Source organism: Pseudomonas artemisiae (assembly GCF_057128685.1).
In genome coordinates this window covers 57479-108933 of record NZ_JBSKHS010000003.1, presented here as the reverse complement: position 1 = coordinate 108933, position 51455 = coordinate 57479, and the positions used below count along the sequence as shown (strand labels likewise).

Here is a 51455-nt window from a genome sequence, read left to right as displayed (position 1 = left end):
GAATATGGTCAAGGGTTTCCTGGTCCCGCTTGCCCACCGATCGGTAGCGGCTCAGCAGCAAGGCCTCGTTAGCGCCCAGGTGTGACGAGCCGGGGGTACGCTGGCCGCTGACGATATAAAGGATATCCGCGCCTATTTCAGCCACCTTTGCCAGGTAAAGAGCGTCAGGGCTGCGCTCACCCTTTTCGTAATTGAACTGGCTCGTTTTGGCCACGCCGCCCGCTTGAGCGAAATCTGCCTGGTTAAAGCCTAGACGTACCCGTTCTTCTTTAAGCCGCTCACCTATTTTCAACAAAACGATCACTCCACGCCTTGATTATTCAACGCATGTTGAATATCGTTCATCCCTATGCACTTATATCCATGCGAAACGGAATATGCCTATGACGTGCGCCAATGAGCAAGCATACCGGTCAGGCCGCGAACAGATACAGGGGGATTGTTTCCCGTTTAGGCGCGGCACACTATTGCTGGGGGTATATCCCAAGGAGGCAAGATGAGCATCTATAAGATGGTATGCCCCCACTGCCAGGCAAAGATGCGCATACGCACAAGCAACGGCATGCACCTCTTTTTACGGGTAGCTTATTTGCAATGTGTCAACGAGGGCTGCGGCTGGGCGTGTCGAGCGCAATTTGAAATGACTCATGAATTGAGCCCTTCTGGCATGCCCAATCCCAGCGTTAAATTACCTCAAGCTAATAAGGCGTTGCGTCTGAAAGCGCGGCGTAGCCCTATGGAGCACGAACTTGATGCCCCGGTCGAGGCCCCTTAGCTCATACGTTTTCTCTTTCTTTCCCCTGCGGTAGTCTGGTGCTGGCTATGGCCCAGCACCAGTGGTTTATAGCCTCCTAGGTTATGAACCCCTCAGGCCTGCCTTGACCATCACTATCAGCACCCTACGAAGATACCGACGGTCGTGCCGGGGCAGCCTTCGATAAAGTCTGATCAGGGTCTGTTCTGCTTTAGTGAGCCGCGCTTCGACGTTAGCAATGTTTTCGTACTTCTCCCGCATGTACCTATTCCTAGATAGAGGTACCCGATTGAACGCTGAAAGCCGCCACTGGTAGTCGAGAAAACTCTGAGATCTGAAAGAAAATTCACATCAGTACGTGCTTGTTCATCTGTGCAATCGCGCAATCCAGACGGGTCGTCGCCCTTTCTCGTCCATTCCCTCCCTGGCGATTGCCATGCCGCCTATGAGTTGTCGCTACTTGTATTCCTCAAAACGTAATGCTAGCTCAGCCGACTTGATCTAGCCGCGTGGGGCAATGCCATTCAGAGGCAGATAAGACTAAGCCCTAATTCCGACTGACTTCAACAAAAGAGCACATTATTGATCTATAGTTCAACATATGTTGAATACATTGACGTCTTAAGCGCCTGTACTGACACGACCGAACTGTCATTGGGAGGCTTGCCAGCTTAGGGAAGAGCAGCGCCTGTTTCTAAACGCACTTACACCATCGAGAACTGCACATGCATTTCAAGCGCAGGCCCTATACCTGGGCCGTATTGGTCATTATCGGTGAAGCCCTGGGCATGGCTGCCCTTATCGTTTTGATGACCTACGTAGTGCCCTTGGGCCATGCGCTAATGCAACTGTAACCACTGTGACCGGTGTAACGACCTGAAGGAGTAACGATGCATATAGACCTCAACACCTTCGACCCTGAGACTAAAAGCTCAGCCCCGGCTATCGATCACGCCTACCGCACCTGCTACAGCACTCGTGATTTCAGAGTGGTTAGGGCTATCACCATTTGGGAAAAAAAGGTCGCCGAGTTCGACACGGCGCGCCGAGCATTGGGCGAAGTGTTCGATGGTGAAGCCATCTCGTTTACCTGGCTACAGTCACGGTTCATCGGCGGAATAAAGCTCAAAGGCGGCGTAGAGCTCGACCGCCATTGGCGCAGAGCGGATCGTTGGGGGTTTCGTACCTTACGCTTGCGGGCCCGTATTCCCCAGGGCATGCGGCTGGTCCCGCCGGCAGTGATCCAGGCCAAGCATGAACGTCTTAAAGGTCTATGGGCACAGCACTGCCCTGCCGCCCTGGATGCCAGCGAAGTCTGGCAAACGCTGAGCATCCATTTGGGCAGTGTGTCCTTATGGGGTGGCGCTTTCTTTACCTGCGGCGAAGTGGCTTATATCAGCCTTGGATTTAACCATTGCACGATTGCTAATGAGTCAGGCGTAGATTGGTTCAAGCACGCTCGCATGATTGAGCCGGCAGAGTTTGATTGCATGCAGGCGCATGTGCTTGAAATCGGGGCCGAGAGGTGGAAGGGTAGCCGGAAGGCATGATTCACACTGCGCCTGCAATGCTCCAGAGCAGCCAACCGTCGTGCCGGGTGCGGCAGGCCCGTGTGAGTACCAGGCTCATCCAGCAGCTGATAAAAGGCTGGGCATTCTTGGTAGACTACGGCCCACTTCTATTGATACGGGTTTGAGCACGATATACGGTTGCTCCATCCCTCTTATTGCAGCCGCGTATCGTCGATTATTAGCTATGACCCTCCAAACCACCCCAACCCCTGCACCCACGCGCCCTGAGCCGTCCCGCCGCTTCAGTGTGGCACCCATGATGGATTGGCACTGCTAATTCTACAGGCCTTGTAATACGGGGCCTGTAGCGCACCATAGACCCCCCCGTACCACTTTTGTACCACTCACCTCCTGACATAGCCCTCGTCTGACCAGCAACCTACATCCGTATGGTTGCGCCAGGGCGCTTATCGCCTGTGCTTGTCGCGCCAGTCCCAACACCGCTGCAAACGCCAACGCCTGATGCTGTGTGGGTGAGAGTGTTGGCGCGTGAACGTAAAGGTCGTGAGTACTGTGCAATGCAGCACGCAGCTCCAAAAGTACCCCGTCCTAGGCATGTTTCGCGTTTTCATGTTGACCCACGGGAAAGAGGTTAGGAGGGTTAGTTTTTTTGTGACCGCCCTGAAGCCCTTGTCTGACGCTGATTTGCGAGATTTAGGCAAGGTTAGCTCTAGGGTTATGTAGAGTTAATTCCTAACCTTTACAGACGTTAAAAAACCAGTAAATAAAATCCTTATAAATCATATAGATAAAAACGACTAACCTTTGAGTTAACCCTACATAACCCTGCAAAGTTAAGCCGCAACTCCAGTAAATACGGGGCTTCCAGCTACGTCAGAAACGCATTTTCAAAAACTAACCCCATCCCCGTGGCTCCTCCGAAAAAAGGCCCTTGCAAGACGATAAATCTGCATTGGCAGATGAATTGGTTGCGCATAATTGCTACTGGCGCTACAGTTCACCCGTCGCTGCAAATTCAGCGAACGGGTTTGGCGACCCGGCTAGCGTAGGCGCACAGGCGCCCCATTCCATGACAGCAGGCGCTTTTTTTGTGCCCTAATATCCTGTTTATGGTAGCTGTGCGCGGGAGACCCTAGGGTCTGCCGGGTTCCTATGCCCCGGTTCGCCAACCTGCGTACAGCTGCCACCCTTACTCGTTTGGCGACGAGCAATGGCAGCTCCTTCAATGCATAGGAGCTTTACCAATGATTGTTCTCATTCCGTCCAAAGTTCGCGCCGTCGCCCACCGCCGTATGGCACTTTCCGCGCTCCATGCGGACTCCAGCCTGGCTACGCGCATCAAGCGCTACAACCACCACATGGCTCTAGCTCGTGCCCTGGAAGGACAAGGGGGTGTGAAATGAAAACCCCAGTCGCCTATGGCCTATCGGAAAACGCGTTTTCCACCCTGCACATGCTGCGCGACTCGTTGCGTTTGCTAAAAAACTGCGCCGAAGACAGCCATTGCCAGAGCACCTTTGCCCCTGAGTTAATGGGTGGCTTCCTTGCCCTGGTCGACCAGCAACTGTCCGGCGTCATTGACTCGACCAGTGTGATGAACTCGAATGTAGCCAAGATCAAGTAAGGGGGAAATCGGATGCAGAACCAACTGATGCCCGTCCCGTTCTACGAGGACACCGTTGTCCTGATCGGTAAAGACAACGAGCCATATGTGGCTATGAGGCCGATCGTAGAAAACATCGGACTCGAATGGTCCGCTCAACGCATCAAAATCGTGGAGCGCTTCAATTCAACTGTGTCGAATATCGACACAGTTGCCGAAGATGGAAAAATACGGGGGATGATCTGCCTTCCCCTCCGCAAGCTCCCAGCCTGGCTGTATTCAATCAGTCCGAACAAGGTGGCGACCGAACTGCGCGACAAGATCATCCAGTACCAGGAAGAGTGCGACGATGTGCTGTGGCGTTACTGGACCAAGGACACAGAGCGACACATCGCGATGCTGGAAGAGCAGGCCTCGCGCATCCTCCCCTTACCTGGCGTCAAGCGCAGCGCGCGCGACGGCATCAACTTCAAGCAACTGCTGATTCTTCAGGAACAAGGGCGCTACATAGCCAAATGGCTGGACGCCGCGACCGGCGAATTTGAGAGACACGGGCTGCATTGTCAGCTACGTCAAATAAATGATGCCCTAGGCTTACCGACACCACCATTAAGGGCGACGTGCCCAGCAGCGTTTAGGCAAGACCACAAAATGCTAAGTATTTGAAACACGAGGAAATAAAACGCGCTCTCCACCCTGCACATGCTGCGTGACTCGCTGCGTTTGCTGAAAACTGCGCCGAAGACAGCCATTGCCAGAGCACCTTTGCCCCTGAGTTGATGGGTGGCTTCCTTGCCTTGGTTGACCAGCAACTGTCGGGCGTCATTGACTCGACCAGTGTGATGAACTCGAATGTAGCCAAGATCAAGTAAGGGGGAAATGGGATGCAGAACCAACTGATGGTCGTCCCGTTCTACGAGGACACCGTGGTATTGGTCGGCCAGGACAATGAGCCGCTCGTAGCGATGAAACCAATTGTCATCAACATGGGGTTGGACTGGAAAAGCCAGCACGCAAAGCTGACTGAGAAATTCACCTCAACTATGGTGGAAATCACCACAGTTGCCGAGGATGGAAAACTGCGAGAAATCTGCATTGATAGATGAACCTGTTGCGCATAATGGCTGCCGGCGCTGCAGTTCATCCGTCGCTGCAAATTCAGCGACCGGGTTTGACGGCCCGACGAATTCAAGGCGCACAGGCGCCCCCTCATGATTGCAGGCGCTTTTTTTGTGTCCGCATATCCTGTTATGGCGGCTGTGCGCAGGACACCTTAGGGTGTGCCGGTTTCCTTGATTCCCGGTCCGTCAACCTGCGTACAGCTGCCGCCTTATTCGTTTGACGGCGAATCCTGGCAGTTCCTAAAATCAAGGAGCTACGCCAAATGCACACCCTAACTCCATCAAAAATTCACGCACTTGCGCACCGCCATATGGCGCTCGCCGCCTTGCACGCCGACTCCAGCCTGGCTACGCGCATCAAGCGCTATAACCACCACATGGCTCTAGCTCGTGCCCTGGAAGGACAAGGGGGTGTGAAATGAAAGCTCCAGTCGCCTATGGCCTATCGGAAAATGCGTTTTCCACCCTGCACATGCTGCGCGACTCGCAGCGTTTGCTGAAAAACTGCGCCGAAGACAGCCATTGCCAGAACACCTTTGCCCCTGAGTTGATGGGTGGCTTCCTTGCCTTGGTTAACCAGCAACTGTCCGGCGTCATTGACTCGAGCAGTGTGATGAACTCGAATGTAGCCAAGATCAAGTAAGGGGGAAATCGGATGCAGAACCAACTGATGCTCGTCCCGTTCTACGGGGACACCGTGGTATTGGTCGGCCAAGACAATGAGCCGTTTGTTGCGATGAAGCCCATAGTGGAAAACATCGGCCTTGCCTGGCAGTCACAACACGCCAAATTAGCCGACAGATTTGCATCAACCATCACGATTATCGTGATAGTTGCCGAGGATGACAAACCGAGGGAAATGGCATGCCTCCCCCTTCGCAAGCTCCCTGCCTGGCTGTATTCAATCAGCCCCAACAAGGTAGCCCCCGAACTGCGCGACAAGGTCATCCGCTACCAAGAAGAATGCGGTTTGACTTAAGTTCCTACCATCCACGCAAGGACTGAGCTGGCCGCGAAAGGGCCCTATTGAGCCCTGCGTTACACATCCTTACCTTTGCAGGGATTCGCAGGGTTTTCCGGATTAGGAAATCGGAATCCCACCCCCCAGCCGGTGCCGCTTTGAAGGGGCCGCAGGTGTGTAGAAAAAGCGACCTATTTAGCCCGCAGGCGAGGTGGGGGGACGACGGCGCGCGCTGAGTAAAAAGCACGTAGCGGTGCCCGCCGAAGGTGACACACAACTTCGGAGCAACAAAAAGCCGCCTCATGGGCGGCTCAGTATCCTGGCAATGAGCTTTAGCGACTATGCCTTCAATTCATCTGGTTCGTGGGTCTTTAGCCAGTCAGCCAATGCTGCATTCATCCGCGATTGCCAGCCAGGGCCGGAAGCTCTGAATCGTTCAAGCACCTCTGGGTCAAAGCGAACATTGACATGCTCTTTAGGGACTGCCGACTTTGGCCGACCACGCTTCGGCTTGAGCATTTCCTTGGCTTGGGCTTTACCGAATAGACCCACGAGCACATCGGCGGCAGGCTTAGCCTTCGCGAAATCCTTTGCTGACCATTCAGGGTTTGTCGCATCGACCATCTCAGGCTTGAGCTTCTTGGTCATAGCTTTTGACCTCCCGTTTGTTGGCTTTACGGAAACTGATGACGTGAACCGCATCACCCCGAGGGGTAAACACCACGACATGCAGCCGATCCTCTATGTACCCAATCGCTCGATACCGGTGCTCGCCGTAGTCGAATCGATCATCTTCCACGATCAAGGCCGTAGACCATTCAAAGTCCCGCACCTGGGCGAACGGCAGCCCACGTTCTTCAACGTTACGAGTGTCTTTGGCAGGGTCATAAGTAATACGCATGAACATTACTGTACCCACAATAATTGACCAGTACAAGGTCTTGCATCGGAACCATATGCTGCGACCTCGCTGCAAATTCAGCGAACGGGTTTACCGGCCCGGTCAGTAGAAGGCGCATATGCGCCTATCACAACTAAGGTGAAGCCCGAACTGCGCGCCAAAATCATCCCCTACCAGGAGGAATGTGATGATGCGCTATGGGACTACTGGACCAAGGGCAGCGCTGCGCGAGCTGGAACGACGACTATCACCCAGCAGCTATCCCTTTCCCGTTATCGCATCACACTGCTCAAAGAGCTGAGCAGAACACGTAACAATGCGCTATGTGCCGCGCTCTACGAACAGCTGGATCAAACATCTCGTCAGCTGGGATTGTTGACTCCGGAACTGGACGCTATCGGCAGAGCTGAACCCGATGTACCCGGCCTCGTCACAGAGTTCTGGGATCTATTTGACCACCTCAGCGCACAACCAGAAGGTCACAAGCTCAACCACGCCGTCGTACCAGGGAAACTCGCCATCAATCTGAACGAATTGGCGCGAATGGCGCAAGCACAGCGCTGCGCAATGCCCAACCTGTCCGAGCTGCGGCACGCTTTAGCCAGCAACCGCGCTTTGTCGAAGCCAACAAATGCAGCTACTCAGCACACGCCCGCAACGAAGAAGGAGAGGCGCAAATCATCAGATGCTGGATTTTACTGTGAGCGACGAGTAGTCGGCGGGTGACTCGGCAGGCCCAGCACAGCCTGCCTGAAATAGGTCTTATGCCCCTACGGGAATTTCATAAGCCCTAAACCGCACAACCTCCTCCCCAAGCCAGTCATTCACCTGCGCCATACGCGCCTGAATCGGCTCCAGCTCATTCGCCGCATAAATCTGCGCCGCCTCCCTGATCGACCCAAACCCACCCGCGTTCTGCGGCACGATGCCCATCAGCTGCGGCGGGATGCGCAAGCTGGCCAGCACGTCGTCGCGGGTCTGGTTTTTAATCGAGTTGAATTCGTCCTTGGCCGTCACTTCGCTGACCGGGATGATCTGCAACCCGTCTTTCTTGCCATTCGGTGAGTACACGAACAGGTTGCGGAAGTTGCCAGGCCCCTTCGAGTCCTTCAGCGCTTTGCGCAGGGAGTCGACGTCCGCTTCGTTCTGCGCGGCGTCGGTCATGTAGAGGATGAAACCAGCGTGACTGCCGTTCTCGTAGTACTTGCGGCGAAACAGCGTGGCCGACTCATTCAACAGCGCTGACTGCAAGGCGCTGATCCACTCCGGCAGACCATACACTTCCTGGTGCAGGTCCGCCTCCCGCAGATGAAAGACGGTGCCCGGTTCAAATTCATGCGCTTCCTTCCAGCCCTGGACCATGAATTGCCGGCCGTCTTTGCCATGGCGCATGTACTTCGCCAGGGGCGGCACCAGCTCGCGTACGGGGCCGAGCATCGAGCGCCGCCCTTCCAGATAACCGTTGCCCAAGCACAGGAAGTCCAGGGCGAACTGTTCGAACGCCGCGCGCGACAACAGCCGGTGTGGGATAAAGGTCTTGCTCAATAGGTTGCGCTTAAACATCAAACCTGAATGCAGATGCACGCTGGAACCCACCGACCGTGCCAGGCCGTCAAGGGACAGCGGCGGCTCGTACCACCGCCCGTTAAACCAACACTCCAGGTAATCAAACACCTCCCGACCGCTCAGCACGGGTGACGGGTCGCCGAAGCTAAACGCCTCGATCTTGCTGGCACTGCGCGGAATAAACTCCTGCGTTACCACGGCAGGCGTCTGCTTGCTGTTTCTGCGGCGGTTCGACATCAAAAAATCTCCATCCGCCCGGTATTGGCAGAGGTCTGCCCCTCCAGCGGTTCGTTGTGCAATGCGTGAAAAAGCGCCCACGCCAAATCAGCGTGGCCGGTGGTGTCGTTGCGGCCGGCGGTGTAGGTGAACTGGCGACCGCCTGCGGTGATGGTCTTGCGGATCGCCATGAGCGATTGCGCCATGTCGGTCCAGCCGGCGTCGAACTCCAGCCGGCCCCGGTGGATTACGTCGTAAGCCTTTAGCACCAGGCGGGCCTTAACCTCGGGCGAGTAGCTGAACGTGGTGACGTTGGGGAAGAATTGGCGCACCAGCTGCGCCACGCCGCTACCCAGGCCAGTGACATCGATCCCGATGTAGGTCACCCAGTAGCGGTCGCAGACGGCCTTAATCACGCTGGCCTGAGCTGCGAAGTCCATCCCTCGGAACTGGTGACGTTCCAGCACCCGGAACTTGCCCCCAGGTACCAGCGGCGGCGCCACCACCACCAGGCCGGAACAGTCGCCGGTTTCCGCAGGGTCATAACCCACCCACACCTGGCGGTCGCCAAATGGCCGCATGGCAAACGGCTTGTAGTCCTCGGCCCACTCGACCCAGCTATCGACCATGCACGGCTGAAGCACCGTCAGCGGGAAAATGCTCGCGCCGTCGTCGACGAATTCGCACATCAGCAGGTTGGCGAAGGCCTCGGGGCTGTACTCCCGCCGCAGCTCTTCGATGTCGAACAGGTCGCAACCGCCCTGCTCCGCGTCGAGGATGGTGACGATCTGTCGCCACAACCGGTCCTCGCAAAACCGCCCTTGCTGGAGGGCACCATGGGAAATATCGACCTTGGTGTGTTGCGCCGCGGGCTTGCCCTTGTTGAAGCGCTCACCCGTCCAGAAGGTGTACGCCTCGTGCGCCATGGTTGAGGGCGTGGAGAAGTAGGTTTTACGCCACTTCTTATGCATCGCCATGCCGGACGCGACTTTGTTCAGCTCTTCAAACTTGAAGGTCCAGAAGAATTCGTCGAAGTAGAAATTGCCGTGGTAGCCCTGGGCAGTGCGCGCGTTGGTACCGAGGAAAAACAACTCGGCGCCATTGGGCAATACGATGGGATCACCGGTCAGCTCGACGCCGATCACCTCGCGGGCAAATGCCTGGATGTACCCGCGAAACAGGTACGCCTGGTTCTTCGAAGCCGACAGGAATATCTGGTTACGCCCGGTCTCCAGCGCATCAATAAACGCTTCCCGAGCAAAGTAGTAGGTAGCCCCGATCTGACGGCTTTTGAGGATAACGCGGGTCCGTTGATTGCCGGCCCGGTACCAGTCTTTTTGGTAGTCGAAACAGCCGTCGATAAACGCTTCGCGCAGCGCCTCGATCTGCTCTTCGCTGATCTCGTTTTTCGGGGCCTTCTTTTTCGGGCCTTCGTTGCGCTTGGCAAGGTTGGGGTTGAGTTCGGTTTCGGTACCGCCGCCCTGGAAACGCTGAATTCTAGCCTGGCGCTCCAACTGCCGGTGCAGCAGATCGATCTCCTTGAAGTCGCCGCCGCTCTTGCCGTCCTTGAGGATCAGTTGTACCAACCGCGCCTCAAGCGCCCCGCCAATTCGCTCAACGTTGTCCGCCCGGTCCCACGCATCACGGGCCTTCCAGCTGTGTAGCGTTTTTTCCTTTTCGCCCGTAGCCTCGGCAATCTCGCAAATGCGCCAACCCATCCAATACAGAAACTTGGATTGGCGCCGGGGATCGATGGGGAGTAGTTCGGTCGTAGTCATGGCCGCGATGCTGCCGCTCTGGCCTGCGAGCCAGTAGCGCCGCCCCTTGTAGCCCTACCCCCTACAATCCCGCCCCGTTGCTGCAACTCGCGCGCGTCACGACCATGCCTCTCATTGCAACGCATCGCTTACGTCAAAGCATGCGCCCAACGCATTGAGGATCTCCGGCATGAAGAAATTTCGCAGCAACTGGTTCCGTGTCGCCGTCGAGGGCGCTACCTCGGACAAGCGCACCATCAAACGCAGTTGGCTGGAGCAGGCGGCGAAAAACTTCAACCCGTCCACCTATGGTGCCCGCATCTGGCTGGAACACTTCCGTAGCCTGCTGCCCGACAGCCCGTTCAAAGCCTACGGCGACGTACTCGCGGTCAAAACCGAAGAAGTGGACATCAACGGCCAGAAGAAGCTGGCCCTGTTTGCTCAGGTCGAGCCCACGCCCGACCTGATCGCCATGAACAAGGCCAAGCAGAAGATCTACACCTCAATCGAAATCGACGACAGCTTCTCGGACACGGGCGAGGCGTACATTGTCGGCCTGGCCGTGACCGACTCCCCAGCCAGCCTTGGCACCGACGTGCTGTCTTTCTCCGCACAGAAGCCTGAATCCAGCCCATTCAAAGACCGCCACTACTCGGCGACATCGATGTTCACCGAGGCAGTGGAAACCGAGCTGCAGTTTGAGGAAATCGAAGACAAGCCCGGCCTCGGCGCCCAGCTGTTCAGCAAGGTGCAAGCGCTCCTGGGCGGCAAACAGGCGAAAGACGATGCGGAGTTCGCCCAGATCGGCCAGGCGGTTGAAGCCATTGCCGACCACGTCAAAGACCTGCCGGACCAGTTGGCTGCCGAGAAGCGATTCGCCAGCGAACTGAACACCAAGGTAGAGCAGCTCAGCAGAGACTTGAGCGAGCTGAAAACTACCCTCGGCAACACACAAGACCACTCCCAAACCCAGCGCCCACCGGTAACCGGCGGCGGCAAACAAGCCCTGGCTGAATTCTGACCTGCGGCCTTCACCGCCCAGCCCACTATCGGAGACACCCATGCGTAACGACACTCGAAAACTCTACACCGGCTACCTCAGCCAGGTTGCCCAGCTCAACGGCGTTGACTCGGCCACCGCCACGTTCAATGTCGACCCGGCCATCCAGCAGCGCCTGGAAACCAAGATCCAGGAGTCGAGCGAGTTCCTGACCAAAATCAACATCGTCGGCGTTGACGAACAGGAGGGTGAAAAGGTGGGCCTCGGTGTCGGTAGCACCGTCGCAAGCCGTACCAACACCAAGGTCAAGAAGCGTGAGCCAAGCAGCATTGGCACCCTGTCCAGCGACAAGTACCGCGCTGAGCAGACCGACTTTGACACCTACGTCAGTTACAAGCAGCTCGACGCCTGGGCGAAGTTCCCGGACTTCCAGACTCGCCTGGCCAGTGCCATTGCCCAACGTCAAGCGCTCGACCGCATCCAGATCGGGTTCTATGGCACTTCGGCTGCCGAACAAACCGACCGCACCGCGCACTCGCTGCTGGAAGACGTCAACATCGGCTGGCTGCAGCAATACCGCACCCACGCGCCTGACCGCGTGCTGAAGGAAGGCGCTGTTGCCGGCAAGATCACCATCGGTAAAACCGGCGACTTCAAAAACATCGACGCCCTGGTCTACGACGCCATCCAGTTGCTGGACCCTTGGTATCGCCGCAACCCCGGCCTGGTCGTGCTGACCGGCCGCGAACTGGTCCACGACAAGTTCCTGGCCCTGGTCAACCAGGACCAAGACGCCACCAACACCCTGGCGAGCGACCTCATCATCTCGCAACGCCGCGTCGGCGGCCTGCCGCTGTACGAGGTGCCCTACATCCCCGAAGGCACGATCCTCATCACTACCTTCGCCAACCTGTCGGTGTACTGGCAGATCGGCGCACGCCGCCGCTACCTCAAGGAAGAGCCGGAGTGGAACCGCGTCAGCAACTTCGAATCGTCGAACGAGGCCTATGTGGTCGAGGAATACGGCCTGGGCTGCGTGCTGGAAAACATCACCCCAGTCGAAGAAGCCGGCAGCGAGGGTTAACTCCATGGCACTCAGCATCGCCCAGGCCCACCAGCGCCGCGCTCGCGCGGCCATGGAGGCGGCGAAAACAGCACCGCAGCAATCCATGGCCGGTGCCACCGCCTACGAGCATCAGTTAAATCAGCTGCTGCAGGACCGGTTGCGCCTGAAGGCCATCCAATCCAACGAGGGTAAGGCCGCGCTCAAGCTGCAATTGCTGCCCGAGTACATCCCGTATGTCGAGGGTGTACTTGCCGCCGGCAAGGGTGCGCAGGATGACGTGATGACCACAGTCATGGTCTGGCGTATCGACGTCGAGGACTACAGTGGCGCGCTGGACATTGCCGAGTACGTGCTCAAGCACAAGCTGATCATGCCCGACCGCTTTGAGCGCACCACTGGGTGCCTGGTGGCAGAAGAAATCGCCACCGCCGCACTGAAAACGCAGAAGGCCAACGGCCGTTTCGACCTGAGCATCTTGCATCGCACGGTCGAGCTAACCGAGGCCGAAGATATGCCGGACCAGGCCCGGGCCAAGCTCTTCCTGGCGACCGGGCGCGCCACCTTGCACGGCCTCAGTGCAGGCGAGCCTGGCCAACCTGGGCAGCTTCAGGCCGGTATCGACTTGCTCAAGCGTGCCATCGAGCTGCACGACGGCTGCGGCGGTAAGAAAGACTTGGACGGCGCTGAACGCCTCCTGAAGAAACACGCTGCACCTTCTGCGTAGAAGTCTGCAGCTAACCAAGCGTCCCCACGCACCCCGCCGGCTCGGGGCGGATCGGCCAGGCCACTGCTCCTGAACGTGAGCCCCGACCACCGGCGACCTATTTTTCGAGTGCAGTCATGAGCGCATTTGTAGCCAACGGCACCGTCACCAGCGGCCATATCAACACCGATCCATTCTGGCCGTCGATTGACCTAGACGGCCTGCGCGCCACTCTTCGCATCGACGCCAGCGTCACCCCTGCCCGCCTTGAAACAGCCGTGATCGCCGCCGCGATCAGCCTCAACAACGAACTGAGCGAATGGCGAACCACCCAACAGGCCGCTGGCTACGCCACCCTGGCCGAGGTACCCGGGGACCGCATCAAAGACGTGTCGGTAAAGGTCCACCTCTACCGCCGTGCGATTGAGGCCGGTACCGGCGCCGAAGTTTGCGAGCGTTACCGCGACTACAGCGCAACCAACACCGGCAGCGACAACGCGGAAGCCCTTACCCCGAACATCGGCGACTACCGCCGCGACCTGCGCTGGGCTGTGCGCGACTTCCTCGGCCGCACCCGCAGCACCGTGGAGCTGATCTGATGCCTGTCGCCGTCCGCACCAACCAAAACGACACCGTCGACGCCCTCTGCTGGTGGCATTACGGCCGCACCGCTGGCGTTACCGAGGCCGTACTTGAAGCCAACCCCGGCCTGGCCGACCACGGCCCCATCCTGCCGCAAGGCGTTGTCGTCAACATGCCCGAAGCCCAAACCAGCGCGCCCCAGCGGCAGATGGTGAACCTATGGGACTGACACTGCGGCACCAGATCCTTGAACCCACCAACCCTGGACAACGGAATGAAGCGCATGCCTGAACGTCTCGACACCTGGGCCTGGCTCGCCGCCTGGCTCGAACAGAACTGGCCGACGCTTTACGCCGGAGTTCTAGCCCTGATCATTGCGGCCCTGCGGATCATGTACGGCGGCGGCACCCTGAGGCGCATGCTGATCGAGGCGCCGCTGTGCGGCACGTTGGCCCTGGCTGCAAGCCATGGCCTGGCGCTGCTCGGCATCCCAACATCCACCGCGCCATTTTTCGGCGGTGTGATCGGACTGCTCGGCGTTGAAGGCACCCGGGCAGCGGCCAAGAGGTTTTTCAACCGGAAGGTAGAACAGCTATGACCACCCTTCGCCACGGCGACCGCTCGCAAGCGGTGCTTATTCTGCAAAAGAGCCTCAACAAGCACGGTGCCAAGCTAACACCGGACGGCGACTATGGCGACGCCACCGAAGCCGCGGTCCGTGCGTACCAGGTCAACGTCGGCCTGGTCGCCGATGGCATTGCCGGTCACAAGACCCAAGCCAGCCTGGCCGGTGGTGACTGCGCCCGGTTGCTGCGCGACAACGACCTGGTGGCCGCTGCCGAACGCCTCGGCGTACCACTGGCGAGCCTCTATGCGGTCAATGAGGTGGAGTCCAAGGGACAGGGTTTTCTCGACAACGGCAAGCCGGTAATCCTGTTCGAACGCCACATCATGTACCGCCAGTTGGCCACGCCTCGAAACGCGAACGATGACCCGGCTGAACTCAAGTGCCACGCTGATCAACTCGCCATTGCCAACCCTGCGCTGGTCAACCCAAAGCCCGGCGGATACATCGGCGGTACCGCTGAACACCAGCGCCTGGCCATGGCCCGCTTGATCGATGACACTGCCGCGCTGGAATCGGCCTCCTGGGGCGCGTTCCAGATCATGGGTTTCCACTGGAAGCGACTCGGCTATGTCAGTGTGCAGGCGTTCGTGGCAGCGATGAGTGCTGGCGAATCCCAACAGTTCGAGGCCTTTACTCGCTTCATCGAGGCCGACCCGGCGCTGCACAAGCCTCTGAAAGCCCGCAAATGGGCCGAATTCGCCAAGCTCTACAACGGGCCGGACTATCTGCGCAATCTCTACGACACCAAGCTCCAGCGCGCCTACGAGCGGCACGCCAGCTGCGAGTGCGGGCAAGGAGTGGCGGCATGATCGACCTCGAAGCGGTGAAGAAACTACGGGTGCGGGACGGCGATCTGCTGGTAGTCCCGGAATCCACCGACCAAACAGACATGCAACTGCTGGCGGAGTGCATCCAGTTGATGAACGACGTCAGGGCCGTGATCGTGCGCGGCCCGATCACGCAGCTCGACACGGCCGCCATGAATAAGCTCGGCTGGTACCGCGCGTGAGCACCCTGCGCCAGGCCCTGTATGGCATCGCCCTCCTCGGTGCTCTAGCGCTGCTGATCTGGGGCCAGCAACAGCGCATCTCCCTGGCCGATAGCCAGATTGAGCTGGCAAACGCTGCGGCCAAGACCGCCCGCGACGACGCCGACCGCAACTTGGCAACCGCCAACACCCTCACCGACGCCCTGAAACAGGAACGGGAGAACCAATCTGCCCTGCGTACCCAGCAGAATCAGTTGCGCCAGGGCCTGGCGAACCGTGAGCGAACCATAGAGGCACTAAAACGTGAAAATACCGAACTACGCAACTGGACTGCTCAGCCTCTGCCTGACGCTGCTCGCTGGCTGCGCGAGCGCCCCGCCCTCACCGGCGCCAACGCTTATCGTCAGTGGCTGTCCGGCCGTGGTGCCGTGCCAGCTGCCGGCGACCAGCCCGCTCGTTAACGGCGATCAATTGACCGACCAAGACCGTGTCGAAGCCGCCTGGGCCGACTGCGCGGCTCAGGTCGACATGGTCTACAAACACCAGCAGGCCAACCTATGAACAAGCCCGAAAGTCTGCGCGCTCACCTGTTGGCCACCGTGGCCGAGTTCCAGCACAACCCCGACCTGTTGCTGATCTTCATCGACAACGGCAAGGTCCGCTGCACAGCGGCGGCCACCCTTTCTTTTGAGTACAGCTACGACCTGCAGATCATCATGACTGCCTTCGCGGGGCATCCTGACAGCGTGATACTGCCCGTGCTGGGCTGGATCAGCATCAACCAACCGGAGCTGCTGGAAAACTACGAGAACATGCAGACCGGTATCCAGTTCGAAGCCGACATTCTTGATAAAGACAAAGTGGATCTCAGCCTTACGTTGCGCCTGACGGAACGGGTGGTGGTCGGCAAGGATGAACAAGGCAACACCACCGTTCGCCATGCCGGCGAGCCGCAACGAGTGGCGGGGTACCTCGATCCGAACTGGGTGCCAGGCTCCCAGGGCAACGCCAGCGAATGGGTGATTGCCGATGACAAATAAACTGGAAGCGCTGGAAACCTGGGCGTCCGACCTGCTTGAGCAACTTCAGCCAGGCGCCCGCAATCAACTTGCCCGCTCCATCGGCCAGGAACTGCGCCGCAGCCAGCAAAAGCGCGTGCTGCTGCAGCAAAACCCGGATGGCAGCACGTATGCACCACGGAAAAAGCGGGACTTGCGCGGCAAGCAAGGCCGTATCCAGCGCAAGGTTAAGATGTTCAAAAAGCTGCGTACCGCGACCTACATGAAGGTCCGAGGGAATAGCAACGCCGTGACTGTGGGGTTCACTGGGCGCATCGCCCGGATTGCCAGGGTTCATCAATATGGTTTGAAGGATCGCGCGGAGCGTGACGCACCTGAGGTGCGCTATGAACAGCGTGAGTTACTTGGTTTTACGGACGATGATCTTGACCTTATACGTGACGGAATTTTAATGCACCTGTCCCATTAACTAAATTCGGTGGTATCTTCCGCGCCCGGCCCACGAATGTACGTAAAAAAATGAAAAATATACAGCTGATAGCAAAACTAGGCATAGCTACGATTGTAGCAGCGGCATTATTCACGCTAGGCATTACGCCCTGGATCATCGAAAAAGTCTCGCCTGAAATGGGAATTTATACAGGTGCAATCAGTGGCTTTACGCTGTTGATCCTGCTACTTGAAATTCGGCAAATTCGTTTTATGAAGGGCATGATACTCATTGGGTACGGCGTTCTATTCCAAATTCTTTTCCCCAAGTATTATTTTTTGTTTGTTGACCATGCCAACCCAGATTTTGAAAATCTATCGCTACAACTAGACTTATACATGCAAGTATTGTTGTTAGCTTGCGCCGGAGCAGGAGGGAGCATTATTGCAAACTATGCAGACAAAACCTCTATCGATTATGAGCACAAACCTCAGAATAGTAGCCCTATCGACAACACAAAGCATATAGATCACTTAATTGAAGTTACAAACAGAATCGAGAAACATATAAAGCTTTCCTTACTGATGTCCTTAGCGGCAGTTGCAATAACCTTAGTAATGGCCATCCTCATAGTTTTGAAATAGAAGCTGATAACGGCCTGTAAATACCTCCCTTACAAGACACCGAAGCTGCACCCTCACACGCATGGCGCCACCATCAGCGCCATGAACAACTTAGCCACCTTCACCCGCCTGCTCGAAAACCTCATCCGCTTCGGCGTCATCGCCGCTGTGCAGATGGAGCCGCCGCGCGTGCGGGTAACAATCGGGGCGCTGACCACGGCCTGGCTACCCTGGCTCGCGTGGCGCGCTGGAACGGACCGCGAGTGGGACCCGCCCACCCTCGGTGAGCAAGTGATTCTGCTCAGCCCGTCTGGTCAGCTCGCCAACGGTATCGCTGTGACAGGCGTATTCAGTGACCACATCCCCGCCAACGGCAACCGCGCCGGCCTGCACCGTCGTACCTACGCGGACGGCACGGTGATCGAGTAAAGTAGTAAGCAAAAATGAACAAGGTAATACCACCGTCCGCCATATCGGTGAGCCGCAACGAGTAGCAGGATATCTCGATCCGAACTGGGTGCCAGGCTCCCAGGGCGACACCAGCGAATGGGTAGTTGCCGATGCCAAGTAATCTGGAAGCGTTGGATACTTGGGCATCCGGCATGCTGGCGCAACTTCCGCCAGGCGCCCGCAATCAACTCGCCCGCTCCATCGGCCAGGAGTTGTGGCGTAGCCAGCAAAAGCGGGTGCTGCTGCAGCAAAACCCGGATGGCAGCACGTATGCACCACGCAAAAAGCGGGACTTGCGCGGCAAGCAAGGCCGCATCCAGCGTAAGGTCAAGATGTTCAAAAAGCTGCGTACCGCGACCTACGTGAAGGCCCGAGGCGACAGCAACGCCGTGACTGTGGGGTTCACTGGGCGGATCGCCCGGATTGCCAGGGTTCATCCGTACGGGTTGAAGGATCGCGCGGAGCGTGGGGCGCCCGATGTGCGTTATGAACAGCGTGAATTATTGGGTTTCGATGAGGCGGACCTTGAGACAGTCCGCGACACGCTAATTTCACACCTTAGTAAGACAAATAATTAAGTAGCCATCACAATCAACCCTTAACGCGAGACATAAAAAGTGTCTTGCTGAATACCTGTCGAATCTCGCCAATTCACTTGAACTTGATACTGCATAGGGCTACTCATATGGAAAGCAGCTCTGAGCTTGAAGGTACAGCTTGGCCTAAGCTCTGGAAATGGAAGCTTGTATTGAGCGTCATATAACGGATTTTCCTTGCAATCTATCAGCTCAAACCCAATATCATAGGCACTACCCTGCCCGGTATTAGCCACTACAAATTCTGAGGAATCACTAAGCTTCGCCAATCTCACAGCAATTTTCGGTTTATCCTTAAGGGATTCTCGCTCTTCAATTTCCTTTATTTGATAAGCCGATAACTCCGCTGTAATCCTCTCTAGCTTTAACTGCTCTTCACTTAATTTTCTAGACCGAACTAGCGAGACTGCAGATATAACGACTGCCAACAAAGAAACCAAAAGCGTCAGCATTTCGTAACCACTCATTTTTTCCACCCTTTGAAAGCGTTTTTCAACATATCATCAATTGCTTTCTTTGCTTCAGGGAGCACAACCTTTCTTGCTTGCTCCAACCCAAGCTCTCTCAAGTCAAGCAAAGCAATCTCGAAATTACAGAAACCACACTTTACAATATCCTCATCCTGCGCGTCATGAGGGACATGAAACTCCTCACTACCGCATTGAGGACATTGAATTATAAACTGCTTGGTCTTAATCATTATCAACATCCTTATTATATTTTCGAACTAAATTTGAATTCCGTTGGGATTGCAACGATAAGAGTAAGCGCCTTTCTTTAAACGGGCAATCCATCACCCACAGCCTGAGAGAAATATTAGAAAGAAACATGAGCATGTAGAGGGGGCCTTTACAATCCTCCTTTGCTGCACTCGCACGCATGTGGCAACACTATCAGCGCCATGAACGACTTAGCCACCCTCGCCCGCCTGCTCGAAAACCTCATCCGCTTCGGCGTCATCGCCGCTGTGCAGATGGAGCCGCCGCGCGTGCAGGTAACAACCGGAAAGCTGACCACTGCTTGGCTTCCCTGGCTCGCACTGCGCGCTGGGTCTGACCGCGAGTGGGACCCGCCCACCGTCGGAGAGCAGGTGATTCTGCTCAGCCCGTCCGGCCAGCTCGCCAGCGGCATCGTCGTGGCGGGTGTATTCAGCGACCACATCCCCGCCAACGGCAACCGCGCCGGCCTACACCGTCGTACCTACGCGGACGGCACGGTGATCGAGTACGACAGCGTCGCCCATCACCTTAACGCCACCCTGGTCGACGGCGGCACTACCAACCTGATTAGCACCGGCGGCATCAACCTAGTTGGGGACATCACACACCAGGGCGACTACATCCAAACCGGCAACCAGACCGTCACCGGCCAGGTTCAGGTCTCTATTGACGTGATGGCGGCCGGCGTGAGTTTGGCCAAACACCCGCACACCGGCGTCAAGGTCGGCGACGACCAGTCGGGGGTGCCCGTTCCCTCATGAACCGATATACCGGCGGCGCTATCAGCGAGCGCGAGCACATCAGTCAGTCGATCTCTGACATTCTCACCACCCGTATCGGCACGCGTGTAATGCGCCGCGAATACGGCAGCTTGGTGCCCGAGCTGGTGGACCACCCCTTCAACGATGTCACCCGCCTACGCGTCTATGCCGCCACGGTCATGGCCCTTATGCGCTGGGAACCGCGTATCAGCTTGAGCCGCGTGCAGTTCGCAGGCGCCAACCTGCAAGGCCAGGCCTTGATCGAACTGGAGGGCACTGTAGTGGACACCAACGCGGCGCTGAGCCTCAGCGTGCCACTGCAACTGGGGGGCAGTGTATGAACAGTTTCGCGGCCATCGATCTCAGCCAACTGCCAGCGCCACAAATCGTCGAGCACATCGATTTCGAACAGATCCTGGTTGAACGCAAGGCTTACATGGTTAGTCTTTGGCCCGTCGAGGAGCAGGCCCAGATCGCTGCGCGCCTTGAAAGAGAGTCGGAGCCACTGACCAAGCTGTTGCAAGAGAACGCCTACCGAGAAACCGTCTGGCGTCAGCGGGTCAACGAGGCTTCCCTGGCCAACCTGCTCGCCACGGCTCGGGGTACCGACCTGGAGCAACTGGCGGCCAACTTCAACGTCAAACGCCTGGTCATACAGGGAGGTATGCCCTCGGCGATGCCGCCTGTGCCAAGGCTTATGGAAAGCGATGAGAGCTTGCGCGAACGCGCACAGATGGCCTGGGAAGGCTTGAGCACCGCCGGGCCACGCAACAGCTACATTTTCCACGCCCGTGCAGCGAACGGCCGGGTCGCCGATGCTACCGCTGAAAGCCCGTCGCCCGCGGTGGCGGTGGTGACCGTGCAATCGCTACTCGGCGACGGCGCGGCCTCCTCTGACTTGCTCGCCCTGGTCGATGCCTACCTCAGCGACGAAGACCGCCGGCCGGTGGCCGACCGCTTGCTTGTCCAGGGCGCGGAGATTCTCAACTACCAGGTCAAAGCCCGGCTCTTCTTGCTCTCCAGTGGGCCAGAGTCGGAACCGATCCTCGCCGCCGCCGAGCAACGTTTATTGGCCTACGTCCACCAACGGCGCCGTCTGGGCATGGAGGTTTCAGCGTCAGCCCTGCATGCGGCATTGCATGTGGAGGGCGTGCGCAAGGTCGAGTTGGAAGGCTGGACAGATATCGTCGCGACGAAAGCCCAGGCTCCTTTCTGCACCCACATCACAGTTACCCAGGGTGCTGAATGATGGCCGCCCAGCACCTGCTACCGGGGAACTGCACCCCGCTGGAACGCCAAGCGGCACAGGCGCTCACGCACATTCAGCGCGTGCCCATTCCGCTACGGCAGCTCTGCAACCCAGACACCTGCCCTGTTGACCTTCTTCCCTACCTGGCCTGGGCCTTTTCGGTTGATCGCTGGGACAGCACGTGGCCGGAAGTGGCCAAACGCGCCGCCATTCGTTCATCCCACTACATTCACTCGCGTAAGGGCACCATCGGGGCCCTGCGCCGCGTCATCGAGCCGCTCGGTTACCTGATTGAGGTGCTGGAGTGGTGGCAGACCACGCCCTTGGGCGTGCCAGGGACGTTCGCCATCAAGGTGGGCGTGCTGGAGACCGGTATCACTGAAGAAATGTACCAGGAGCTGACCTGGCTCATCGATGATGCCAGGCCGGTCACCCGGCACCTAACGGGCCTGGCCATCAGCCTCGAAACCACCGGGCCCATCAACCTGTTCGCCAGCGTTTACGAGGGCGATGAAATCGACGTTTATCCGCCAGCTCTGCGCAACATTGTCTCCACAGGCGTCATCGGCGCCGTTGGTTGTGAGCACACCACCGACACCGTCGACGTCTATCCGCCAGCACCCGGCGTCATCGACCTCGTGTGCCAGCTCGGCACCGCCTGCCGCGAACATACCCTCGACACTCTGGACATCTACCCATGATCGATCCCAACGCTCAATTTTTTGCGATTCTTACCGCTGTTGGTGAAGCCAAACAGGCCAACGCGGACGCCCTGGGCATTCCCTGGAAACTCACGGAGCTGGGGGTGGGCGACGCCAACGGCACCGACCCGGTGCCTGACCGGGCGCAAAAGAAGCTGATCAACGAACGCCGCCGCCGACCACTGAATACGTTGTCGGTTGATCCGGCCAACTCAAACATCCTGATCGCGGAGCAGATCATCCCGGCCGATGAGGGCGGGTGGTGGATTCGGGAAATTGGCCTGTATGACGCAGACGGGGACCTGGTCGCCGTCGCGAACTGTGCGCCCAGCTACAAACCGCTGATGTCGCAGGGCTCTGGGCGTACCCAAGTGGTGCGCGTGAACTTCATCGTGTCCAGCGCCGCCAATGTGGTGCTGATGATTGACCCAGCGGTAGTATTGGCAACCCGTAAATTCGTCACAGACTCCATCCGCAACGGATTAGAGTCGCCAGTCTTCACCGGTGATCCGAAGGCGCCCACACCGCCCCAGTTTGACCGAGATACCTCGCTTGCAACCACCGAGTTCGTGGCTGATTCCCTGGGCTCGTACCGGGGGCTGGAGGTTGTCACCAACACCGTAAAAACACTGACGAAGGCACACATCGGCTATCTAATTGTCTTGTCTGGCAATGGCTCAATTGTCGCAACCTTGCCGCCTGCCAACTCGGTACCGGCCGGAGCAAGCATCAGCTTTTTTGTTGACCATGGATTCTTAACGCCGGACACGGTCAGAGTGACCGGAGCGGATTTCATCAATGTGGGGCTCGGCGCGTTTTTACCGTCGCTTACGCTCAACAACGGCGACTTCCTAACGCTGACCAGCTCTGGCACCGACACCTGGTGCGCTATTAATAGGAGCGTGAGGCTGGATCAATCTTCCGACTTTCTACAGTCGAAAGCCGCGAACGGTTATCGGTATTTACCCGGTGGCATGTTGGAATGCTGGGGTAAGTCCACAGTAACTACCGACAAGTTAGATATTACGTTCTCACAGCAATTTGCCACAACGCCATTCGTTGTTCCATACGACAGCATTGGGAGTGGTGGTACTGCGATGACGTTATGGCAGATGGTTAATGTTTCAACGACAGGGTTTACGGCACAAAACATGTGCACTTTGGTGCGTGGCAGTACATTAGTGAATAGCCCTTCGATGGCCCAGTGTGTTTGGCGCGCGTGGGGCTGGGTAAATAAGTAGGCTGAGGTAAGTATTATGTACGCGAAGTGGGTTAAGGAAGATGATCGATTTGGCTTTTCATCTGCCAATAACGGCGGCGTTATTATCACGGCCGAGCAGCATCAAAACTTGATTGACGGTGAGGCTGAAGGCAAGCGTATCCAGCCTGACAGTAAGGGATATCCCATGCTTGTGGAGCCGCCGCCACCCTCACCAACGCTCTCATCAGCTCAGGCTCGTCAATGGCGGGACGCCGAAATCGAAAGCCTTAAATGGCTACGCGAGCGCCACCGCGACGAAATCGACTCGCAACGGCCCACCACGCTGACCGTGAAGCAATCCGGCGAGCTTCTTGACTATGTACAGGCGTTGCGTGACTGGCCCAAGGAAGCTGGTTTCCCCGCGGCCTCATCCCGTCCCGTGCCCCCTGCCTGGATCGCTGATCAGGCCCAATAACCAATACCCTTCGGGCGCTACCGCCATGGCGCCCTGTAACCTCCCCTCCTACAAGCCCCCGCCCTCGCTCAACCGGCGCGCGCGCGGCAGCCTATGCCCTGTCATTCCATCACAGCGCAGGCACAACCCATGGCCGATTACCTCCACGGCGTGCGGGTCATCGAACTCAACGACGGCACCCGCCCCATTCGCACTATCCCCACCGCAGTTATCGGCATGGTTTGCACGGCTGACGATGCGGATGCCACCGTCTTCCCGCTGGACACGCCCGTTCTGGTGACTAACGTGCAAACTGCTGTCGGCAAGGCCGGCAAGAAGGGCACGCTAGCAGCCAGCCTGCAAGGCATCGCCGACCAGACCAAGCCCTACGTCATCGTGGTACGGGTCAAGGAAGGCGCCGACGAAGCGGCCACTACCAGCGCCCTGATCGGCGGCACCACCCCCACCGGCCAATACACCGGCATGAAAGCCCTGCTCGCCGCCAAGTCACGCGTAGGCATGACGCCACGCATTCTCGGCGTACCCGGCCTGGACAGTTTGCCGGTGGCCACCGCGCTCGGCGCCATTGCCAAAGATCTGCGCGCCTTCGCCTACGTCAGCGCCTGGGGCTGCAACACCAAGGAAGAGGTGGTCGCTTACCGCGAGAACTTCGGCGCTCGCGAAATGATGGTGATCTGGCCGGACTTCCAGAGCTGGGACACCGTCGCCAACAAGACCGCCACCGCCTCGGCAGTGGCCCGTGCGCTCGGCCTGCGCGCCAAGATCGATCAGGAGACAGGCTGGCATAAAACCCTGTCCAACGTCGCCGTCAGCGGCGTGACCGGTATCAGCGCCGATGTGTTCTGGGATCTGCAAAACCCGGCTACCGACGCCAACTATCTGAACAGCAACGACATCACCACCCTGATCAACGCCAACGGCTTTCGCTTCTGGGGTAGCCGCACCTGCAGCAGCGACCCGCTGTTCGCCTTCGAAAACTACACCCGTACCGCGCAGATCCTCGCGGACACCATGGGCGAGGCGCATATGTGGACCATTGACCGCCCCATGCATGCCTCGCTCGTGCGCGACCTAGTTGAAGGCGTGAACGCCAAGATGCGCGAGTTGAAATCCCAGGGCTACCTGATCGGCGGCAGCTGCTGGTACCCGGAAGACATCAACGACGAGGACACCCTCAAGGCCGGCAAGCTCTGGGTGGATTACGACTACACCCCCGTGCCGCCCCTGGAAGACCTTACCTTCCGCCAGCGCATCACCGACCGCTACCTGATCGACTTCGCCAAAGGCATCAACAGCTAACCAGGCCTCCCCAAAAGGAGAGTTCAGCCTGACCCCGTTTACCGGAGAACACCGCCATGGCCCTGCCTCGTAAGCTCAAAAACCTCAACCTGTTCAATGACGGCAACAGCTACCTCGGCGTGGCCAAGTCCGTCACCCTGCCCGCCCTCGCCCGCAAGATGGAAGCCTATCGCGGTGGCGGCATGAATGGCCCGGTCAAAGCCGACCTCGGCTTCTCGGACGACGGTATCCAGTTCGAATGGAAAACCGGCGGCATCGACCTGATCTCGCTGCGCCAGTTCGGCGCCGTCAACGCCTCCGGCGTGGCCCTGCGTTTCTCTGGCCCTTACCAGCAGGATGACACCGGCGAAGTCAGTAGCGTGGAGGTGGTGGTGCGCGGTCGCCACGAAACCATCGAGATGGGCGATGCCAAGCCTGGTGAAGACACCGAACACGCCATGACCACCACCTGTAGCTATTACAAGCTGACCGTCGATGGCGAGGAAATCATCGAGATCGATTTGCTCAACTTCGTCGAGAAGGTCAACGGCGTGGACATGCTGGAGAAGCACCGCACCGCCATGGGCATCTGACCTGCCCCTTGATCAAGCCCCACCCTCTAATCACCAGGAGCGAATCCAATGAAAAACGAATCCATCGAACAGCCAGACGTACAGCAACTGGTCGATGACAACACCGTCACCCTCGACACGCCGATTCGGCGCGGCACTACTAGCATCGAGAGCATCACCCTGCGCAGGCCAAACGCCGGGGAATTACGCGGCGTAAGCCTGGTGGAGCTACTGCAGATGGACGTCGGCAGTCTGATCAAGGTGCTGCCACGCATCAGCTTGCCGAGCCTCACCGCCATTGAGGTCGCCGCCATGGACCCGGCCGACCTGCTGGCCTTGAGCAGCAAGATCTCTGGTTTTTTATTGCAGAAGTCGGCGAAGACGGATGCATCCCTCGTCGCGTAGAAGACCCCATGGCTGATCTGGCCGTGGTTTTCCACTGGGCACCTGCTGAGATGGATCAGCTGGGCCTGCAAGACCTGATGGACTGGCGCGAGCGCGCCAGGGTGCGGAGTTCCACCGATGGCGAATGATCTGAGACTTCAGGTGCTGCTCAGCGCCATCGATAAGGCCACCCGCCCACTGAGGCCAATCAATAACGGCAGCCTAGAGACCGCCCGTGCCCTCAAGGCTGCCCGTGACCGCTTGAAGGAACTCAACACCCAGCAGAAAGACATCACCGCCTGGCGGTCGCAACGCGCAGCTGTGAACCAAACTAACGAGGCATTGAAGGCCGCGCAGGCCAAAACCAAAGCACTCAGCCAGCAATTTGCCTCAACTGGCGTGCCGACCAAGGCTTTGGCGAAGGATTTTCGAACGGCCGTGCGTGAGGCTCAGCGACTGAAACAGCAGCACCAGCATCAGAGCGAGCAGCTCCAAGGGCTGCGCGCACGCCTGTATGACGCGGGTATCAGCACCAAAAACCTGAGTACTCACGAACGACAGCTGCGCGAGCAAATCAACGCCACCAACACCAGCATCAACGCGCAGGGTAAGCGGATGGCCGAGCTGACTGCCCAACACAAGCGTGCGGCGACGGCCCGGGGCGCGTATGACAAGGGGCAGCAGTTCGCCGGTAGCGCGGCTATCGCGGGTGGTGCCAGCCTGGGCGTGGCCTATACAGCCAGCCGCCCGGTTATCAGCGTGGTCAAGGAATATGTCGACTTCGAAAGCGCCATGATGGGCGTTGCCAAGCAGGTCGATGGTGCGCGGGACGACAACGGCAAACTCACCAGCACCTATTACGAGTTCGCCACTGCGATCAAGGCGGCCAGTAATGAAATGCCCATCGCCACCACCGAATTTGCGGCCCTGGTCGAAGCTCAGGCCCGGGCTGGTATTCAGGGTAAGGAAAACCTCCTGGCAATGGCAAAGGTCTCGGCCACCGCCGCCGTGGCCTTCGACCTACCTGCCGAACAGGTTGGCGAGGACATGGGCCGGATTGCTGGCCTGTACAAAGTGCCGATCAAGAACATCGCTGAGCTGGGTGACGCACTCAACTACCTGGACGACAACACCCGCTCCAAGGGCGGCGACATCATCGAGACGTTGACTCGCATGAGCGATGTGGCCGACAAACTCGACTACCGCAAGGCAGCAGCGCTGGGCAGTACCTTCCTGTCGCTAGGCGCGGCGCCTGAAGTCGCGGCTAGCGCCTCTCGAGCGATGGTACGCGAGTTGGCAATCGCGACCATGCAGGGCAAGAAGTTCCAGGAAGGTATGGCGATGGTGGGCCTGGACTCGAAATCGGTGCAAACCGGTATGACCAAGGACGCCCTTGGCACCCTGATGGGCGTCCTCGAACGCATCAAAAAGCTGTCATCCGAGCAGCAGACTGAAGCCTCTACACGGCTATTCGGCAAAGAGTTCGGCAAGGACTCGGGGAAGTTGGTCAACAACCTTGAGGAGCTGCGCCGCCAGCTCAAATTGGTGGATGACGCTGCGGCCAAAGGCTCAATGCAGAGGGAAATGGAGGTCCGGGCCGCCGCTATCGAAGGCCGTTGGCAGGTCCTGCAAAACAAGCTGTTTAACACCAAAAGCGGCGCAGGCGAGGCCGTACGGGGCACGATGGTCGCCGTCATGGACGCTATCGGTGGTGTACTTGATAAGGCCAATGACTGGGTCCAAGCAAACCCGGTTTTGACCGCGACACTGCTGAACATTGTGGCCAGTGTGGCGGCGTTATCGGCTGTGTTCGGAGGGCTTGCCCTTACCCTGGGCGGCGTCCTGGCGCCGTTCCTACTGCTACGGTTTGGCCTGGCAATGCTCGGCATTCGCCTGCCCGGCCTCATTGCGATATTCAAGGTGTTCGGCACCCTAATACGGGCCTTGGGCGCCATCCTGGTGGGTCCATTGGTATCCGCGCTACGGGCTGTCAGCATCGCGTTGTGGGGGCTTTCTGCCAATCCGATTGTCCTGATCATCGCCGCCGTCGTGGCCGCTCTGGCCGGTGGCGCCTACCTGATCTACAAAAACTGGGATGCGGTGAAGAACTACTTCGCCAATGCCTGGACGGAAATCAAGGCAGGGTTCAGCGGTGGAATAGTCGGGATCATCAACACCCTGGCCAACTTCAGCCCCCTCGGCCTGATTTACCAGGCCTTTGCTGGTGTAATGAGCTACTTGGGCGCGGACTTGCCCAGCCGCTTTACCGAGTTCGGCAACATGATCGTCAACGGATTGATCAACGGGTTGACCGCCGGCCTCAAGGGAGTGAAAAACGCCATCAGCTCAATCGGCGACGCAAGCATCGGCTGGTTCAAGGAAAAGCTCGGCATTCACAGCCCGTCGCGGGTGTTTGCCGAGCTGGGTGGCTTCACTATGGAAGGGCTGACAAAGGGCCTCGAGGGTGGACAAAAAGGACCACTCAATGCCCTGGCCAACATGGGCAAACACCTGACCGCCGCTGGCACCCTGGCCCTCACCGCGACCGCCATGCCGGCGTTGGCCGTCGATGATCGACCTCCGATCAGCAGCGCGGGCACATCGACGGTTTACGACAGCCACGACACCTACCACATCACCCTCGAAGCGGCGCCCGGCATGGACGTACAGGCTATGGAGAAAACGCTGCGCGCGATGCTCAGTAAAATCGAAAACGAGAAACGCGCCCGTCAGCGCAGCCAGTTATCGGACCGGGACTAATCGCCATGATGCTCAGCCTCGGCATGTTCGTGTTCAGCCTATCGACCCTCGCTTACCAGGAGCTACAGCGCCAAACCAATTGGCGCCATGCCAGCAACAGCCGCATCGGCGCGTCCCCAGCGCTGCAGTTTATTGGCCGTGGCGAGGACACCATCACCCTGCCCGGCATCCTCCTGCCGGAATTGGCCGGGAGCGTGTCCAGCCTGGACGCTCTGCGCTTGATGGCGAACACCGGCAAGGCCTGGCCAATGGTCGAGGGTACCGGCCGGATATACGGGCTATGGGTGATCGAAAGCCTGAGCGAGACCAAAACCGTCTTCTTCAGAGACGGCACGCCACAGCGCATTGAGTTCACCCTTACGCTGAAGCGTACCGATGATGACCGTATCGACCTGCTCGGCACTGCGACCAGCACTGGGCTCAACATTCTGCGGGGGCTGCTGTGATCGAGACCGCGTTGCCCAATGTCACCGGTTATCTGGTGGATACGGCGAAACCTTTCGCGCGAGACGCCGCTTATCCCGTTCCGGCCTTCCGCCTCACGGTGGACGGCGACGATATCGCCATGAAGGTCAGTCCACGACTGATGAGCTTGGAGCTAACCGACAACCGTGGCGTCGAGGCCGACCAACTCACCATCACGCTGAGCGACCACGACGGCCTGCTATCCATACCGCCCAAGGGCGCAGTACTTCGCTTGTGGTTAGGCTGGAGCGACACCGGCCTGGTGGACAAGGGGACCTACACCGTCGACGAAACGGAGCACAGCGGCGCGCCGGATGTGCTCAGTATTCGCGCTCGATCGGCAGACCTTCGCAAAGGTCTGAAGACCAAGCGCGAGCGCAGCTGGAGCAACACCACGCTGGGCAAAGTCATTGGCGATATCGCCATGGGGAACAACCTGACCCCGACTGTAGCCGGCGCGCTCGGTGCGCTGCCGATCTTGCAGCTGGACCAGGCCAACGAATCGGACGCCAACCTGATTACCCGCCTGGGTGAAGAGTTCGACGCGGTGGCCAGCGTTAAGGCCGGGTGCCTGGTGTGCATTCCCGCCGGGGGCGGCAAGACCGCCAGCGGGCTCCCCCTGCCGCACATCACCCTCACCCGCGCCGACGGCGACCAGCACCGCTACCTGCAGGCGGACCGGGACAGCTACGACGGGGTGCGCGCGTATTTCTACGATGTGAACAGCGCCAAAAAGCAGGAAGCCATTGCCGGCGGTGGCGAGAACCTCAAAGACTTGCGGCACACTTACAGTGACCAGCACTCAGCCCTGCGCGCTGCCCGTGCCGAGTTCAGGCGCCTTCAACGCGGCAGCGCTACGCTTAGCTACACCCTGGCAGTGGGCAGACCGGATCTGATCCCTGAACTGACCTATACGCTGCAGGGCGTAAAGGCGGAAATCGACGAGATCATCTGGTATGGGGGAAACGTGCAGCACAGCCTCACTGCCGACGGTGGGTACACGGTGAGCCTGGAGCTGGAGAGCAAGTTACCCGAGGATAATGTCGAGGATCTGGCAGAGGAAAGCACGGGGGATTACACGGGGATCATCGCGTACTACCGGGATGAGAAAACCGGGAACGAAAAGACGGTTACAGCGGGGGATCAGGCGAAGCCTAGACGGTTGCGGTGGCTGTATGCCAGTAAGAAGACGGCCAAGCGGGCAGTGGATCGGGAGTGGAAGAAAATGCAGATAGCAACTGTATGAAAATTCAGCAGGCCCATAAAAACAAAAACCCGGCAATCGCCGGGTTTGATTGAAAACCAAATGCCTATTTGGTGAGCACTTGCAGTACCTGGTCAAACCGGTTGTTCACTACCCAAGCCAGAATGGCCACGATTACCAGCGAAGCACCAGCAAAATAGGCAAGCCTATTTTTGATGATTTTGACGTCACCACGGACTTCATCCAGGTCTCTACGGATGTACTCAACGTGGGTTTCAAGTTTCGCTACGCGCGCTTCCATTGGATCGTCTCCCGGTGGTCCCGGTGGGGTTCTGCTTCCATTATCGTCCCCACCTCCTTTTCTGTCACTATCAAAGCGATCGGGAAACCTGTCATGCAGGTTAACCAGCTCAAACGGCTCGCTCATAGCGCCTCCTTCGGCGGACCGACTTCGATAACATCCTCCTCGGCAAGAACACCGTCCAACGCTTGAAGGGCGTGCAGCCGGATGAAACCGCAATTCTTGCAATACAACATGACAGCAGATGGCCCACCCATCAGATAGCTTCCGTGCGCGCCCCAAGGAAGAACTACTCCTGCAGTTCCTGGTAGGTGGGGCAGCGCCCAGTCGTCACACTCACAAAACGGGCATTCCGGCTTGGTAATGCGCTCTTTGAATATCTGCGCCAGCCGATCTGTATTAAGACTTTGATAATCGTTAGACACGTACCCTCCTACGCTCTGGGTCGACATCAATTTAAAGCCCCGACGCATTGCCGGGGCCTGCAGGCTTACTACTCCGGTGCGTGTTTGAAAACCTCCAACAATCGCAATACGTCTTTCTGACGCTGGGCGCTGATAGCCCTGAACATCGCCAGCAACATCACTTCTTGTTCGCTAAGGCCAATCGCATCTACGACTGACACTTGGTTTTTCAATACACCGCTGTTCTCCGTCATGCGAATACTCCTTGCGCACGCAACCGGTACCCGGCGCCACCATAGCGCCGTCGAGATTTCCCGGGGAACAGCCAATCTCCATCACGTTTTGCTGTGTCATCGCACTGCGTGTAGAAAAACTGTGACGCCTTGTTGCATCACAATTGACCTGGTCGAGCACGGACATCTAGGATCTGATTGTTTGCAGGGTTGAAATCACACTCGTAAATGTGTTTTTGAAACGCGCCGAAACCATTTTGAAATTCGATTTTGTCGCCTATGTAAGTAAGCGTGCCCTGCTCCTGATTTAGCCAACGGAAATGGCTGAACTTCGGCTCAAAGGTGCCATCTGTCCAGCGGGCCGTAAACTTAGCAAGGCGTGCCACAGAGTCTTTGCAGTAAATACCGACTGCGACGGTGTACTTGTCACCCGCGCATTGAAGGTCTTTACGGCAGGCCGCTTCATCAACCTTTGCTTGCTGCTCTGTTTGCTTATCTTTGGGCTTGTCATTCTTCCCACTAGAACACATTGAAACGACCACAGCGATAATCACAGCCAGTATCGCAATCCCAAGCAACTGCTGCCCCGCAGTCACGCCTGGGTCTTTTACGCCACAGTTTGGGCAGGTTTTTGCTGTGGTATCCACAGTGTGCTTACAAGACTTACAAGGCTTAAGCGCCATTTGACTAGCTCCTTTGCACCACACGAAAACATCGACCCTCTTGGTCGATACGTTATTTCCTGTTTCCAACTGCACCTTGCTCAGTTGTGGCTTTTCGCCCCCTCCCAAGTTGCTGCACACGCAAATGCCGATGCTGTACGTAATAGAACATTGCGGTCTGCTTCAGCCATTTGCCGCAGGTGCCCTAGCACCGCCGTCTCGACGTCGGTGAGGCGGTTGAGGTCTGTGTCGATCCGAGAGCCGGTCAGCACGTAATGCACGTCGACCCCAAGCTCTTGGAGCCCGGAGAGATAACGGACATCGGGGGAGCTGGACTCAAGCTCATAGGCTTTCTGAGTCCCACGGCTCACGCCTGCAGAGGCACCAAAGTCGGTCTGATTTTTACCCAGCCGCTCGCGTTCCTCTCTCAGGCGTTCGCCTACCCCTAAAGAAATGATCGTTTTTTTGATCAAAATAATTTGACTTGAGCAGAAATCTGACCAAGAATCCTTGTCGTCAAACACGATTAAACACGGACGAACACTATGCATGCCCTACAGACCCCCGAGCAAGCCCGTGCGGTTCTTGATCGCGAGGGCAAAAGCATTGCCGAATTTAGCCGCCAACATGGTTTGAACAAAAATTTGGTCAGTGACCTGCTGAACGGACGAAAGAAAGGCCGTCGTGGTGAAGCACATCGAGCAGCCGTACTGCTCGGTATCAAAGACGGCCAGATCACAAACTAGGGCCTCTGGCTCCAGAGGGAAACCAGAAGATGAAACGCCCAGTTCTAGCGACCAAGCGTCAGGTAATGAGTGCGGTGATCAACGACTACGAAGGTGGCCGAGAATGCGCTGCAGCGCGCCTGGGATACGAACTCAAGAAGTTCGATAACCACATATACGAAAACGCTGGCAGTCGGCCTCTGAGCGATGAACAGATACATCTGTTAGAGCAGGACATGGGTACGACCTACCTGCCCGAATACATCGCAGCCATGTACGGCGGCATGTTCGTCCCCCTCGCCAAACCTGAAACGCTGGACAACGTAGACCTGTACAACCGTTCGGTACGGGCCGCAGCCAAGCGCGGCGTGGTGGATCAGATCATTGCAAAGGCGCTGGACGACGGTGTCATCGAGCGCGACGAAGCTGAGGCCATTTTGCGCGCTCATAGCAACTACATGGCGGCTCGTCATTCCGAGGTCCTGGCCACGATTCTTCTTCATAGCCGAGGGCCTAAACAGTGAGCACCTACAAGCTGGTCTGCCCTTGCTGCAACAGCTCGATGCGCATCCGGACCTCCGAGGGGCAGACGCCTTGCTTCCGCTCAATGTACTCGGAATGCACCAACCTGCTGTGTGGGGCCACGTTCTCCGGCTCTTTGGTGTGGGAATACCAGCTTAGCCCGTCGGGCATCGAGCGCCCTCTTACCGTGTTGCCCCTGGCGCCTACCAAAGTGCGGCTATTGGCTCGACAAAACCTTACGGCAAAAAACGACCAGCCCGATCTGCTGGACCAACTGGATATGGAGGCCGCAACGCTATGAGCACCCTCGCCCTGACCACCAACCCCACCAGTGATTACCGGGCCGCGATGCAGCAGGCGGCCGTGGCCTACCTCTATCGCCACCGCTGCGAGCATCTGGCCGGTGACAGCCAACTGCTGGAGAACTGCACCCGGTACTTGACCCTGTCGCTTGAGGTGCCCGTGCACCTGGTGCAGCGCATTGCTGAGCTGGCGGTAGCTGAGTTCGAAAGCATGACGTGCAAACGTGTAGCCTCGCTGGGCATTCATCCCACCAGTGGGCCGCTGCGCCCGGTGATCTGGCTGCCCGACAACGCCACCCAACAACGACATTCTGTTCCAGCACGCTTGCTCTCCACACGCCTGCGGCTGACTCGCAACCTCCCGCACTAATCCAACCCCTTCCCTGTTTGATGCCCGCACCGCGTGGGTAGGGGAAATTTGCAACTTACTGATGGCCGAAATGAGCAAAATCACCATAAAACTGGAGCTGGATGAGCAACAGGCGCAGCACTACCTGTTGTGGTTGACCCGCCAGTACGACGTCACCATGGCTGATATTTGGTACTCCGACCGCTACCGGAATGTGCCAAGCGGTCAGCGGGCGCTGAAGGTGCTTGAGGACTTGCCCTACCTGGCAGGCATCTGCAAGACGCGCTGCGAGCTGAAAAAACAGCTCGTTGTTTCGGTCGCGGAGCATGCGCAGTGATTCGCAAGCCCATGGACAACCAGATCCGCGCTGATGTGCTTCAGCGCCTAGAGTCTGACTACGGCCTTCAGCACATGAAAGGCACGCATTACATGCGTAAGGGCACCTGCCCGCAGTGCAATCAGAAACGCTTGTTTTCGCGCTACGATGAGCCCTGGTTCATCCGCTGTGGCCGCGAGCAAAACTGCAGGTACATGGCGCCGACCAAAGAGCTGTACCCGGACCTGTTCGATGACTGGAGCAAGCGTGCGCCAGCCACCCGTGACGAGCCCGCCGCCAGCGCAAAAGCGTACCTGACGTTTGCCCGAGGTTTCCGCGTTGAGCTGCTTGAGGGCTGGTACACCCAGGAAAGCTATTTTGATCGCAACCTGAATATTGGCTCTGCGACGGTGCGCTTTCCTCTGGAGCACGGCGGGTACTGGGAACGCTTGATTGACCAACCGTCGCGGTTCGGTAAGAAGAAGGCCCGCTTCCAGCCCCTCAAGAGCTACAGAGGCTATTGGTGGTGCCCGCCGTGCCTGGATCTGCTTGAAGTGACTGAGCTATGGATCGTCGAAGGCATTTTCGACGCCATTGCGCTCATTCAAAACGGTATCTCTGCGGTTGCAGCGCTGTCTTCAAACGCCTTCCCAGAAGAATCGCTGAAGGCGTTGATCACCGCTCGCGGCGGTAAAACGCCCAAGCTGGTTTGGGCCCTGGACAACGAGCCTGGCGCGCATAAGTACACCTGCACTTGGGTGAAGCGTGCCCGCGAACTCAGTTTCACCTGCGAAGCCGCGCAGATCCCGCAACCGGACGCACGCAAGGTCGATTGGAATGACCTGCATCAGCGCTGGGCGTTTGTAGACGACGAAAACACACGCGCAGAGCGCATCAAGAAAGACCTGAAAGAAGCCCGACACCAGGGCGATCTGCTGATAGCTGACAGTGCCACCGACAAGGCACTACTGATGTATCAGTGGCGCGAGCGCGAGGAGTTTCACTTCTGCTTCGACTCTCGCTTGTACTGGTGGAAATTGGATATAGCGAAATTCAACACCGCCAAGCAGACGCTCGACAAAAGCGACAAACAGGAAGATCAAGTGCTCACCGAAAAGCAGATTCGGGAGAAGGCTTTGCAGATGGCCGGCTGCGCCGTAGAAATCGCTAACTGCTACCCCAAGGCCCTCTATTTCCAGCGCAACGAGATCACCGACGAGTCCTGGTACTTCTTCCGCGTCGACTTCCCTCACGACGGTGGTTCCGTGAAAAACACCTTCACCGGTGGCCAGGTCGCTGCCGCCAGCGAATTCAAAAAGAGACTTCTCGGCATGGCCGCCGGTGCCGTGTTCACCGGCAGTGGCCAGCAACTGGACAAGATCATGAAAGACCAGCTTTTTGGCATCAAAACCGTTCAGACCATCGACTATGTGGGCTACAGCAAGGAGTACCGCTGCTACGTGTTCAACGACGTGGCCATCCGGGAAGGCCAGGTGATCCCCATCAACGAGGAAGAGTTTTTTGAGCTGGGCAAGCTGAAGCTCAAAACGCTGCAAAAGGGTGTGAAGATCGATCTGGAAAAGGATGGCAAAAAATACGATGACCAGTGGCTTGGGCTGCTGTGGCAGTGCTTCGGCGCCCAGGGCATTGTGGCGCTAACCTTCTGGTTTGGCTCTCTGTTTGCCGAACAGATCCGCGGCCGCTACCAGTCTTTTCCGTTCCTTGAAGCCACCGGCGAAGCCGGCGCCGGCAAGACCACTCTGCTCACCTTGCTTTGGAAACTCGCGGGGCGCGACGGTTATGAAGGGTTTGACCCGTCCAAATCCACCAAGGCCGGCCGCAGCCGCTTGATGGGCCAGGTATCCGGTATGCCCATCGTGCTGCTGGAATCAGACCGCAGCGGCGACGACAAGGCCCACGCTAAAACCTTCGAATGGGACGAACTCAAGGATTACTACGGCGGTGGCACCCTGGCCACCAAAGGCGTTAAAACCGCCGGTAACGAAACCTACGAGCCACCGTTTCGCGGCACCATCGCCATTAGCCAAAACGCCCCTGTGGTGGCGTCAGAGGCGATCATGACCCGGATCGTCAAACTGCACTTTGTGCGGCCGAACGTGACGCCTGAGAGCCGTGCGGCGGCCGATAGACTTAATGCGCTGGAAGGTTCGACCCTCAGCAACTTCGTGTTGCAGGCTGTGCGCAAAGAGCTGGAGGTGATGGAGCTGTTCGGCCAGCGGATAGCGGGCTATGAGGCGAAGTTGCGCAACCTGCACGCCCATTGCTTTGCCTGTGACACCCCGTTCAAAGACGAGCACAGCGACTGTAGCCATTGCGGCAACACGCTGCGCGGCTACATCCGCGTGGAGCGGATCAACAAGAACCACGCCCAAATGCTCACGCTGCTGGACTGCCTGTGCCTGGTGGTGCCGCTCACCGATGCACAGATCGAGCACACCCGCTCGCAGATCGTCCGTATGGCCATCGAGCGCCAGGCCTCGCTCAACTCCGACCATCCGGTAGTGGCTGAATTCTGGGAGGTTTATGAGTACCTGGAAGGCCTCGACGCCGACGGCCCGGTGGTCAACCACAGCAAGAAAGACCACATCATCGCCATCAACCTCAATGACTTTGTGAAGTGTGCGGCCGAGCATCGCCAGAAGATCGCCGACGTCAGCGAGCTGCGCGAGCGCTTGAAAGACTCCCGGTCTCGGAAGCTGCTCGACGTCAACAAGGCGACCGACAGCGCGGTACGGGCTTACCAGGCCAGAAACACCAACACTGTTGTCACCAAGCAACCCATCGTGAAGTGCTGGCACTTCCAGGCCTGATACATCACCAGCTTTACCCGTCAGGCGCTGCAACGTCTGACACCACCCAAAGGAGAAGCACCATGCACTCAACTCAACCCACCAGCGACGTCATCAGCCAGATAGCGGAACAGCTCGCAATTGAGGAGCGTGAGCGCCCAGCAATCCGCGCTGCTGGCATAGCTGCGCTACACCGCCTCCTGCCGGTCGCCCAACGTAGCACGGGGCAAAGTCGCATCGTCGGCGGCTTCCTGCTCAGCCTCTACAACGGACGCGCTTTCCCCTTCCCTCTTACCGATCTGCGAGCACTGGACACGGCATTGTTCAACGACTGTATCGCTCTGCTGACGATGGACCGCTGGTCAGAAAAAGAGGTGCATGAATATGTGGAGAACGGCGACCACATCTGGTCGCAACTGAAAAAAGACTGGGCTGCAAGGCAGTACTGACACCGGTTCGACCGGAAAAGAAGTGGTGGCGAAGGGCTGCAACCCCTCGCCACCCACCACCCAAAGGAGAAGCACCATGCAAGTGAATCAACCCAAAGGCGGCATCGCAGAGGCTACCACAACCCCGCTGGCAATCGGCGACACGGTCAGCTTCGTCGCAATGAGCTGCGATGGCCAGGCGTACCGTCTGAGCGCTCGTACAGCCGTCATCATTGGAATCGCTGGCGATGTTGCGACGTTGCGCACCGCCAGTGGCAGCACTATCAGCCTGCCCCTGGATGAGTTGACGCCGGACGTCGAACCCAATGCGCTGACACGTATGCTTATGAGGGGGCAGTAATGAGTTCAAACCCTCGCACCCGCCCGCCTATGGCAGGGTACCGGCTGGATTTACCCAACCGTTGTGATATCTGCGGCAAGCCCCGCGCCACACGTAAGCACAAGGCATGTAGCCGAATCCGCCAGCAGCGCAAGGCGGTGGAGTGGGCTGCATTGATGGCAGAGCGTGAAGCGGCCAAACAGAACAAACGGCGTCGATACGTGTATCCAGGGAGATCATTATGAACACAGCGTTTATCCTGATGGCTCAATATGACGGCCAAGTGATTATCCCGCTGGAGCTGGTCTGTCGGGATTACTTCACACATCTGACGCCGGACATGTTCCAACGTAAGGTCATGGCTGGTCAGATCAAGTTGCCTATCACACGCTTGGAAGGTAGCCAGAAGTCGGCTAAGGGCGTACACATCACCGACTTCGCTGCGTACCTGGACATGCAGCGTGCTGCAGCTGTAAAAGAGCACAACCAGCTCAACGGGATAAAACGCGCCGTTTGAGCCACTTCTCTGACGCGGCGCCCAGTTGGACGGGCGCCCTCAGTATCTTCTCGTGCCATTCCCAGCCCACATAGCGGTCGCCCTTGCCACGCAGATGAGTGTAACGCCTCATGGAATTCCAATCCCGGTGCCCGGAAACACTGGCCACGCGGGGAATATCCCAGTCCATTTCAAACAGGCGGCTAACACCTTCATGTCGAAGGTCGTGAAAGTGCAGGTCAAAGATTTCCAGAAACTTGCAGGCCTTCGTCCAGGACGTAGAAATTGACTCGGGGCTATACGGGAAAATATCGTCGCCGGCCTTTGGCATTGTTTGGAGGATCTGCCATGCCTCGTCTGGCAGGTAGCACCAAACGTTGTTGCCGATCTTCTGCCCGGGGTTCTTCATGTCCCGAACCAAGACTCGCTGGCCAGCCTCATCCACATCCGCCCATCGAATGCGGGTGATCTCATCGAGGCGGCGGGTTGAGAACAGAGCGAAGCCCACGACCTTCAGCATATTGATAGCGGTCGGGCGCCTCGCTTGCATAGCCTGATAGTGGGTCAGCAGTTTCCCCAGCTCCTCCAACGTAGGTCGGCGGTCACGCTCACGGCTTTTTAGGTTGTAGCCGAGTTTGCGTAGCACTCGTCGGGCGCCGCTCATCGCGAGTGGATCGACCTGGTAACCCCATGCGTCTTTGGCAATGGCCAGCACAGCGCCGAGGTGCGCCAGGTCGTTGCCGGCGGTCTGGGGTTGAACCCCGCCGCCCTCCTTGCTCATCCGCCAAAGGGCGAAGTCGACCAGGCGTTGAGTATTGATGGCTGTATCGTTCAGTTCGCCGATGTCCATCTTGCCGATGGCTTCGAGCGTGGCCCTCTTGGTTTTGCCCAACGGGCGGGCCTTCTCCACTTCCGACAGATACTGCTCAATCATTTCTTTGACGGTGACGTCCTTACGGTTCGCCCGCTCGATCGCACCCGGCTCATCCAGCTCAGACTCGCGCTTACGCACCCAGGCCTGGGCGGCCTGTTTTCGGGCGAAGGTCTGGCTCTCTTGGTAAACTTGCACTCCATCGCGCTTGATGCGGATCTGAGCCGTGTAGCTCACCGTTCCATCTGCGAGTTTTCTTGCCCTGATAGTCGCCATGTCGAAAGTGGTACGCGTCAGTTTTGAAGTGGTACATCGTACCACCGAGCCTTAAAAAACGCCTGAAAACGCCCAAAATACCGCCCAGAACACACTGAAGAAAATGCTAGATAAACAGACCTTTAGCCCATCAAAATCAAGCCCTGCGCTGTCCCGCCGCTTTAGCGTCGCACCCATGATGGATTGGACAGACCATCACTGCCGGTATTTCCTCCGGCAGCTGTCACGGCACGCGTTGCTCTACACCGAAATGGTCACTACAGGGGCTTTGCTTAATGGCGACGCTTCGCGTTTTCTTCAGCACAACGCGGCGGAGTACCCCTTGGCCCTGCAGTTGGGCGGTAGCGTACCGGCGGACTTGGCGGCCTGCGCGCGGCTGGCCCAAAAGGCGGGCTATGATGAGGTGAACCTGAACGTTGGCTGCCCCAGTGACCGGGTGCAGAACAACATGATCGGTGCATGCCTGATGGGCCACCCCGCCCTGGTGGCTTCTTGCATCAAAGCCATGCAGGACGCCGTGGACCTTCCGGTGACGATCAAACACCGCATCGGGATCGATGGGCGCGATAGCTATGAGCAGTTGTGTGACTTCGTGGGGCAAGTCGCTGATACCGGCTGCCGCAGCTTTACCGTGCATGCGCGTATCGCCATCCTCCAGGGGCTGTCACCTAAGGAAAACCGTGATATACCGCCGCTGCGCTATGACGTGGTCGCCAAGCTGAAGGCGGATTTCCCTGAGCTGGAAATCGTGCTCAATGGGGGCATCAAAACCCTTGAAGCCTGCAACGCCCACCTGCTTACATTTGACGGCGTGATGTTGGGCCGCGAGGCGTATCATAATCCTTACCTACTGGCGGCCGTCGACCAAACGCTGTTTGGCAGTAGCGCGCCGGTCATCACCCGCGGCCAAGCGCTTGCGCGCATGCGCCCCTATATTGCCGCGCACGTGGCTAGCGGGGGCGCGATGCACCATGTCACCCGTCATATGCTGGGGCTGGCGCAGGGGTTTCCAGGTGCCCGGCGCTTCCGTCAGCTGCTGTCGGTGGACATACACAAAGCTAATGATCCACTGGCACTGCTGGACCAAGCCGGGGCATTGCTCGACGGTCGATAGGCCCTCGGCGCCGCGCTGGAACCTGGCACGCTCTGATGCACTCGAAGGTCGTATTCATATGGCGGCAGGCCCTGTTGAGGGGCCGGCGCTGCTGGGGTAATGTCGTCAAACCGCAACGGACAGAGAACGCTCATGACTTCCAAGCTGGAACAACTGAAACAATTCACCACCATCGTGGCTGATACCGGCGACCTGGACGCCATCAAGCGCCTTCAGCCTCAGGATGCGACCACTAACCCTTCCCTACTGCTCAAGGCCGCTGGCCTGCCTGGTTATGCCGAAGTACTGAAAAGCACCATCAGCGCCTCCAATGGCGACGTAGGCGTAGCAGCCGACGCCTTATCGGTTGCCGTCGGTGGTGAAATCCTCAAGGCCATCGATGGTCGCATCTCTACTGAAGTAGACGCGCGCCTGTCCTTCGACACGCCTGCCATGCTCAACAAGGCTCGCCACCTGATCGAACTCTACGATAAAGCGGGCGTAAGCAAAGACCGCGTACTGATCAAACTGGCCTCTACCTGGGAGGGCATTCGCGCCGCTGAACAGTTGGAGAAGGAAGGCATCCAGTGCAACCTTACCCTGCTGTTCTCCTTTGCCCAGGCCGCTGCCTGTGCCGATGCTGGCGTGTTCCTGATCTCGCCTTTCGTAGGTCGCATCTACGACTGGTACAAAAAGGCCAACAACACCGACTACACGGGGGCTGAAGACCCAGGCGTGCAGTCAGTTACCCGCATCTACAACTACTACAAAGCCAATGGCTACAATACGGTAGTGATGGGCGCCAGCTTCCGTAACACCAACCAGATCGAGCAACTGGCCGGGTGCGACCGCCTGACCATCAGCCCTGACCTGCTAGACAAGCTGCGCGAAGACCAAGGCACCCTTGAGCGCAAGTTGACCCCAGGCACTGGCGGTGAAGCACGGCTGGCCTTGGACGAAGCCAAGTTCCGCTGGTTGTCCAATGAAGACGCCATGGCCACCGAAAAGCTGGCCGAAGGGATTCGGCAGTTCGCCCGAGATCAAGAGAAGCTGGAAAAGATCATTCGCGAATACAAGGCCTGATCACCGCATCACACGCTAGCCCTCAGCCACGCGCTTGTGGGCTAGCGCTACCGCCAGAAGGTATCAACTGCGTTCTAGCGCCGTGACCAGATCGTGAAAAGCTTCACGGTTGGAATCGTTGAGGCCCATGAGAATCTTGTGGGCTTCCAGCACCTTGGTGCGCACGACCTCTTCGGACTGGTCCTGTGAGGGCAAGTCAGTCAGGCATTCAGGGCATGGGATAGGCCGGTCGACGATATTGAATACCTGATCAAACCCCATCGAGGCCAACAGCCGCGTGATGTCTTCGTGAGTAGTGACTACCGTGGGCAATAGACCTACCTTTTGCCGCGAAAGGATCGATAGCTTGGCCAACAGGCCCAATGTAGTGCTGTCGATGCTGCGGGTTTCGGTCAGGTCGATAACGATGGCCGAGAAATCCAAGGCGGTGAAAATCCGCTCAATGGTTGCATCCAGGGCAGAACAAAGCGTCAGGCGCACTTCCCCAACGAACTTGAGGACGAACGTCCCGCTTTGCTCGGCGAACTGAATTCTACCGGTACTCATTCAAAATTCCTGCTTAGCACCAACATGGCGATGTCGTCCGGCATCTCTCCAAGGGTGGCCAATCCGAACTTCTGACGTAAGCCATCCAGGCTACCGCCCGCGGCCTTGACGATTTCCGGCAAGGCGGCTTCTTTGTGTTTGAGCGTTTCCCCGGGTAAAAGGTCCAAAATGCCATCAGAGAACAGAGACAGGCTGAAACGCTCTGGCAGCACCATCTCGTGGTTGGTATAGGTGGCTTCATTGAACAAGCCTACGGGTAAACCACGCCCCTCTAGATAATGCACCTTGTTGCTGGCAAATAACACTGGCAAGGGTAAATGCCCGCCGATGCTATAGGTCAGTACGCCTGTTTCTTCATCGATCACACCGCCTACCATGGTCACATGCTTGCCCAGCTTGCAGTTGATCAGGCCGCGGTTGATATGAGAAAGCACATCCGATGGGCGAAACTCTGGCATCAATCCATTGCGCCTGGATTCGAACATCAGGCGCGTGGTCATGAATTTCAAGAGCACGGTAACGAATGCCGACGAAGCGCCATGACCAGACACATCCGCCAGGTAGAACGCCAGCCGCCGATCATCCACTCGAAAACAGTCTACAAAGTCCCCCGAAAGATACAGCGACGGGATGATCTGGTGCTCGAAACGAAAGCCCCCACTGGTCCAAGGGCTGACCGGAAGCATGTTCATCTGCACCTGGCGGCCAGCGTTTTGATCTTCCTGCAACAAGTGCAGGCTCGCTTCCAGTTCCTGGTTAGCGGTTTCGAGCTTCTCACGGTAGCGCTGGTTCTCACGCATCAACCGCGCGCGATCCAAGGCCCGATGCACGGAATGCTCCAGCACCGCCAGGTCCTCGAGCGGTTTGATCAGGTAATCCGCCGCGCCCAGGCGCAAGGCTTCGACGGCGTCGCTCATCACGCCGGCGCCTGATACTACGATCACCGGCACACTGGTACCGCGTTCGCTGAGTTGGCGGATGATGTCCAGGCCGCCGACATGGGGCATACGCAGGTCGCAAATGACGAGGTCAGGCTGGGCTTGCTCGAAGATACGCAGCCCATGCTCGCCATTGCTGGCCTGAAGGACGTAGAAGCCACTATCTTCCAGGTAGGCCGCCAGGCTGGCGCGCACTACATCGTCATCGTCGATTATGAGCAGCGTTGCACTGGAGTTTTGCATTTGGGCAAACGGCGCCAGGATTGGGTTGGCATCAGGGAGGCTCGGCCGGAGCAGAACAGCATCGCTGGTTTCTTTTCTGGCCACTCCTGTACTGTGTAGATCAATCGACCCAACACGGCAATAATGGAGGTGCCCTGTAAGGCGCAGACGGTACTCCCATCCGCCAGGGGTTTCAAGCGGGCACCGATGGTCGCAAGGGCCCTTTACACCTTAATTGACACGGCGTTATAAATCCGTGAAAGCTTTTTGCACCCATCAAAGGAAGAAACCATGGGCCAGCTGGACCAGCAGTACAGCGAAAAACGGGATTTCATTCGCATGACAGTGGACGCGGAGGTAACAGCGACCTGTAATGGCGAACGAATTCAGGCCATTTGTCACGATTTATCAGGTAATGGCATCGGGCTAAAAGTCAATTGCACATGGAATATGGAAGACGAGGTCATGGTACACCTGCCCTCCCACTCCAAGGAGCTCGATGACTACAACGCACTGACCAAGATAGTCCGTGTGGAGCAGCTCGCAGATGGCTCGCGCCTGCTCGGGCTGAGTGTAATCAGGCAGCAGTAACGCGGTACGGGGTGGGTGCCCTACGGCCCCCACCCTTCTTCAGCCTACTCAGGTATCGTGCCTGGCTAGCGCACTCAGAAGTCGTCTTCCACTTCTCCATCCTTGACCTTGAATTCCCGGTTTTGCAGGTAGGCATTGCGCAGGAATACGTACTTGTCGCCGTTGATCAGTTTCTCAGCCGACAGCAGGCTGGCGCGAGTATCGATGATGTCCGTGGCGAGGATAGTGTTGCGAGTAGGCACATGGTCCAGATAGCGGTACGGGCGGGTATAGGTGTCTGGATATTTACCCAAGGCATCACGTACGGTGCTTGGGCCGAAGAACGGCAGCATCACATAAGGGCCGCTGCCAACGCCCCAGTACCCCAGGGTTTGCCCAAAGTCTTCATCGCTGCGCTGCAGGCCCATGCGCGAACCCACATCGAAGAAACCGAGCAGGCCGAAGGTGGTATTGAAGATCAGCCTGGCGGTATCTGTACCCGCGGCCGCGGGCTTGGCCTGCAGCACATTATTTACCAGGTTTGTGACGTCGCCCACATTCCTGAACATATTGTGGATGCCGTCTTCCAGAAACTGTGGAGTGACTGCCTCATAACCTTTGGCCAGTGGCTTGAAGGTGTAGGTATCGAGGGTGTCATTGAAGCGGAAAATAGCCCGGTTCACACCTTCCCAAGGGTCTTCTTCCGCAGCCTGGGCAAATATCGGAGCCAATACCAGGCCCGCCGCAAGGCAAGTCCCGGCAAAACGAGTAAACAGGGCTGTACCCTTGCAACGCATAGTTAAATCCTCATGGGTTAGGGCAAGCCATGGAATGCCTGCCCGCATCGAAGGCTGCCAGTATAAAGCCTAACGGCGCCCTTGCGCAGGCAAGGCAGGGGCATCCTTCTGGCCGTGACCTAAGCTTGTGACACGCCTCGGGATTTTTTACCAGCCCAAAGCGGTCAATGCCTATGCTCACCCACTAGGAGACTGTTATGCCAGCCCGCGAACTGCAAGCTCAACTCGATGCCCTGCGCGAAGAATATGATCGCAACCCACCGGCCACGGTTGAAGAAAAAGCTGATCTGGAAGCGTTGATGCAACAGCTTCAAGCGCGCCTGGAACTCGAAAACGCCCATGCCACTCAGAGCGACAGCCTGGTCGATGGCGTAAACCTTGCCGCTGAACGCTTCGAGGTCAGCCACCCAGGCTTGGCAGGCGCCCTGCGCAATATCATGCAAACCCTGGGCAGCATTGGTATCTAACTGGAGGGGGCTGTAGGAGCGAGCAAAAGCTCGCGAACAGCTTTACTCGATTACTGCCTAACTAACCGAGCGTTATCGAACGCTTGCTCATGGGTGCTACGGTAAGGGTTGATGTCCAACCCGCCACGGCGTACATAACGGGCGAACACCGTCAGCCGCTCGGGCTTAAGCAAGCGCTGCAGGTCAACGAACACCCGCTCTACGCACTGCTCGTGGAAGTCCGAGTGTTCACGAAAGCTTACCAGGTAGTCTAAAAAGCTTTTATGGTCCAGCGCCGCGCCCGTATAGGTTACCGCAAGGCTCCCCCAATCCGGCTGCCCCGTTACCGGGCAGTTGGAGCGCAACAAATGACTGTGCAGGCTCTCCTCTACCCGGCGTTCGGCATCGCAGCGCAGCAAGGCAGGCCGAGGATGGCTATAGTCGGTAGGGGTAATGTCCAGGTCATCCACACATACCCCTGGCAAGGCTGCCACACCCTGCGCCTCGACCTCAGCCAGGCGCAACAGGCGCACACCCACTGGTTTACCCGCCGCCGCGCTTAGGTCCTTGACCAAGCAAGCCTGCACGGCCTCAAAGCCGTCAAACGTCGTTTGATTCAGGGAATTCAGGTAAAGCTTGAAGGACTTGGACTCAATGATATTCGCAGAGTCCGCCGGTATCGAAAACTCCCCGATGGCCACCACGGGCTTGCCTGACGGCAACAGCCACGACAGCTCATAGCAGTTCCAGTAGTCCACGCCCTTGTACGGCAGGGTGTCGGCGGTAAGGCCAAGCTCAGCCCATTTGGCCAGCCGCGGAATAGGAAACAGCAGGCTGGGGGTGTAAGTGGCCACATATTGGCTGGCTTTGCCCAGGGGGGAATGTTCAGCGGCAGGATGCATGGCGACGACCTGAAAGCGGTAAATAGGCGGCTATTCTACCCCATCAGGCTTCAATCGCTTGCCAATGACGTATTTCAATAGGGCCCATGTCGCCCTTTGGCTTGCTGCCTTGCAGACTGTGAACGATGCTTGCAAGGCACCCTATCCCTATCCACAGAGGCCAGCCCATGAAGACAGTAGCGCAGTTGATCAAGCTCAAGGCGCATATCGAGGTGTACACCATTGGCCCTGAGCAGATGGTGCTCGACGCACTGAAATTGATGGCAGAGAAGAACGTGGGCGCCCTGCCAGTGGTGGAAGATGGCAAGGTGGTTGGCGTGGTGAGTGAGCGCGACTACGCCCGCAAGGTGGTACTGGCGGGGCGCTCCTCGGTGGGTACGCCGGTACGGGCCATTATGAGTGCACCGGTGATCACGGTAGGGCCAGGGGAAAATATCGACCACTGCATGAACACTATGACCGACGGCCACTTGCGCCACCTGCCCGTGGTAGAGAACGGCGCCTTGGTAGGCCTGCTCTCCATCGGTGACTTGGTCAAGGAAGCCATCGCCGAGCAGGCCAGTCTGATCAACCAATTGGAGCAGTACATCCGCGGGGAGTGAGAGCTTTACGCCCCCCGCCGTTGACGGTCACTCGTAGCGCAGCGCGTATGCTGGCTCGATCTGCGACGCGCGCCAGGCGGGGTACAGGGTAGCCAAGAAACTCAGCACCAAGCCCGCCCCACTGACCAACGCCACGTCGGGCCATTGAAGCTGGGACGGCAGGTTGCTGATGAAGTACACGTCCGATGTGAAGATATGCTGGCCGGTTACGCGCTCCAGCCAACCTACCAACGTGCTCACGTTCAAGGCCACCACAATACCGAGCACGCTCCCCACCAAGGTACCGATCACGCCAATGATGCTGCCTTGCACCATAAAAGTGGCCATCACCTGCCGAGGGGTAGCGCCAATGGTGCGCAAGATAGCGATATCCGCGCCCTTCTCGTTCACCACCATCACCAGCGTAGCGATAATGTTGAACGCCGCCACGGCCACGATCATCAGTAACAGCAGGCCGATCATGGTCTTTTCCATTTTCATTGCGCTGAACAGGCTGCCCTGGGTATGGGTCCAGTCGTCGGGGTGATAACCCTTGCCCAACTGCTGCGTGATGCGCTGGGCAACCTCAGGGGCGCTCCAAAGGTCTTTTACCTTCAGGCGCACACTTTGCACCTGGCCGGGTTGCCATTTGTTGATCTCTGCCGCGTCGGCCATGTGAATCAAGGCAAGTGAGCCGTCTATCTCAGCCCCCACGCGGAAAATCCCTACTACGTTCAAACGTTGCATGCGCGGCGTGATGCCGCCGGGCGCAGTGCTTTTTTCCGGCACGATCAGCGTCAGCTTGTCACCCACGCTCAAGCGAAAGCGCCGTGCGGTGATATCGCCAATAACCACGCCAAACTCACCTGGCACCAATTGCTGCAAGTTGCCCTGGGTGATATGGCTGGCGACGATGGACACCTTCGCCTCCTGGGCCGGGTCCACGCCGCTGAGCTGAATGGGCTGCATGGCACCTTTGTACGACAGCATGCCGTCCAGCTCGGTGAAGGGCGCGGCGGCCAGCACTTCAGGGTTGCGCAAGGCCGCCTCGGCTACCGGCCTCCAGTCATCAAGGGGCGTGTCCCCTACTACCGTTGCGTGAGGCACCATGCCGAGAATGCGCGAGCTCATTTCCCGTTGGAAACCGTTCATCACCGACAACACCACGATCATCGCCAGCACGCCAAGCGCCAACCCGATCATGGAAGTCATGGAAATAAACGAAATAAAATGATTGCGGCGCTTGGCCCGGGTATAGCGAGCACCGATAAAAAGGGGCAAGGGTCTGAACATGCGCTGCACCAGATAAAAAGCAGGAGGCGCCAAGCGCCTCGAAGGGTTAGAGAGGCACCAGACGGCCTTCGTCCAACTTGAGCACCCGGTCCATCTGCCGAGCCAGTACCGGGTCGTGGGTCACTACCAAAAACGCGGTACGCAGCGAGCGGCTAAGCTCGAGCATCAAATCCTGAATGCCCTGAGCGGTATGCTGATCCAGGTTACCGGTAGGCTCGTCCAGCATCACCAGGCCAGGGCGGTTGACCAATGCGCGGGCAATGGCCACGCGCTGCCTTTCGCCACCGGAAAGCTCGGCGGGCTTGTGCGCCAGGCGATGGCCCAAGCCTACCCGCTCCAATAACTGAGTGGCGCGCTGACGGGCCTCGGGAATCGGCGTGCGCCCGATGAGCAAGGGCATGCACACGTTTTCCAAGGCGGTGAACTCGGCCAGCAAGTGGTGGAACTGATATACGAAGCCCAGGGCACGGTTGCGCAGCAAGCCACGATCACGCTCGTTCAAGGCGGAGAGCTGCTCCCCGGCGAGCCACACGCTGCCTTCGCTGGGGGTATCCAGGCCACCGAGCAGGTTAAGCAAGGTGCTTTTGCCGGAGCCGGATGTGCCGACGATGGCTACTCGCTCACCGGCATGCAGTTCCAGCTCCAGGTTGGATAACACCACCACCGATTCAGGCCCTTCCTCATAGGCCTTGCCCAGGTTGCGGCAACTCAGTACGGCTTGTTCACTCATGGGCAACTCACTCATAACGTAACGCCTCCGCGGGCTGGGTGCGTGCCGCGCGCCAGGCCGGGTACAACGTGGCAAGGAAACTCAGGGCCAACGCCGCGCCGCACACCAGCAGCACATCTTGGGCCATCAGCTGCGACGGGATATAGTCGATAAAGTAGACATCCGGGTTGAGGAATTTATGCCCGATCAAGCTTTCCAGCCCGGCAATGGCCCGGCTTACGTTCAAAGCGCCCAACATGCCCAGGGCACCGCCGACGAGGGTTCCGATGACCCCGATGATGGTCCCCTGCACCATGAATACGCCCATCACCTGCCGAGGCGTCATGCCCAGGGTGCGCAATATGGCGATATCCCCGCGCTTGTCGTTCACCACCATCACCAGGGTTGAAATGATATTGAACGCCGCCACGGCCACGATCAGCAGCAACAGCAGGCCGATCATGTTCTTCTCCATGCGAATGGCCTGGTAGAGATTACCGTGGGTGCGGGTCCAGTCGCGGGTGTAGTACTCGCTGCCCAACTGCTGCGCCAACTGATACGCGCCCCGTGGCGCCTGGAAGAGGTCGTCGAACTTCAGCCGCACGCCTTGGATCTGCCCCGGCTTCCAGCGGTGCAGTTTGCCCAGGTCGCTCAGGTTGGCGAGGCCCAGATAGCCATCGATTTCACCCGCGCCCACATGGAAGATACCGGTCACGGTAAAGCGCTTCATGCGCGGGAACATGCCGGCCGGGGTGACAGTGACCTCCGGGGCCACGAACGTTACTTTGTCGCCCACCTTCACCCCAAGTTTGGCGGCGGCCTTGTCGCCGAGCATCACGCCAAAACCACCGGCAGCCAGGTCGGCCAACCGGCCCTCGCGAACAAAGGCGTCGATGATCGAAACCTTAGCTTCCTGGGCAGGGTCGATACCGTTGAGCAAAACCTTCTGCACCTGGCCGTCATGGGTTAGCAACCCTTGCAACTGGGTAAAGGGCGCCACGGCGGCAACACCTGGATACTGCCCGGCCCTGGCCGCGAGTGCTTGCCAATCATCAATAGGTTGGCCGGCTTCAAGGGTGGCGTGAGGCACCATGCCCAAAACCCGATCACGCATCTCGCGGTCGAAGCCGTTCATCACGGACAACACCACGATCATCACGATCACGCCTAGGGCAAGCCCAGTCATGGACGTTAGTGAAATGAAAGAAACAAAATGATTCCGACGCCTGGCGCGGGTATAGCGCGCGCCAACGAAGGCAAAAAGAGGTCTGAACATGTAAGTGCTTGTTCGGAGTGAAAGGAACATCCGTGTGGCTACGCCGCCGCGGCGGCCGTACACTCGGACCATAACCGCCAACTTGGGTTCGCCATGCCAACACCAGATGAAGCAGAGCGCCGCGAATACTACCGTATCGAAGATCGCATCGCACTTGAAATCACCCCCCTGAGCGACTCGCCAGAATCGACGCCAGACGGCTCTCCCCTGTTTACCCTGCTTAGCGAACTGCATTTGAGCGAGTTCGAATCCCAGCACCTGCTGCGGCAGTTGGGGGATTCCAATCGCGCGATGAGTGGTTTCTTGAAGGCTCAGAATAAGCGCATTGACCTGCTTAGCCAGGTGCTGGCGCAAATGCTGATGGGCACTCTGGGTGAACCACGGCCTGTGGTGATTTCCGAAGCGGGGCTGGATTTCCATGACCCGGTTCCAGCGGCACCCGGTACACGTTTGAGCCTGAAAATGGCCTTTATGCCCCAGGCCCTTGGCATGATGCTTAAGGCGCGGGTTGTGCACTGCAACGCCTCGGCCGATGGCAGCTATTCCATTGGCGTGGAGTTCGAAGGCACCACCGACGCCCAACGCCAGCTAATGGCGCGCTATGTATTGCAGAAACAGGCGATGGAACGTCGCCAGGCCCTAGACCAAGCCTTGGACGCTGTCTAACACACAGAAGGAACCTGAAGTGACCTTGATCTACGGCCATCGCGGCGCGAAAGGCGAAGCTCCCGAAAACACCCTGGCCAGTTTCCAGAAATGTCTGGAGCACGGCGTAAAGCGCTGTGAGCTGGACCTGCACCTTTCCAAGGACGGGGCCTTGATGGTCATTCATGACCCTACCCTCAAGCGCACCACGGACCGGCGCGGCAAGGTGGCCGATTACACGGCAGCTGAACTGCAAGCCACAGACGCACGCAAGGGCACGCCAGGGTGCCTCAAGCCCTGCCCCATTCCGCGCCTGGAAACCCTGTTCGAACAGTGCGCTTTCGAGCATTGGCAGTTAGAGGTGAAAAGCGCTTCGCGCACCCGCGCGGCCACCATGGTACTCACCATTCGGGAACTGGCTCAGCGGTACGGGCTGCTGGACAAGATCACCATCACTTCAAGCTCGCGAGAAGTGTTGCGAGCGGCGGTGGATTGGGTGCCGGATGTCTCTCGAGGCCTGGTGGCGGAATATGCCTGGCTAGACCCACTGAAAATCGCCGAGAGCTACGCCTGCCAATACTTGGCGCTGAACTGGACACTATGCACCCCCGAGCGCCTGCTAAAAGCTCAGCGCCAGGGGTTGCATGTGTCGGTATGGACCGTGAACGAGCCCGCGCTGATGCGCAGGCTCGCGGATTTTGGCGCGGACAGCCTGATCACAGACTTTCCCGGTTTGGCCAGCGCCACCCTCGGGACTCGCTGAAGGCCTGCGCCCCGGCCGGCTCGGGCCGCCGGCCGGAGCCGCTTAAAAAAGCCGGTTCAGGCCGTCATAGGCCGCTACCCGATAGGCTTCTGCCATGGTGGGGTAGTTGAAGGTGGTGTTCACGAAGTACTTCAGGGTATTGAGTTCACCCGGCTGGCTCATGATGGCCTGGCCGATGTGCACGATTTCCGAAGCCTGGTCGCCGAAGCAGTGAACCCCAAGTACTTGCAACGTTTCGCGGTGGAACAGGATCTTCAGCATGCCCACCGGCTCGTTAGAAATCTGCGCCCG

71 protein-coding genes and 3 pseudogenes (2 of these 74 running past the window's edge) are annotated in these 51455 nt (G+C 58.2%); 53 read left to right on the top strand and 21 right to left on the bottom strand.

The genetic code is table 11. The features are described from left to right. Window positions 1-304, bottom strand: the 5' portion of a protein-coding gene (locus tag ACWKV4_RS04965; RefSeq protein ID WP_483830797.1) for a helix-turn-helix domain-containing protein. The gene continues 26 nt to the left of window position 1, outside the view; 304 of the gene's 330 nt are visible here — the first part of the coding sequence; its start codon is at window positions 302-304; its stop codon lies off the left edge, out of view. Window positions 305-496: 192 nt separating this feature from the next. Between ACWKV4_RS04965 and ACWKV4_RS04960 the strand changes: the two genes are divergently transcribed. The 8 genes from ACWKV4_RS04960 to ACWKV4_RS04925 all read left to right on the top strand — a co-directional run bounded on the left by ACWKV4_RS04960 (window position 497) and on the right by ACWKV4_RS04925 (window position 5989). Next, window positions 497-775: an Ogr/Delta-like zinc finger protein gene (locus ACWKV4_RS04960; RefSeq protein ID WP_483830798.1), complete on the top strand. Its 279-nt coding sequence runs from the start codon at window positions 497-499 to the stop codon at window positions 773-775. A 704-nt stretch (window positions 776-1479) separates the two neighbouring features. Next, window positions 1480-1608 (top strand): hypothetical protein, encoded by a 129-nt coding sequence (locus ACWKV4_RS04955; RefSeq protein WP_483830799.1) that lies wholly within the window; start codon window positions 1480-1482, stop codon window positions 1606-1608. Between the two features lie 36 nt (window positions 1609-1644). Further along, window positions 1645-2304, top strand: coding sequence for a hypothetical protein (locus tag ACWKV4_RS04950; RefSeq protein ID WP_483830800.1), 660 nt, complete (start codon window positions 1645-1647; stop codon window positions 2302-2304). Between the two features lie 1381 nt (window positions 2305-3685). Beyond that, window positions 3686-3910 (top strand): hypothetical protein, encoded by a 225-nt coding sequence (locus ACWKV4_RS04945; RefSeq protein WP_483830801.1) that lies wholly within the window; start codon window positions 3686-3688, stop codon window positions 3908-3910. A gap of 12 nt (window positions 3911-3922) precedes the next feature. Then, window positions 3923-4555 carry a phage antirepressor N-terminal domain-containing protein gene (locus ACWKV4_RS04940; RefSeq protein WP_483830802.1) on the top strand — a complete coding sequence of 211 codons (633 nt, stop codon included), beginning with the start codon at window positions 3923-3925 and terminating at the stop codon, window positions 4553-4555. 218 nt (window positions 4556-4773) lie between these two features. Then, window positions 4774-4995 carry a phage antirepressor N-terminal domain-containing protein gene (locus tag ACWKV4_RS04935; protein ID WP_483830803.1) on the top strand — a complete coding sequence of 74 codons (222 nt, stop codon included), beginning with the start codon at window positions 4774-4776 and terminating at the stop codon, window positions 4993-4995. Window positions 4996-5428: 433 nt separating this feature from the next. Continuing rightward, window positions 5429-5653 (top strand): hypothetical protein, encoded by a 225-nt coding sequence (locus ACWKV4_RS04930; protein ID WP_483830804.1) that lies wholly within the window; start codon window positions 5429-5431, stop codon window positions 5651-5653. A gap of 12 nt (window positions 5654-5665) precedes the next feature. Beyond that, window positions 5666-5989, top strand: coding sequence for a phage antirepressor N-terminal domain-containing protein (locus tag ACWKV4_RS04925; protein WP_483830805.1), 324 nt, complete (start codon window positions 5666-5668; stop codon window positions 5987-5989). 321 nt (window positions 5990-6310) lie between these two features. On the opposite strand, the gene ACWKV4_RS04920 is transcribed toward ACWKV4_RS04925, so the two are convergent. Continuing rightward, window positions 6311-6619 carry a BrnA antitoxin family protein gene (locus tag ACWKV4_RS04920; RefSeq protein ID WP_483830806.1) on the bottom strand — a complete coding sequence of 103 codons (309 nt, stop codon included), beginning with the start codon at window positions 6617-6619 and terminating at the stop codon, window positions 6311-6313. Then, window positions 6597-6872: a BrnT family toxin gene (locus tag ACWKV4_RS04915; protein WP_483830807.1), complete on the bottom strand. Its 276-nt coding sequence runs from the start codon at window positions 6870-6872 to the stop codon at window positions 6597-6599. Before ACWKV4_RS04915 ends, ACWKV4_RS04920 begins: the two co-directional genes overlap by 23 nt. Before the next feature lie 138 nt (window positions 6873-7010). Here ACWKV4_RS04915 and ACWKV4_RS04910 point away from each other — a divergent pair, with 138 nt between their 5' ends. After that, complete coding sequence (locus ACWKV4_RS04910; protein ID WP_483830808.1) at window positions 7011-7598, top strand: phage antirepressor N-terminal domain-containing protein; 588 nt, start codon at window positions 7011-7013, stop codon at window positions 7596-7598. Window positions 7599-7634: 36 nt separating this feature from the next. Here the strand turns inward: ACWKV4_RS04910 and ACWKV4_RS04905 are convergent, their stop codons facing one another. Together ACWKV4_RS04905 and ACWKV4_RS04900 are read right to left on the bottom strand one after the other, a co-directional pair. After that, window positions 7635-8675, bottom strand: coding sequence for a phage portal protein (locus tag ACWKV4_RS04905; protein WP_483830809.1), 1041 nt, complete (start codon window positions 8673-8675; stop codon window positions 7635-7637). Then, complete coding sequence (locus ACWKV4_RS04900; RefSeq protein WP_483830810.1) at window positions 8675-10432, bottom strand: terminase ATPase subunit family protein; 1758 nt, start codon at window positions 10430-10432, stop codon at window positions 8675-8677. Before ACWKV4_RS04900 ends, ACWKV4_RS04905 begins: the two co-directional genes overlap by 1 nt. A 169-nt stretch (window positions 10433-10601) precedes the next feature. Here ACWKV4_RS04900 and ACWKV4_RS04895 point away from each other — a divergent pair, with 169 nt between their 5' ends. The 15 genes and pseudogenes from ACWKV4_RS04895 to ACWKV4_RS04825 all read left to right on the top strand — a co-directional run bounded on the left by ACWKV4_RS04895 (window position 10602) and on the right by ACWKV4_RS04825 (window position 18478). Continuing rightward, complete coding sequence (locus ACWKV4_RS04895) at window positions 10602-11432, top strand: GPO family capsid scaffolding protein (RefSeq protein WP_483830811.1); 831 nt, start codon at window positions 10602-10604, stop codon at window positions 11430-11432. 40 nt (window positions 11433-11472) lie between these two features. Then, entirely contained in the window at window positions 11473-12495 is a 1023-nt protein-coding gene (locus ACWKV4_RS04890) for a phage major capsid protein, P2 family (protein WP_483830812.1), read from the top strand. Window positions 12496-12499: 4 nt separating this feature from the next. After that, window positions 12500-13201 carry a phage terminase small subunit gene (locus tag ACWKV4_RS04885; protein WP_483830813.1) on the top strand — a complete coding sequence of 234 codons (702 nt, stop codon included), beginning with the start codon at window positions 12500-12502 and terminating at the stop codon, window positions 13199-13201. A gap of 116 nt (window positions 13202-13317) precedes the next feature. Further along, a complete protein-coding gene (locus ACWKV4_RS04880) occupies window positions 13318-13779 on the top strand; it encodes a head completion/stabilization protein (RefSeq protein ID WP_483830814.1) in 462 nt (153 codons plus the stop codon). Next, on the top strand, window positions 13779-13991 hold the full coding sequence (locus tag ACWKV4_RS04875) for a tail protein X (protein ID WP_483830815.1): 213 nt from the start codon (window positions 13779-13781) through the stop codon (window positions 13989-13991). Before ACWKV4_RS04880 ends, ACWKV4_RS04875 begins: the two co-directional genes overlap by 1 nt. A gap of 45 nt (window positions 13992-14036) precedes the next feature. After that, on the top strand, window positions 14037-14360 hold the full coding sequence (locus ACWKV4_RS04870) for a phage holin, lambda family (protein ID WP_483830816.1): 324 nt from the start codon (window positions 14037-14039) through the stop codon (window positions 14358-14360). Beyond that, window positions 14357-15199, top strand: a complete 843-nt coding sequence (locus tag ACWKV4_RS04865; protein ID WP_483830817.1) for an N-acetylmuramidase domain-containing protein — start codon at window positions 14357-14359, stop codon at window positions 15197-15199. Before ACWKV4_RS04870 ends, ACWKV4_RS04865 begins: the two co-directional genes overlap by 4 nt. Then, a complete protein-coding gene (locus tag ACWKV4_RS04860) occupies window positions 15196-15399 on the top strand; it encodes a hypothetical protein (RefSeq protein ID WP_483830818.1) in 204 nt (67 codons plus the stop codon). The genes ACWKV4_RS04865 and ACWKV4_RS04860 overlap by 4 nt, the downstream gene beginning before the upstream one ends. Then, entirely contained in the window at window positions 15396-15839 is a 444-nt protein-coding gene (gene lysB, locus ACWKV4_RS04855; protein WP_483830819.1) for an Rz-like lysis system protein LysB, read from the top strand. Before ACWKV4_RS04860 ends, lysB begins: the two co-directional genes overlap by 4 nt. Further along, window positions 15754-15939: pseudogene (gene lysC, locus ACWKV4_RS04850) on the top strand (Rz1-like lysis system protein LysC); the annotation flags it as partial. The gene lysB and the pseudogene lysC, both read left to right, overlap by 86 nt. Beyond that, a complete protein-coding gene (locus tag ACWKV4_RS04845) occupies window positions 15936-16418 on the top strand; it encodes a phage tail protein (protein ID WP_483830820.1) in 483 nt (160 codons plus the stop codon). The pseudogene lysC and the gene ACWKV4_RS04845, both read left to right, overlap by 4 nt. Then, on the top strand, window positions 16408-16866 hold the full coding sequence (locus tag ACWKV4_RS04840; protein WP_483830821.1) for a phage virion morphogenesis protein: 459 nt from the start codon (window positions 16408-16410) through the stop codon (window positions 16864-16866). Before ACWKV4_RS04845 ends, ACWKV4_RS04840 begins: the two co-directional genes overlap by 11 nt. A gap of 50 nt (window positions 16867-16916) precedes the next feature. Next, the gene (locus ACWKV4_RS04835; RefSeq protein ID WP_483830822.1) at window positions 16917-17471 is read left to right on the top strand and encodes a hypothetical protein; all 555 of its coding nucleotides are present in this window, start codon (window positions 16917-16919) and stop codon (window positions 17469-17471) included. 81 nt (window positions 17472-17552) lie between these two features. Then, window positions 17553-17876 (top strand): annotated as a pseudogene (locus tag ACWKV4_RS04830) (phage baseplate assembly protein V); the annotation flags it as partial. A gap of 134 nt (window positions 17877-18010) precedes the next feature. Beyond that, entirely contained in the window at window positions 18011-18478 is a 468-nt protein-coding gene (locus ACWKV4_RS04825; RefSeq protein WP_483830823.1) for a phage virion morphogenesis protein, read from the top strand. 20 nt (window positions 18479-18498) lie between these two features. Here ACWKV4_RS04825 and ACWKV4_RS04820 read toward each other — a convergent pair whose 3' ends face one another. Both ACWKV4_RS04820 and ACWKV4_RS04815 read right to left on the bottom strand, forming a co-directional pair. After that, window positions 18499-18963 (bottom strand): hypothetical protein, encoded by a 465-nt coding sequence (locus tag ACWKV4_RS04820; RefSeq protein ID WP_483830824.1) that lies wholly within the window; start codon window positions 18961-18963, stop codon window positions 18499-18501. Then, on the bottom strand, window positions 18960-19196 hold the full coding sequence (locus ACWKV4_RS04815; protein ID WP_483830825.1) for a hypothetical protein: 237 nt from the start codon (window positions 19194-19196) through the stop codon (window positions 18960-18962). Before ACWKV4_RS04815 ends, ACWKV4_RS04820 begins: the two co-directional genes overlap by 4 nt. Before the next feature lie 201 nt (window positions 19197-19397). Between ACWKV4_RS04815 and ACWKV4_RS04810 the strand changes: the two genes are divergently transcribed. The 13 genes and pseudogenes from ACWKV4_RS04810 to ACWKV4_RS04750 all read left to right on the top strand — a co-directional run bounded on the left by ACWKV4_RS04810 (window position 19398) and on the right by ACWKV4_RS04750 (window position 30307). Then, the gene (locus tag ACWKV4_RS04810; protein WP_483830826.1) at window positions 19398-19976 is read left to right on the top strand and encodes a phage baseplate assembly protein V; all 579 of its coding nucleotides are present in this window, start codon (window positions 19398-19400) and stop codon (window positions 19974-19976) included. After that, on the top strand, window positions 19973-20317 hold the full coding sequence (locus tag ACWKV4_RS04805) for a GPW/gp25 family protein (RefSeq protein WP_483830827.1): 345 nt from the start codon (window positions 19973-19975) through the stop codon (window positions 20315-20317). The genes ACWKV4_RS04810 and ACWKV4_RS04805 overlap by 4 nt, the downstream gene beginning before the upstream one ends. Further along, window positions 20314-21225 (top strand): baseplate assembly protein, encoded by a 912-nt coding sequence (locus ACWKV4_RS04800; protein ID WP_483830828.1) that lies wholly within the window; start codon window positions 20314-20316, stop codon window positions 21223-21225. Before ACWKV4_RS04805 ends, ACWKV4_RS04800 begins: the two co-directional genes overlap by 4 nt. Then, window positions 21225-21926, top strand: coding sequence for a phage tail protein I (locus ACWKV4_RS04795; RefSeq protein ID WP_483830917.1), 702 nt, complete (start codon window positions 21225-21227; stop codon window positions 21924-21926). Before ACWKV4_RS04800 ends, ACWKV4_RS04795 begins: the two co-directional genes overlap by 1 nt. Beyond that, window positions 21923-22399: pseudogene (locus ACWKV4_RS04790) on the top strand (phage tail protein); the annotation flags it as partial. The gene ACWKV4_RS04795 and the pseudogene ACWKV4_RS04790, both read left to right, overlap by 4 nt. A 783-nt stretch (window positions 22400-23182) precedes the next feature. Beyond that, window positions 23183-23602, top strand: coding sequence for a phage tail assembly chaperone (locus ACWKV4_RS04785; protein ID WP_483830829.1), 420 nt, complete (start codon window positions 23183-23185; stop codon window positions 23600-23602). A 129-nt stretch (window positions 23603-23731) separates the two neighbouring features. Further along, window positions 23732-24901, top strand: a complete 1170-nt coding sequence (locus ACWKV4_RS04780) for a phage tail sheath protein (protein ID WP_483830830.1) — start codon at window positions 23732-23734, stop codon at window positions 24899-24901. A 56-nt stretch (window positions 24902-24957) separates the two neighbouring features. After that, window positions 24958-25473 (top strand): phage major tail tube protein, encoded by a 516-nt coding sequence (locus tag ACWKV4_RS04775; RefSeq protein ID WP_483830831.1) that lies wholly within the window; start codon window positions 24958-24960, stop codon window positions 25471-25473. A gap of 48 nt (window positions 25474-25521) precedes the next feature. After that, the gene (locus ACWKV4_RS04770) at window positions 25522-25857 is read left to right on the top strand and encodes a phage tail assembly protein (RefSeq protein ID WP_483830832.1); all 336 of its coding nucleotides are present in this window, start codon (window positions 25522-25524) and stop codon (window positions 25855-25857) included. A gap of 8 nt (window positions 25858-25865) precedes the next feature. Then, window positions 25866-25985 carry a GpE family phage tail protein gene (locus ACWKV4_RS04765; RefSeq protein ID WP_483830833.1) on the top strand — a complete coding sequence of 40 codons (120 nt, stop codon included), beginning with the start codon at window positions 25866-25868 and terminating at the stop codon, window positions 25983-25985. Next, complete coding sequence (locus tag ACWKV4_RS04760; protein ID WP_483830834.1) at window positions 25975-28596, top strand: phage tail tape measure protein; 2622 nt, start codon at window positions 25975-25977, stop codon at window positions 28594-28596. Before ACWKV4_RS04765 ends, ACWKV4_RS04760 begins: the two co-directional genes overlap by 11 nt. 5 nt (window positions 28597-28601) lie before the next feature. Beyond that, window positions 28602-29042 (top strand): phage tail protein, encoded by a 441-nt coding sequence (locus tag ACWKV4_RS04755; RefSeq protein ID WP_483830835.1) that lies wholly within the window; start codon window positions 28602-28604, stop codon window positions 29040-29042. Then, a complete protein-coding gene (locus ACWKV4_RS04750) occupies window positions 29039-30307 on the top strand; it encodes a phage late control D family protein (protein ID WP_483830836.1) in 1269 nt (422 codons plus the stop codon). Before ACWKV4_RS04755 ends, ACWKV4_RS04750 begins: the two co-directional genes overlap by 4 nt. A 64-nt stretch (window positions 30308-30371) precedes the next feature. Here the strand turns inward: ACWKV4_RS04750 and ACWKV4_RS04745 are convergent, their stop codons facing one another. From ACWKV4_RS04745 to ACWKV4_RS04725, 5 genes are all read right to left on the bottom strand, one after another. Next, window positions 30372-30692, bottom strand: coding sequence for a hypothetical protein (locus tag ACWKV4_RS04745; RefSeq protein ID WP_483830837.1), 321 nt, complete (start codon window positions 30690-30692; stop codon window positions 30372-30374). After that, on the bottom strand, window positions 30689-30991 hold the full coding sequence (locus ACWKV4_RS04740; RefSeq protein WP_483830838.1) for a hypothetical protein: 303 nt from the start codon (window positions 30989-30991) through the stop codon (window positions 30689-30691). The genes ACWKV4_RS04745 and ACWKV4_RS04740 overlap by 4 nt, the downstream gene beginning before the upstream one ends. Window positions 30992-31059: 68 nt before the next feature. Then, window positions 31060-31224 carry a hypothetical protein gene (locus ACWKV4_RS04735; protein ID WP_483830839.1) on the bottom strand — a complete coding sequence of 55 codons (165 nt, stop codon included), beginning with the start codon at window positions 31222-31224 and terminating at the stop codon, window positions 31060-31062. A gap of 137 nt (window positions 31225-31361) precedes the next feature. Then, on the bottom strand, window positions 31362-31886 hold the full coding sequence (locus ACWKV4_RS04730) for a hypothetical protein (RefSeq protein WP_483830840.1): 525 nt from the start codon (window positions 31884-31886) through the stop codon (window positions 31362-31364). An 80-nt stretch (window positions 31887-31966) separates the two neighbouring features. Next, a complete protein-coding gene (locus ACWKV4_RS04725; protein ID WP_483830841.1) occupies window positions 31967-32389 on the bottom strand; it encodes an XRE family transcriptional regulator in 423 nt (140 codons plus the stop codon). Window positions 32390-32410: 21 nt separating this feature from the next. Between ACWKV4_RS04725 and ACWKV4_RS04720 the strand changes: the two genes are divergently transcribed. From ACWKV4_RS04720 to ACWKV4_RS04680, 9 genes are all read left to right on the top strand, one after another. Then, window positions 32411-32611: a DNA-binding protein gene (locus tag ACWKV4_RS04720; RefSeq protein WP_017477234.1), complete on the top strand. Its 201-nt coding sequence runs from the start codon at window positions 32411-32413 to the stop codon at window positions 32609-32611. Window positions 32612-32640: 29 nt separating this feature from the next. Next, on the top strand, window positions 32641-33114 hold the full coding sequence (locus ACWKV4_RS04715) for a YmfL family putative regulatory protein (protein ID WP_483830842.1): 474 nt from the start codon (window positions 32641-32643) through the stop codon (window positions 33112-33114). Further along, window positions 33111-33413, top strand: coding sequence for an ogr/Delta-like zinc finger family protein (locus tag ACWKV4_RS04710; protein ID WP_483830843.1), 303 nt, complete (start codon window positions 33111-33113; stop codon window positions 33411-33413). The genes ACWKV4_RS04715 and ACWKV4_RS04710 overlap by 4 nt, the downstream gene beginning before the upstream one ends. Further along, window positions 33410-33784: a hypothetical protein gene (locus tag ACWKV4_RS04705; protein WP_483830844.1), complete on the top strand. Its 375-nt coding sequence runs from the start codon at window positions 33410-33412 to the stop codon at window positions 33782-33784. Before ACWKV4_RS04710 ends, ACWKV4_RS04705 begins: the two co-directional genes overlap by 4 nt. Window positions 33785-33845: 61 nt before the next feature. Further along, window positions 33846-34100: a hypothetical protein gene (locus tag ACWKV4_RS04700; RefSeq protein ID WP_483830845.1), complete on the top strand. Its 255-nt coding sequence runs from the start codon at window positions 33846-33848 to the stop codon at window positions 34098-34100. Between the two features lie 11 nt (window positions 34101-34111). Then, window positions 34112-36910 carry a toprim domain-containing protein gene (locus tag ACWKV4_RS04695; protein WP_483830918.1) on the top strand — a complete coding sequence of 933 codons (2799 nt, stop codon included), beginning with the start codon at window positions 34112-34114 and terminating at the stop codon, window positions 36908-36910. Window positions 36911-36972: 62 nt separating this feature from the next. Further along, window positions 36973-37338 (top strand): DUF7673 family protein, encoded by a 366-nt coding sequence (locus tag ACWKV4_RS04690; protein WP_483830846.1) that lies wholly within the window; start codon window positions 36973-36975, stop codon window positions 37336-37338. A 76-nt stretch (window positions 37339-37414) separates the two neighbouring features. Beyond that, complete coding sequence (locus tag ACWKV4_RS04685; RefSeq protein WP_483830847.1) at window positions 37415-37678, top strand: hypothetical protein; 264 nt, start codon at window positions 37415-37417, stop codon at window positions 37676-37678. A gap of 220 nt (window positions 37679-37898) precedes the next feature. Then, a complete protein-coding gene (locus ACWKV4_RS04680; RefSeq protein ID WP_483830848.1) occupies window positions 37899-38174 on the top strand; it encodes a pyocin activator PrtN family protein in 276 nt (91 codons plus the stop codon). Here the strand turns inward: ACWKV4_RS04680 and ACWKV4_RS04675 are convergent. Further along, window positions 38149-39300: a tyrosine-type recombinase/integrase gene (locus tag ACWKV4_RS04675; RefSeq protein WP_483830849.1), complete on the bottom strand. Its 1152-nt coding sequence runs from the start codon at window positions 39298-39300 to the stop codon at window positions 38149-38151. The genes ACWKV4_RS04680 and ACWKV4_RS04675 overlap by 26 nt on opposite strands. Before the next feature lie 103 nt (window positions 39301-39403). Between ACWKV4_RS04675 and dusA the strand changes: the two genes are divergently transcribed. Both dusA and tal read left to right on the top strand, forming a co-directional pair. Next, window positions 39404-40414: a tRNA dihydrouridine(20/20a) synthase DusA gene (dusA, locus tag ACWKV4_RS04670; RefSeq protein ID WP_483830850.1), complete on the top strand. Its 1011-nt coding sequence runs from the start codon at window positions 39404-39406 to the stop codon at window positions 40412-40414. 132 nt (window positions 40415-40546) lie between these two features. Further along, window positions 40547-41476, top strand: a complete 930-nt coding sequence (gene tal / locus ACWKV4_RS04665; RefSeq protein ID WP_483830851.1) for a transaldolase — start codon at window positions 40547-40549, stop codon at window positions 41474-41476. Between the two features lie 63 nt (window positions 41477-41539). On the opposite strand, the gene rssC is transcribed toward tal, so the two are convergent. After that, complete coding sequence (rssC, locus tag ACWKV4_RS04660) at window positions 41540-42022, bottom strand: anti-sigma factor antagonist RssC (protein ID WP_483830852.1); 483 nt, start codon at window positions 42020-42022, stop codon at window positions 41540-41542. After that, window positions 42019-43203: a two-component system response regulator RssB gene (gene rssB, locus ACWKV4_RS04655; protein WP_483830853.1), complete on the bottom strand. Its 1185-nt coding sequence runs from the start codon at window positions 43201-43203 to the stop codon at window positions 42019-42021. Before rssB ends, rssC begins: the two co-directional genes overlap by 4 nt. A 270-nt stretch (window positions 43204-43473) precedes the next feature. Here rssB and ACWKV4_RS04650 point away from each other — a divergent pair, with 270 nt between their 5' ends. Beyond that, window positions 43474-43773 carry a PilZ domain-containing protein gene (locus ACWKV4_RS04650; RefSeq protein ID WP_483830854.1) on the top strand — a complete coding sequence of 100 codons (300 nt, stop codon included), beginning with the start codon at window positions 43474-43476 and terminating at the stop codon, window positions 43771-43773. 74 nt (window positions 43774-43847) lie between these two features. Here the strand turns inward: ACWKV4_RS04650 and ACWKV4_RS04645 are convergent, their stop codons facing one another. Continuing rightward, window positions 43848-44549 carry an MlaA family lipoprotein gene (locus ACWKV4_RS04645; RefSeq protein ID WP_483830855.1) on the bottom strand — a complete coding sequence of 234 codons (702 nt, stop codon included), beginning with the start codon at window positions 44547-44549 and terminating at the stop codon, window positions 43848-43850. A gap of 197 nt (window positions 44550-44746) precedes the next feature. Here ACWKV4_RS04645 and ACWKV4_RS04640 point away from each other — a divergent pair, with 197 nt between their 5' ends. Then, window positions 44747-45016 (top strand): DUF4404 family protein, encoded by a 270-nt coding sequence (locus ACWKV4_RS04640; RefSeq protein ID WP_483830856.1) that lies wholly within the window; start codon window positions 44747-44749, stop codon window positions 45014-45016. A gap of 50 nt (window positions 45017-45066) precedes the next feature. On the opposite strand, the gene queF is transcribed toward ACWKV4_RS04640, so the two are convergent. Then, window positions 45067-45897, bottom strand: coding sequence for an NADPH-dependent 7-cyano-7-deazaguanine reductase QueF (gene queF, locus ACWKV4_RS04635; protein ID WP_483830857.1), 831 nt, complete (start codon window positions 45895-45897; stop codon window positions 45067-45069). A gap of 167 nt (window positions 45898-46064) precedes the next feature. Between queF and ACWKV4_RS04630 the strand changes: the two genes are divergently transcribed. Then, entirely contained in the window at window positions 46065-46499 is a 435-nt protein-coding gene (locus ACWKV4_RS04630) for a CBS domain-containing protein (protein ID WP_483830858.1), read from the top strand. A 27-nt stretch (window positions 46500-46526) separates the two neighbouring features. Here the strand turns inward: ACWKV4_RS04630 and ACWKV4_RS04625 are convergent, their stop codons facing one another. From ACWKV4_RS04625 to ACWKV4_RS04615, 3 genes are read right to left on the bottom strand one after another with little or no spacing between them, the layout of a single operon-like run. Continuing rightward, window positions 46527-47771 carry a lipoprotein-releasing ABC transporter permease subunit gene (locus ACWKV4_RS04625; protein WP_483830859.1) on the bottom strand — a complete coding sequence of 415 codons (1245 nt, stop codon included), beginning with the start codon at window positions 47769-47771 and terminating at the stop codon, window positions 46527-46529. Window positions 47772-47817: 46 nt separating this feature from the next. Beyond that, entirely contained in the window at window positions 47818-48501 is a 684-nt protein-coding gene (lolD, locus tag ACWKV4_RS04620; RefSeq protein WP_483830919.1) for a lipoprotein-releasing ABC transporter ATP-binding protein LolD, read from the bottom strand. Window positions 48502-48508: 7 nt separating this feature from the next. Further along, on the bottom strand, window positions 48509-49756 hold the full coding sequence (locus tag ACWKV4_RS04615; RefSeq protein ID WP_483830860.1) for a lipoprotein-releasing ABC transporter permease subunit: 1248 nt from the start codon (window positions 49754-49756) through the stop codon (window positions 48509-48511). 93 nt (window positions 49757-49849) lie between these two features. Here ACWKV4_RS04615 and ACWKV4_RS04610 point away from each other — a divergent pair, with 93 nt between their 5' ends. Together ACWKV4_RS04610 and ACWKV4_RS04605 are read left to right on the top strand one after the other, a co-directional pair. Beyond that, window positions 49850-50422: a PilZ domain-containing protein gene (locus ACWKV4_RS04610; RefSeq protein ID WP_483830861.1), complete on the top strand. Its 573-nt coding sequence runs from the start codon at window positions 49850-49852 to the stop codon at window positions 50420-50422. A gap of 19 nt (window positions 50423-50441) precedes the next feature. Next, a complete protein-coding gene (locus ACWKV4_RS04605; protein ID WP_483830862.1) occupies window positions 50442-51164 on the top strand; it encodes a glycerophosphodiester phosphodiesterase in 723 nt (240 codons plus the stop codon). A gap of 42 nt (window positions 51165-51206) precedes the next feature. Here ACWKV4_RS04605 and sthA read toward each other — a convergent pair whose 3' ends face one another. Next, window positions 51207-51455 carry the 3' end of a Si-specific NAD(P)(+) transhydrogenase gene (gene sthA, locus ACWKV4_RS04600; RefSeq protein ID WP_483830863.1) on the bottom strand. It continues 1146 nt past the right edge of the window, so 249 of the gene's 1395 nt are visible here — the last part of the coding sequence; its start codon lies off the right edge, out of view; the stop codon is at window positions 51207-51209.

Excerpts from the sequence above, each read along its gene's own strand:
- ACWKV4_RS04685 (WP_483830847.1), top strand. The coding sequence starts at position 37,415 with ATGCAAGTGAATCAACCCAAAGGCGGCATCGCAGAGGCTACCACAACC.
- ACWKV4_RS04795 (WP_483830917.1), top strand. The coding sequence starts at position 21,225 with ATGGCCGCCCAGCACCTGCTACCGGGGAACTGCACCCCGCTGGAACGC.
- rssC (WP_483830852.1), bottom strand. The coding sequence starts at position 42,022 with ATGAGTACCGGTAGAATTCAGTTCGCCGAGCAAAGCGGGACGTTCGTC.
- ACWKV4_RS04810 (WP_483830826.1), top strand. The coding sequence starts at position 19,398 with ATGAACGACTTAGCCACCCTCGCCCGCCTGCTCGAAAACCTCATCCGC.
- ACWKV4_RS04700 (WP_483830845.1), top strand. The coding sequence starts at position 33,846 with ATGGCCGAAATGAGCAAAATCACCATAAAACTGGAGCTGGATGAGCAA.
- lolD (WP_483830919.1), bottom strand. The coding sequence starts at position 48,501 with ATGAGTGAACAAGCCGTACTGAGTTGCCGCAACCTGGGCAAGGCCTAT.
- ACWKV4_RS04650 (WP_483830854.1), top strand. The coding sequence starts at position 43,474 with ATGGGCCAGCTGGACCAGCAGTACAGCGAAAAACGGGATTTCATTCGC.
- ACWKV4_RS04755 (WP_483830835.1), top strand. The coding sequence starts at position 28,602 with ATGATGCTCAGCCTCGGCATGTTCGTGTTCAGCCTATCGACCCTCGCT.
- ACWKV4_RS04955 (WP_483830799.1), top strand. The coding sequence starts at position 1,480 with ATGCATTTCAAGCGCAGGCCCTATACCTGGGCCGTATTGGTCATTATC.
- ACWKV4_RS04865 (WP_483830817.1), top strand. The coding sequence starts at position 14,357 with ATGACCACCCTTCGCCACGGCGACCGCTCGCAAGCGGTGCTTATTCTG.
- ACWKV4_RS04835 (WP_483830822.1), top strand. The coding sequence starts at position 16,917 with ATGAAAAATATACAGCTGATAGCAAAACTAGGCATAGCTACGATTGTA.
- ACWKV4_RS04880 (WP_483830814.1), top strand. The coding sequence starts at position 13,318 with ATGAGCGCATTTGTAGCCAACGGCACCGTCACCAGCGGCCATATCAAC.
- ACWKV4_RS04775 (WP_483830831.1), top strand. The coding sequence starts at position 24,958 with ATGGCCCTGCCTCGTAAGCTCAAAAACCTCAACCTGTTCAATGACGGC.
- ACWKV4_RS04840 (WP_483830821.1), top strand. The coding sequence starts at position 16,408 with ATGACAAATAAACTGGAAGCGCTGGAAACCTGGGCGTCCGACCTGCTT.
- ACWKV4_RS04905 (WP_483830809.1), bottom strand. The coding sequence starts at position 8,675 with ATGTCGAACCGCCGCAGAAACAGCAAGCAGACGCCTGCCGTGGTAACG.
- ACWKV4_RS04820 (WP_483830824.1), bottom strand. The coding sequence starts at position 18,963 with ATGAGTGGTTACGAAATGCTGACGCTTTTGGTTTCTTTGTTGGCAGTC.
- queF (WP_483830857.1), bottom strand. The coding sequence starts at position 45,897 with ATGCATCCTGCCGCTGAACATTCCCCCCTGGGCAAAGCCAGCCAATAT.
- ACWKV4_RS04875 (WP_483830815.1), top strand. The coding sequence starts at position 13,779 with ATGCCTGTCGCCGTCCGCACCAACCAAAACGACACCGTCGACGCCCTC.
- ACWKV4_RS04770 (WP_483830832.1), top strand. The coding sequence starts at position 25,522 with ATGAAAAACGAATCCATCGAACAGCCAGACGTACAGCAACTGGTCGAT.
- ACWKV4_RS04630 (WP_483830858.1), top strand. The coding sequence starts at position 46,065 with ATGAAGACAGTAGCGCAGTTGATCAAGCTCAAGGCGCATATCGAGGTG.
- ACWKV4_RS04860 (WP_483830818.1), top strand. The coding sequence starts at position 15,196 with ATGATCGACCTCGAAGCGGTGAAGAAACTACGGGTGCGGGACGGCGAT.
- ACWKV4_RS04715 (WP_483830842.1), top strand. The coding sequence starts at position 32,641 with ATGAAACGCCCAGTTCTAGCGACCAAGCGTCAGGTAATGAGTGCGGTG.
- ACWKV4_RS04800 (WP_483830828.1), top strand. The coding sequence starts at position 20,314 with ATGAACAGTTTCGCGGCCATCGATCTCAGCCAACTGCCAGCGCCACAA.
- ACWKV4_RS04940 (WP_483830802.1), top strand. The coding sequence starts at position 3,923 with ATGCAGAACCAACTGATGCCCGTCCCGTTCTACGAGGACACCGTTGTC.
- ACWKV4_RS04610 (WP_483830861.1), top strand. The coding sequence starts at position 49,850 with ATGCCAACACCAGATGAAGCAGAGCGCCGCGAATACTACCGTATCGAA.
- ACWKV4_RS04920 (WP_483830806.1), bottom strand. The coding sequence starts at position 6,619 with ATGACCAAGAAGCTCAAGCCTGAGATGGTCGATGCGACAAACCCTGAA.
- ACWKV4_RS04625 (WP_483830859.1), bottom strand. The coding sequence starts at position 47,771 with ATGTTCAGACCCTTGCCCCTTTTTATCGGTGCTCGCTATACCCGGGCC.
- ACWKV4_RS04915 (WP_483830807.1), bottom strand. The coding sequence starts at position 6,872 with ATGCGTATTACTTATGACCCTGCCAAAGACACTCGTAACGTTGAAGAA.
- ACWKV4_RS04960 (WP_483830798.1), top strand. The coding sequence starts at position 497 with ATGAGCATCTATAAGATGGTATGCCCCCACTGCCAGGCAAAGATGCGC.
- ACWKV4_RS04645 (WP_483830855.1), bottom strand. The coding sequence starts at position 44,549 with ATGCGTTGCAAGGGTACAGCCCTGTTTACTCGTTTTGCCGGGACTTGC.
- ACWKV4_RS04805 (WP_483830827.1), top strand. The coding sequence starts at position 19,973 with ATGAACCGATATACCGGCGGCGCTATCAGCGAGCGCGAGCACATCAGT.
- ACWKV4_RS04890 (WP_483830812.1), top strand. The coding sequence starts at position 11,473 with ATGCGTAACGACACTCGAAAACTCTACACCGGCTACCTCAGCCAGGTT.
- ACWKV4_RS04675 (WP_483830849.1), bottom strand. The coding sequence starts at position 39,300 with ATGGCGACTATCAGGGCAAGAAAACTCGCAGATGGAACGGTGAGCTAC.
- ACWKV4_RS04695 (WP_483830918.1), top strand. The coding sequence starts at position 34,112 with ATGGACAACCAGATCCGCGCTGATGTGCTTCAGCGCCTAGAGTCTGAC.
- ACWKV4_RS04615 (WP_483830860.1), bottom strand. The coding sequence starts at position 49,756 with ATGTTCAGACCTCTTTTTGCCTTCGTTGGCGCGCGCTATACCCGCGCC.
- ACWKV4_RS04745 (WP_483830837.1), bottom strand. The coding sequence starts at position 30,692 with ATGAGCGAGCCGTTTGAGCTGGTTAACCTGCATGACAGGTTTCCCGAT.
- ACWKV4_RS04925 (WP_483830805.1), top strand. The coding sequence starts at position 5,666 with ATGCAGAACCAACTGATGCTCGTCCCGTTCTACGGGGACACCGTGGTA.
- ACWKV4_RS04640 (WP_483830856.1), top strand. The coding sequence starts at position 44,747 with ATGCCAGCCCGCGAACTGCAAGCTCAACTCGATGCCCTGCGCGAAGAA.
- ACWKV4_RS04680 (WP_483830848.1), top strand. The coding sequence starts at position 37,899 with ATGAACACAGCGTTTATCCTGATGGCTCAATATGACGGCCAAGTGATT.
- ACWKV4_RS04950 (WP_483830800.1), top strand. The coding sequence starts at position 1,645 with ATGCATATAGACCTCAACACCTTCGACCCTGAGACTAAAAGCTCAGCC.
- ACWKV4_RS04765 (WP_483830833.1), top strand. The coding sequence starts at position 25,866 with ATGGCTGATCTGGCCGTGGTTTTCCACTGGGCACCTGCTGAGATGGAT.
- ACWKV4_RS04895 (WP_483830811.1), top strand. The coding sequence starts at position 10,602 with ATGAAGAAATTTCGCAGCAACTGGTTCCGTGTCGCCGTCGAGGGCGCT.
- ACWKV4_RS04735 (WP_483830839.1), bottom strand. The coding sequence starts at position 31,224 with ATGACGGAGAACAGCGGTGTATTGAAAAACCAAGTGTCAGTCGTAGAT.
- dusA (WP_483830850.1), top strand. The coding sequence starts at position 39,404 with ATGCTAGATAAACAGACCTTTAGCCCATCAAAATCAAGCCCTGCGCTG.
- ACWKV4_RS04815 (WP_483830825.1), bottom strand. The coding sequence starts at position 19,196 with ATGATTAAGACCAAGCAGTTTATAATTCAATGTCCTCAATGCGGTAGT.
- ACWKV4_RS04785 (WP_483830829.1), top strand. The coding sequence starts at position 23,183 with ATGTACGCGAAGTGGGTTAAGGAAGATGATCGATTTGGCTTTTCATCT.
- rssB (WP_483830853.1), bottom strand. The coding sequence starts at position 43,203 with ATGCAAAACTCCAGTGCAACGCTGCTCATAATCGACGATGACGATGTA.
- ACWKV4_RS04845 (WP_483830820.1), top strand. The coding sequence starts at position 15,936 with ATGAACAAGCCCGAAAGTCTGCGCGCTCACCTGTTGGCCACCGTGGCC.
- ACWKV4_RS04730 (WP_483830840.1), bottom strand. The coding sequence starts at position 31,886 with ATGGCGCTTAAGCCTTGTAAGTCTTGTAAGCACACTGTGGATACCACA.
- ACWKV4_RS04900 (WP_483830810.1), bottom strand. The coding sequence starts at position 10,432 with ATGACTACGACCGAACTACTCCCCATCGATCCCCGGCGCCAATCCAAG.
- ACWKV4_RS04720 (WP_017477234.1), top strand. The coding sequence starts at position 32,411 with ATGCATGCCCTACAGACCCCCGAGCAAGCCCGTGCGGTTCTTGATCGC.
- ACWKV4_RS04690 (WP_483830846.1), top strand. The coding sequence starts at position 36,973 with ATGCACTCAACTCAACCCACCAGCGACGTCATCAGCCAGATAGCGGAA.
- ACWKV4_RS04760 (WP_483830834.1), top strand. The coding sequence starts at position 25,975 with ATGGCGAATGATCTGAGACTTCAGGTGCTGCTCAGCGCCATCGATAAG.
- ACWKV4_RS04930 (WP_483830804.1), top strand. The coding sequence starts at position 5,429 with ATGAAAGCTCCAGTCGCCTATGGCCTATCGGAAAATGCGTTTTCCACC.
- ACWKV4_RS04825 (WP_483830823.1), top strand. The coding sequence starts at position 18,011 with ATGCCAAGTAATCTGGAAGCGTTGGATACTTGGGCATCCGGCATGCTG.
- tal (WP_483830851.1), top strand. The coding sequence starts at position 40,547 with ATGACTTCCAAGCTGGAACAACTGAAACAATTCACCACCATCGTGGCT.
- ACWKV4_RS04935 (WP_483830803.1), top strand. The coding sequence starts at position 4,774 with ATGCAGAACCAACTGATGGTCGTCCCGTTCTACGAGGACACCGTGGTA.
- ACWKV4_RS04780 (WP_483830830.1), top strand. The coding sequence starts at position 23,732 with ATGGCCGATTACCTCCACGGCGTGCGGGTCATCGAACTCAACGACGGC.
- ACWKV4_RS04885 (WP_483830813.1), top strand. The coding sequence starts at position 12,500 with ATGGCACTCAGCATCGCCCAGGCCCACCAGCGCCGCGCTCGCGCGGCC.
- ACWKV4_RS04870 (WP_483830816.1), top strand. The coding sequence starts at position 14,037 with ATGAAGCGCATGCCTGAACGTCTCGACACCTGGGCCTGGCTCGCCGCC.
- ACWKV4_RS04705 (WP_483830844.1), top strand. The coding sequence starts at position 33,410 with ATGAGCACCCTCGCCCTGACCACCAACCCCACCAGTGATTACCGGGCC.
- ACWKV4_RS04945 (WP_483830801.1), top strand. The coding sequence starts at position 3,686 with ATGAAAACCCCAGTCGCCTATGGCCTATCGGAAAACGCGTTTTCCACC.